The sequence below is a fragment of the Actinomadura sp. GTD37 genome (genome assembly GCF_041951365.1).
In the GTDB taxonomy this organism is placed as follows: Bacteria; Actinomycetota; Actinomycetes; order Streptosporangiales; family Streptosporangiaceae; genus Spirillospora.
Genome location: NZ_JBGNUS010000003.1, coordinates 512,054 through 567,968, shown reverse-complemented (window position 1 = coordinate 567,968; position 55,915 = coordinate 512,054). Strand labels below are relative to the sequence as shown.

The 55,915-nt window shown below is 70.6% G+C and carries 55 protein-coding genes, 1 tRNA gene and 2 pseudogenes (1 of these 58 only partly in view); 25 read left to right on the top strand and 33 right to left on the bottom strand.

Annotated features, from left to right (window positions below; genetic code table 11):
• Positions 1-325 precede the first annotated feature (325 nt).
• Positions 326-484: a hypothetical protein gene (locus tag ACA511_RS21050; RefSeq protein WP_375026147.1), complete on the top strand. Its 159-nt coding sequence runs from the start codon at positions 326-328 to the stop codon at positions 482-484.
• A gap of 427 nt (positions 485-911) precedes the next feature.
• Here ACA511_RS21050 and ACA511_RS21045 read toward each other — a convergent pair whose 3' ends face one another.
• Entirely contained in the window at positions 912-1,388 is a 477-nt protein-coding gene (locus ACA511_RS21045) for a hypothetical protein (protein ID WP_375026145.1), read from the bottom strand.
• A 352-nt stretch (positions 1,389-1,740) separates the two neighbouring features.
• Here ACA511_RS21045 and ACA511_RS21040 point away from each other — a divergent pair.
• A tRNA-Ser gene (locus ACA511_RS21040) sits at positions 1,741-1,841 on the top strand.
• A 516-nt stretch (positions 1,842-2,357) separates the two neighbouring features.
• Here ACA511_RS21040 and ACA511_RS21035 read toward each other — a convergent pair.
• Together ACA511_RS21035 and ACA511_RS21030 are read right to left on the bottom strand one after the other, a co-directional pair.
• Entirely contained in the window at positions 2,358-2,627 is a 270-nt protein-coding gene (locus ACA511_RS21035; protein ID WP_375026143.1) for an integrase core domain-containing protein, read from the bottom strand.
• Positions 2,624-3,139 (bottom strand): hypothetical protein, encoded by a 516-nt coding sequence (locus tag ACA511_RS21030; RefSeq protein WP_375026142.1) that lies wholly within the window; start codon positions 3,137-3,139, stop codon positions 2,624-2,626. Before ACA511_RS21030 ends, ACA511_RS21035 begins: the two co-directional genes overlap by 4 nt.
• A 510-nt stretch (positions 3,140-3,649) precedes the next feature.
• On the opposite strand from ACA511_RS21030, the gene ACA511_RS21025 reads away from it, so the two are divergent.
• Both ACA511_RS21025 and ACA511_RS21020 read left to right on the top strand, forming a co-directional pair.
• Positions 3,650-4,045, top strand: coding sequence for a hypothetical protein (locus tag ACA511_RS21025; RefSeq protein ID WP_375026141.1), 396 nt, complete (start codon positions 3,650-3,652; stop codon positions 4,043-4,045).
• A gap of 269 nt (positions 4,046-4,314) precedes the next feature.
• A complete protein-coding gene (locus ACA511_RS21020; protein WP_360618192.1) occupies positions 4,315-5,208 on the top strand; it encodes a hypothetical protein in 894 nt (297 codons plus the stop codon).
• A 240-nt stretch (positions 5,209-5,448) separates the two neighbouring features.
• Here ACA511_RS21020 and ACA511_RS21015 read toward each other — a convergent pair.
• Positions 5,449-5,562 (bottom strand): annotated as a pseudogene (locus ACA511_RS21015) (integrase core domain-containing protein); the annotation flags it as partial.
• Positions 5,563-5,629: 67 nt separating this feature from the next.
• Between ACA511_RS21015 and ACA511_RS21010 the strand changes: the two are divergent.
• Together ACA511_RS21010 and ACA511_RS21005 are read left to right on the top strand one after the other, a co-directional pair.
• Positions 5,630-6,067 carry a nuclear transport factor 2 family protein gene (locus ACA511_RS21010; protein ID WP_375026139.1) on the top strand — a complete coding sequence of 146 codons (438 nt, stop codon included), beginning with the start codon at positions 5,630-5,632 and terminating at the stop codon, positions 6,065-6,067.
• Between the two features lie 48 nt (positions 6,068-6,115).
• Positions 6,116-6,241, top strand: a complete 126-nt coding sequence (locus ACA511_RS21005) for a hypothetical protein (RefSeq protein WP_375026138.1) — start codon at positions 6,116-6,118, stop codon at positions 6,239-6,241.
• Between the two features lie 296 nt (positions 6,242-6,537).
• Here ACA511_RS21005 and ACA511_RS21000 read toward each other — a convergent pair whose 3' ends face one another.
• From ACA511_RS21000 to soxR, 4 genes are all read right to left on the bottom strand, one after another.
• Positions 6,538-7,011 (bottom strand): hypothetical protein, encoded by a 474-nt coding sequence (locus ACA511_RS21000; protein WP_375026137.1) that lies wholly within the window; start codon positions 7,009-7,011, stop codon positions 6,538-6,540.
• A 13-nt stretch (positions 7,012-7,024) separates the two neighbouring features.
• Positions 7,025-7,429 (bottom strand): helix-turn-helix domain-containing protein, encoded by a 405-nt coding sequence (locus ACA511_RS20995; RefSeq protein ID WP_375026136.1) that lies wholly within the window; start codon positions 7,427-7,429, stop codon positions 7,025-7,027.
• A 233-nt stretch (positions 7,430-7,662) separates the two neighbouring features.
• Positions 7,663-7,866 (bottom strand): hypothetical protein, encoded by a 204-nt coding sequence (locus tag ACA511_RS20990; protein ID WP_375026134.1) that lies wholly within the window; start codon positions 7,864-7,866, stop codon positions 7,663-7,665.
• A gap of 102 nt (positions 7,867-7,968) precedes the next feature.
• Positions 7,969-8,451, bottom strand: coding sequence for a redox-sensitive transcriptional activator SoxR (gene soxR, locus ACA511_RS20985; protein ID WP_375026133.1), 483 nt, complete (start codon positions 8,449-8,451; stop codon positions 7,969-7,971).
• Between the two features lie 54 nt (positions 8,452-8,505).
• Here soxR and ACA511_RS20980 point away from each other — a divergent pair, with 54 nt between their 5' ends.
• Both ACA511_RS20980 and ACA511_RS20975 read left to right on the top strand, forming a co-directional pair.
• Positions 8,506-10,047: an MFS transporter gene (locus ACA511_RS20980; RefSeq protein ID WP_375026132.1), complete on the top strand. Its 1,542-nt coding sequence runs from the start codon at positions 8,506-8,508 to the stop codon at positions 10,045-10,047.
• A 60-nt stretch (positions 10,048-10,107) separates the two neighbouring features.
• Positions 10,108-10,701 carry an NADPH-dependent FMN reductase gene (locus tag ACA511_RS20975; RefSeq protein ID WP_375026131.1) on the top strand — a complete coding sequence of 198 codons (594 nt, stop codon included), beginning with the start codon at positions 10,108-10,110 and terminating at the stop codon, positions 10,699-10,701.
• Here the strand turns inward: ACA511_RS20975 and ACA511_RS20970 are convergent.
• On the bottom strand, positions 10,630-11,070 hold the full coding sequence (locus ACA511_RS20970; RefSeq protein ID WP_375026130.1) for a cytochrome P450: 441 nt from the start codon (positions 11,068-11,070) through the stop codon (positions 10,630-10,632). The two genes, ACA511_RS20975 and ACA511_RS20970, sit on opposite strands and share 72 nt — an antisense overlap.
• Positions 11,071-11,863: 793 nt before the next feature.
• On the opposite strand from ACA511_RS20970, the gene ACA511_RS20965 reads away from it, so the two are divergent.
• The gene (locus tag ACA511_RS20965; protein ID WP_375026129.1) at positions 11,864-12,220 is read left to right on the top strand and encodes a hypothetical protein; all 357 of its coding nucleotides are present in this window, start codon (positions 11,864-11,866) and stop codon (positions 12,218-12,220) included.
• 162 nt (positions 12,221-12,382) lie between these two features.
• Positions 12,383-12,751, top strand: a complete 369-nt coding sequence (locus ACA511_RS20960) for a hypothetical protein (RefSeq protein ID WP_375026128.1) — start codon at positions 12,383-12,385, stop codon at positions 12,749-12,751.
• A 689-nt stretch (positions 12,752-13,440) separates the two neighbouring features.
• Here the strand turns inward: ACA511_RS20960 and ACA511_RS20955 are convergent.
• Positions 13,441-14,900 (bottom strand): annotated as a pseudogene (locus ACA511_RS20955) (ISL3 family transposase).
• Positions 14,901-15,211: 311 nt separating this feature from the next.
• On the opposite strand from ACA511_RS20955, the gene ACA511_RS20950 reads away from it, so the two are divergent.
• Positions 15,212-16,681, top strand: coding sequence for an ankyrin repeat domain-containing protein (locus ACA511_RS20950; protein WP_375026127.1), 1,470 nt, complete (start codon positions 15,212-15,214; stop codon positions 16,679-16,681).
• A 619-nt stretch (positions 16,682-17,300) separates the two neighbouring features.
• On the opposite strand, the gene ACA511_RS20945 is transcribed toward ACA511_RS20950, so the two are convergent.
• Both ACA511_RS20945 and ACA511_RS20940 read right to left on the bottom strand, forming a co-directional pair.
• Positions 17,301-18,137 carry a class I SAM-dependent methyltransferase gene (locus tag ACA511_RS20945; RefSeq protein ID WP_375026126.1) on the bottom strand — a complete coding sequence of 279 codons (837 nt, stop codon included), beginning with the start codon at positions 18,135-18,137 and terminating at the stop codon, positions 17,301-17,303.
• Positions 18,138-18,449: 312 nt separating this feature from the next.
• Positions 18,450-18,860 (bottom strand): RidA family protein, encoded by a 411-nt coding sequence (locus ACA511_RS20940; protein ID WP_375026124.1) that lies wholly within the window; start codon positions 18,858-18,860, stop codon positions 18,450-18,452.
• Between the two features lie 80 nt (positions 18,861-18,940).
• Here ACA511_RS20940 and ACA511_RS20935 point away from each other — a divergent pair, with 80 nt between their 5' ends.
• Positions 18,941-19,312 carry a winged helix-turn-helix transcriptional regulator gene (locus tag ACA511_RS20935; protein ID WP_375026123.1) on the top strand — a complete coding sequence of 124 codons (372 nt, stop codon included), beginning with the start codon at positions 18,941-18,943 and terminating at the stop codon, positions 19,310-19,312.
• 31 nt (positions 19,313-19,343) lie between these two features.
• On the opposite strand, the gene ACA511_RS20930 is transcribed toward ACA511_RS20935, so the two are convergent.
• The gene (locus ACA511_RS20930; protein WP_375026122.1) at positions 19,344-19,901 is read right to left on the bottom strand and encodes a TetR family transcriptional regulator; all 558 of its coding nucleotides are present in this window, start codon (positions 19,899-19,901) and stop codon (positions 19,344-19,346) included.
• 91 nt (positions 19,902-19,992) lie between these two features.
• Here ACA511_RS20930 and ACA511_RS20925 point away from each other — a divergent pair, with 91 nt between their 5' ends.
• The 7 genes from ACA511_RS20925 (at position 19,993) to ACA511_RS20895 (ending at position 27,758) form a co-directional block, all read left to right on the top strand.
• Positions 19,993-20,763: an SDR family NAD(P)-dependent oxidoreductase gene (locus ACA511_RS20925; RefSeq protein ID WP_375026121.1), complete on the top strand. Its 771-nt coding sequence runs from the start codon at positions 19,993-19,995 to the stop codon at positions 20,761-20,763.
• A 16-nt stretch (positions 20,764-20,779) separates the two neighbouring features.
• A complete protein-coding gene (locus ACA511_RS20920; protein ID WP_375026120.1) occupies positions 20,780-21,652 on the top strand; it encodes an enoyl-CoA hydratase/isomerase family protein in 873 nt (290 codons plus the stop codon).
• Positions 21,653-21,704: 52 nt separating this feature from the next.
• Complete coding sequence (locus tag ACA511_RS20915) at positions 21,705-22,127, top strand: hypothetical protein (protein WP_375026118.1); 423 nt, start codon at positions 21,705-21,707, stop codon at positions 22,125-22,127.
• An 85-nt stretch (positions 22,128-22,212) separates the two neighbouring features.
• Complete coding sequence (locus tag ACA511_RS20910; RefSeq protein WP_375026117.1) at positions 22,213-22,839, top strand: TetR/AcrR family transcriptional regulator; 627 nt, start codon at positions 22,213-22,215, stop codon at positions 22,837-22,839.
• Positions 22,836-23,393, top strand: coding sequence for an SRPBCC family protein (locus ACA511_RS20905; RefSeq protein ID WP_375026116.1), 558 nt, complete (start codon positions 22,836-22,838; stop codon positions 23,391-23,393). Before ACA511_RS20910 ends, ACA511_RS20905 begins: the two co-directional genes overlap by 4 nt.
• Before the next feature lie 32 nt (positions 23,394-23,425).
• On the top strand, positions 23,426-24,553 hold the full coding sequence (locus ACA511_RS20900; RefSeq protein ID WP_375026115.1) for a hypothetical protein: 1,128 nt from the start codon (positions 23,426-23,428) through the stop codon (positions 24,551-24,553).
• Positions 24,554-25,634: 1,081 nt separating this feature from the next.
• Positions 25,635-27,758, top strand: a complete 2,124-nt coding sequence (locus ACA511_RS20895) for an FAD-dependent oxidoreductase (protein ID WP_375026114.1) — start codon at positions 25,635-25,637, stop codon at positions 27,756-27,758.
• Positions 27,759-28,283: 525 nt separating this feature from the next.
• Here ACA511_RS20895 and ACA511_RS20890 read toward each other — a convergent pair.
• Positions 28,284-28,658: a winged helix-turn-helix transcriptional regulator gene (locus ACA511_RS20890; RefSeq protein ID WP_375026113.1), complete on the bottom strand. Its 375-nt coding sequence runs from the start codon at positions 28,656-28,658 to the stop codon at positions 28,284-28,286.
• A gap of 47 nt (positions 28,659-28,705) precedes the next feature.
• Between ACA511_RS20890 and ACA511_RS20885 the strand changes: the two genes are divergently transcribed.
• On the top strand, positions 28,706-29,623 hold the full coding sequence (locus ACA511_RS20885) for an NAD(P)-dependent oxidoreductase (protein WP_375026112.1): 918 nt from the start codon (positions 28,706-28,708) through the stop codon (positions 29,621-29,623).
• A 198-nt stretch (positions 29,624-29,821) separates the two neighbouring features.
• On the opposite strand, the gene ACA511_RS20880 is transcribed toward ACA511_RS20885, so the two are convergent.
• Positions 29,822-30,445: an NADPH-dependent F420 reductase gene (locus ACA511_RS20880; protein ID WP_375026111.1), complete on the bottom strand. Its 624-nt coding sequence runs from the start codon at positions 30,443-30,445 to the stop codon at positions 29,822-29,824.
• 121 nt (positions 30,446-30,566) lie between these two features.
• The gene (locus ACA511_RS20875) at positions 30,567-31,301 is read right to left on the bottom strand and encodes an SDR family NAD(P)-dependent oxidoreductase (protein ID WP_375026294.1); all 735 of its coding nucleotides are present in this window, start codon (positions 31,299-31,301) and stop codon (positions 30,567-30,569) included.
• Between the two features lie 129 nt (positions 31,302-31,430).
• Here ACA511_RS20875 and ACA511_RS20870 point away from each other — a divergent pair, with 129 nt between their 5' ends.
• A complete protein-coding gene (locus tag ACA511_RS20870; protein WP_375026110.1) occupies positions 31,431-32,045 on the top strand; it encodes a TetR/AcrR family transcriptional regulator in 615 nt (204 codons plus the stop codon).
• A gap of 9 nt (positions 32,046-32,054) precedes the next feature.
• Here the strand turns inward: ACA511_RS20870 and ACA511_RS20865 are convergent, their stop codons facing one another.
• The 5 genes from ACA511_RS20865 to ACA511_RS20845 all read right to left on the bottom strand — a co-directional run bounded on the left by ACA511_RS20865 (position 32,055) and on the right by ACA511_RS20845 (position 36,347).
• Positions 32,055-32,735, bottom strand: a complete 681-nt coding sequence (locus tag ACA511_RS20865) for a response regulator (RefSeq protein ID WP_375026109.1) — start codon at positions 32,733-32,735, stop codon at positions 32,055-32,057.
• Entirely contained in the window at positions 32,732-33,904 is a 1,173-nt protein-coding gene (locus tag ACA511_RS20860; RefSeq protein ID WP_375026107.1) for a sensor histidine kinase, read from the bottom strand. Before ACA511_RS20860 ends, ACA511_RS20865 begins: the two co-directional genes overlap by 4 nt.
• Positions 33,905-34,118: 214 nt before the next feature.
• Entirely contained in the window at positions 34,119-34,838 is a 720-nt protein-coding gene (locus ACA511_RS20855) for a hypothetical protein (protein WP_375026106.1), read from the bottom strand.
• A 112-nt stretch (positions 34,839-34,950) separates the two neighbouring features.
• Positions 34,951-35,325, bottom strand: a complete 375-nt coding sequence (locus tag ACA511_RS20850; protein ID WP_375026105.1) for a hypothetical protein — start codon at positions 35,323-35,325, stop codon at positions 34,951-34,953.
• A 137-nt stretch (positions 35,326-35,462) separates the two neighbouring features.
• Positions 35,463-36,347 (bottom strand): LysR family transcriptional regulator, encoded by an 885-nt coding sequence (locus tag ACA511_RS20845; protein ID WP_375026104.1) that lies wholly within the window; start codon positions 36,345-36,347, stop codon positions 35,463-35,465.
• 132 nt (positions 36,348-36,479) lie between these two features.
• Here ACA511_RS20845 and ACA511_RS20840 point away from each other — a divergent pair, with 132 nt between their 5' ends.
• On the top strand, positions 36,480-37,190 hold the full coding sequence (locus ACA511_RS20840) for a hypothetical protein (RefSeq protein ID WP_375026103.1): 711 nt from the start codon (positions 36,480-36,482) through the stop codon (positions 37,188-37,190).
• A 13-nt stretch (positions 37,191-37,203) separates the two neighbouring features.
• Positions 37,204-37,878: a DUF1772 domain-containing protein gene (locus ACA511_RS20835; protein WP_375026102.1), complete on the top strand. Its 675-nt coding sequence runs from the start codon at positions 37,204-37,206 to the stop codon at positions 37,876-37,878.
• A 91-nt stretch (positions 37,879-37,969) separates the two neighbouring features.
• Here the strand turns inward: ACA511_RS20835 and ACA511_RS20830 are convergent, their stop codons facing one another.
• Positions 37,970-38,668: a response regulator gene (locus tag ACA511_RS20830; protein ID WP_375026101.1), complete on the bottom strand. Its 699-nt coding sequence runs from the start codon at positions 38,666-38,668 to the stop codon at positions 37,970-37,972.
• Entirely contained in the window at positions 38,665-39,924 is a 1,260-nt protein-coding gene (locus ACA511_RS20825; protein WP_375026100.1) for a sensor histidine kinase, read from the bottom strand. The genes ACA511_RS20830 and ACA511_RS20825 overlap by 4 nt, the downstream gene beginning before the upstream one ends.
• A 348-nt stretch (positions 39,925-40,272) precedes the next feature.
• Here ACA511_RS20825 and ACA511_RS20820 point away from each other — a divergent pair, with 348 nt between their 5' ends.
• On the top strand, positions 40,273-41,208 hold the full coding sequence (locus ACA511_RS20820; protein ID WP_375026098.1) for a lysostaphin resistance A-like protein: 936 nt from the start codon (positions 40,273-40,275) through the stop codon (positions 41,206-41,208).
• Between the two features lie 121 nt (positions 41,209-41,329).
• Here the strand turns inward: ACA511_RS20820 and ACA511_RS20815 are convergent, their stop codons facing one another.
• The 6 genes from ACA511_RS20815 to ACA511_RS20790 form a co-directional block, all read right to left on the bottom strand.
• Entirely contained in the window at positions 41,330-42,160 is an 831-nt protein-coding gene (locus tag ACA511_RS20815; protein ID WP_375026097.1) for an urease accessory protein UreD, read from the bottom strand.
• The gene (ureG, locus tag ACA511_RS20810) at positions 42,157-42,846 is read right to left on the bottom strand and encodes an urease accessory protein UreG (RefSeq protein ID WP_375026096.1); all 690 of its coding nucleotides are present in this window, start codon (positions 42,844-42,846) and stop codon (positions 42,157-42,159) included. Before ureG ends, ACA511_RS20815 begins: the two co-directional genes overlap by 4 nt.
• A 38-nt stretch (positions 42,847-42,884) precedes the next feature.
• Positions 42,885-43,559 carry an urease accessory protein UreF gene (locus ACA511_RS20805; RefSeq protein WP_375026094.1) on the bottom strand — a complete coding sequence of 225 codons (675 nt, stop codon included), beginning with the start codon at positions 43,557-43,559 and terminating at the stop codon, positions 42,885-42,887.
• A gap of 41 nt (positions 43,560-43,600) precedes the next feature.
• Complete coding sequence (locus tag ACA511_RS20800; RefSeq protein WP_375026093.1) at positions 43,601-45,409, bottom strand: urease subunit alpha; 1,809 nt, start codon at positions 45,407-45,409, stop codon at positions 43,601-43,603.
• Entirely contained in the window at positions 45,402-46,067 is a 666-nt protein-coding gene (locus ACA511_RS20795; RefSeq protein WP_375026091.1) for an urease subunit gamma, read from the bottom strand. The genes ACA511_RS20800 and ACA511_RS20795 overlap by 8 nt, the downstream gene beginning before the upstream one ends.
• A 168-nt stretch (positions 46,068-46,235) precedes the next feature.
• Complete coding sequence (locus ACA511_RS20790) at positions 46,236-48,998, bottom strand: AAA family ATPase (protein ID WP_375026090.1); 2,763 nt, start codon at positions 48,996-48,998, stop codon at positions 46,236-46,238.
• 292 nt (positions 48,999-49,290) lie between these two features.
• On the opposite strand from ACA511_RS20790, the gene ACA511_RS20785 reads away from it, so the two are divergent.
• Positions 49,291-49,542: a DUF4873 domain-containing protein gene (locus ACA511_RS20785; protein WP_375026089.1), complete on the top strand. Its 252-nt coding sequence runs from the start codon at positions 49,291-49,293 to the stop codon at positions 49,540-49,542.
• On the opposite strand, the gene ACA511_RS20780 is transcribed toward ACA511_RS20785, so the two are convergent.
• The 4 genes in view from ACA511_RS20780 to ACA511_RS20765 are tightly spaced (each overlapping or abutting the next) and all read right to left on the bottom strand, a layout consistent with a single transcriptional unit that may run on beyond the window.
• Positions 49,502-50,779 carry a Wadjet anti-phage system protein JetD domain-containing protein gene (locus ACA511_RS20780; protein WP_375026088.1) on the bottom strand — a complete coding sequence of 426 codons (1,278 nt, stop codon included), beginning with the start codon at positions 50,777-50,779 and terminating at the stop codon, positions 49,502-49,504. The genes ACA511_RS20785 and ACA511_RS20780 overlap by 41 nt on opposite strands.
• The gene (locus ACA511_RS20775; RefSeq protein WP_375026087.1) at positions 50,776-54,120 is read right to left on the bottom strand and encodes an ATP-binding protein; all 3,345 of its coding nucleotides are present in this window, start codon (positions 54,118-54,120) and stop codon (positions 50,776-50,778) included. The genes ACA511_RS20780 and ACA511_RS20775 overlap by 4 nt, the downstream gene beginning before the upstream one ends.
• Positions 54,117-54,785 carry a DUF4194 domain-containing protein gene (locus ACA511_RS20770; protein WP_375026086.1) on the bottom strand — a complete coding sequence of 223 codons (669 nt, stop codon included), beginning with the start codon at positions 54,783-54,785 and terminating at the stop codon, positions 54,117-54,119. The genes ACA511_RS20775 and ACA511_RS20770 overlap by 4 nt, the downstream gene beginning before the upstream one ends.
• Positions 54,778-55,915, bottom strand: the 3' portion of a protein-coding gene (locus ACA511_RS20765) for a DUF3375 domain-containing protein (protein WP_375026085.1). 416 nt of this gene lie beyond the right edge of the window; only the last 1,138 of its 1,554 coding nucleotides appear in the window; the start codon falls outside the window, past its right edge; its stop codon occupies positions 54,778-54,780. Before ACA511_RS20765 ends, ACA511_RS20770 begins: the two co-directional genes overlap by 8 nt.

Here is a 55,915-nt window from a genome sequence, read left to right as displayed (position 1 = left end):
TCAACGAGTCATCCCGCACCGCCGGACCATCCTGGCAGCGCAGCGGTGGCGGCGGCCGATGCTCGCCACCAGCGGCTGATCACGCGGCTCGGACGAGTCCTATCCGACCAGACCCGTGCACACTCCCGTGCCGCCCTGAGAATTTCCGAGGCAGGCCCTGTACGGGCCCGGGCCAGGGATGGTTAGGGTGTTGTACCACCTGGCCAGCGTCCCGCTGGTGGTGGCCTTCCTGATGGTCCTGATCTTGCCGTAGCGGTCGCGGAGCGAGATCGTGCCGCCCCCGTGAAGGAGACCCTGTCCGTGATAACCGCGTTTCGTGCCCCCGGTGCCGTTGCAGTACCACACCCGGACGATGTCGCGGCTATCCCTGCCTGCCTTCCTGCACGGTGCGGCTGCCGCCGCGGCGGCGGCCGTGGTGGACGTCGAGGCCGCCACGGTGGATGCCGAAGTGGACGCCGCGGTGGACTCGGCAGTGACCTCCTGAGCTATTGCCGCACCGATCAGCGCCACGGTCAGGGCACCGGCCGCCAAGGCACTGATCCTGGCCCCCCGGCCCCGGCGTTCCACGGGTGCTCTCATAAATTTCCGTCTCCTTGTTCGGCTCCTTCTGCGCCGTCAGCTTCGCAGGCCACGGTTTCATCCCAGCTTCATGACGGTGTCACTGCCGAAAACCTCCTCCGGGTAAGTCAAGCGGCATGTTCGTATTCGTTGAGGATTCCGCCCAGACGTTGTCTTCTTCGGACGTTCAGGTGGGCGATGGTCTGGTTCGGTGATCGGTGGAGGCAGTGGCTTCAACGGGCGGGCGTTGGCGATGCCCTGATGAGGCCGATGCTCGTTGTAGAAGGTCTCCGAACTCCCGGAGCGCGTGAAGCAGGTGCCGCTGGTTCCAGATCAACATGCGGTCCAGGCGTTCACGGCGGCAGGTCTGCACCAACCGCTCCATCACCGCGTTCATCCTCGGCATCCGCAACCCCGCTCAGCACCGTCTGGATGGCGGCATCGGCCAGGACAGCGTCGAACAGGTCGGGGAACTTGCCGTCCCGGTCGCGGATCAAGAACCCTGCCCGGCAGCCGGCGTCCTGAAGGTCCATGTTCAGGTTCCGGGCCGCATGGGTCACCCACGCTGCGGTCGGATGAGCGGTGGCGCCCAGAACCCGGGTGCGGCGGATGTGGTGCTCGATGACCGCCAGCACATACATGCGGGCGCCGGTGAGGGTCACGGTCTCCAGGAAGTCGCACGCCAGCAGCGTTTCGGCCTGGGAGCGCAGGAAGCCGGCCCAGGTAGTGGCAGAACGCTCGGGCGCCGGGTCGATGCCGGCCTCCTTGAGGATCTCCCAGACCGTGGAAGGCGCCACCTTGACGCCAAGCATCAGCAACTCGCCGTGCACCCGCCGATAAGCCCAGCTCGGTTCTCCCGCACCAGGCGAAGTACCAGTAGCCGGATGGAACGGACGGTCGGTGGCCGGCCCGTCCGCTTGGGTCTGGGCCGGGCGGCGTGCCCGCCCCCGATCAGGTCCCGGTGCCAGCGCAGTACTGTGTCCGGCCGTACGAGCAGATGCATTCGCCGCAGCTGCGCCTGCCGGAAACTACGTCCGTGCAGGTCATCCCTGAAGGAGCGGGGTCGCCGCCGAGCAAGCCACGCGATCACCAACAGCCCATGGCGGCTCGTTGTCGGCTCGGCGGTTCTGAAACGAATCGGCACGCAGTAACATTGGATAGCAAGGAAATCGGGCAATATGCGGGCGGTTCGGCATGCAATGCCACTGTTTAACCCGTTCCGACACGACAATTTCGGACTTTTAATCCGTAGGTTGTGGGTTCGAGTCCCACGCGACCCACCACCCCTGACCAGGGCGAACGCGAGAATGCCCGGTTTGCCCCCCGCTCGACATGCCCCATTTCGTCCCCGTGGCAGCTCGGTGGCGGCTCGGCGGCTCGATCCGGGCCCTACGTCCACCCTGGTGGCACCTCGAAACCGAGTACTCCTCGCCGGCTCAAAACCGGTCATGTCACCCACAGAACCGCCGGCCAGGGCCGCCGGCGCAGTCAGCAACGCATTTCCGCGGGCATGAATCCGCAGGCTCGCGTCCCGGAGCGGGCCATCGAGCGCTCCCACTAAGGGGCCCTGAAGAGCAGTCGCGATCAAGAACGTGACACTGGCGATGGCACGCCTCTGGCGCGTGGCAGGATTGCCCGGCTCCCGCTCCGAGAACGCGAGGCAGTGCGGATCTGGCCTGAGTCCGTACCTCGGTGAGCCGGCGTTCGCGCCGCTTCGATTGTCGGAGGTCACCGTCATACTCAGAGCCTGTGCACTGCGGAGTCGGCAGTGCCCCTGCCGAAAACCTCGTCCGTGCAGGTCAAGCCGCATGCTCGGACTCGTTGAGGATCCCGCCCAGACGTTGCCGTCTTCGGACGTTCAGGTAGGCGATCTGGTCTGATTCGTTGATCGGCGGCGGCAGCGGCTTCAACGGGCGAGCATTGGCGATGCCCTGATGCGGGCGATGCTCGTTGTAGAAGGTCTCGAACTCGCGGAGAGCGTGGAGCAGGTGCCGCTGGTTCCAGATCAAGGTCCGGTCGAGGAGCTCACGGCGGCAGGTCTGCACCCACCGTTCCGTCAATGCGTTCATCCGGCCCGGGTCGTGGCGGAACGCTCAGGTGCCGGATCAATGCCGGCGTCCTTGAGGATCTCCCAGACGGTAGAGGCGGCTACCTTGATGCCGAGCACCAGCAACTCGCCGTGCACCCGCCGGTAGCCCCAGCCTGGGTTCTCCCGCACCAGTCGAAGTATCAGCCTGCGGATGGAACGGACGGTCGGTGGGCGACCCGGCCGCTTGGGTTTGGATCGGGCGGCGTGCCGGCCCACGATCAGGTCCCGGTGCCAGCGCAACACCGTGTCCGGCCGCACCAGTAACCGCATCCGCCGTAACACGCTGGGACGGAGTCGGTGCAGCAACGCCGCAAGCAGTGCTCGGTCCGGAACGGTGAACCGCACCCGTTCACCGTCGAGTTGCCGCTCCAGCACGGTGATCTGGTGCCGCAGCACCAAAATCTCGGCGTCCTTCTCCCGATCGGTCATCGGCAGGAGACGCAGCATCGCGAACGCGTTCGCCGCGGTCAAGTGGGCCAGTCGCAAGAACACAGCCGCCCATCATCCCGTGACGACCGCCCTGCCGCCGGCTGTTTCGCAGCTGATCAAGCACGGCGCCCGAGCATCCCTCTACGCCTTCCACCTGCGTGGACGTAGTTTTCGGCAGGCACACCGGTCGAATCTGCGGCCAGGGTTCCGTTCTCGGCCTCCCCGTCATGGCGGCCTGGTCAGCGAGGGTCATCGTCACTATCTCGATCGTCCTGTCTCGCCCTGCTTCACATCACTAGGACCCGTTCATCTCATGTCTCACATCAGTCTGACCGCGAGGGCTTCGCCATCGGCCTCGGGTTCGGCCGGTTCGGGCGCAGCGGCCGCGGAGCGGAGCCGGCCGTCAAGGAGAGCGCAGGTTTCGGCGGCGATTCCCGTGGTGGTCCACGCCACCTACTCGACGGCCAAGCTGGACAGGTTGGAACGGGTTGGAACGGGTTGGAACAGGTTGGAACAGGTTGGAACGCCTATGAAGTGAGCCGAGTTTGTCCTCATCGAAGGAGTTAGCGTTCCATGTCAAGAATCATCTCCCTGTCGCTCCTGGGCCTCGCCGCCCTGGCCTCCACCGCGGTGCTGGCCGGTCCCGCTTCCGCGACGTCCCCGCCGACCTGCCAGATCAACCCCTCCACGTCCGGGCCCAGCCCGATCGTCTGCGGCACCTTCCGGGCCGCCTCGACCTACGGCATCCACAACGCCGTGGCCAACGGCCCGTCCACCGGTTACACCTGGACGGTCCCCGCCGGCATCACGTCCTTCAGCGGATGCTCCTTCACCACCGCCTTCTGCGACTTCACCTTCCGCTCCGACGGCAACGACCACGACCTCACCACCAGCGTCCAGATCAACGGCTCCTCCCCCCTCCCGGTCACCGCAGTGATCCCCGCCGTCTGTGGCAGGTTCCTCTGTTGATCCCGCTCCCAGAGGGGGTCCCGAGTGTTCAGAACCTACCTCTGACCTGTGGAAACTCTCGCTCGCCAGGCCGCGCGGGTCCAAGTGATCGCCAACCGGGACGGGCCCGTCGCACCCGCAGACCCGTGGAGCGCGACCGGCTACGCGTTCTGCGCATCCTGACCTGAGGAATCGGGAGTACGAGTTGACCAGCGACCGAGGCCCTGGCGGCGACAGACCAACACCGACCGCTGGGACCAGCACGGCAACACTCACATGAGGAACAGCACATGAATTACCAGAACTCACGGCTTTGCAGGTCGCTCCTAGCCGCCTGCGTCGCCATCGGCACCGTGTGCGCCGGGAGCCTTCTCGCGGCACCGGCCGGAGCTGCCGGCGGTCTCGTCCTGACCAACGCGACATCGCACTTCGACTCCGTGTCGAGCAAGTCGGTCCAGGTGGACTGCCCGGCCGGTATGCAGGTGGTGGGCGGCGGCTCGGACATCCCGTTCTCGGGGGTGTCGGTCGCAAACCGGGTGCGGCTGGTGGAGCTGCGGCCGGTGCACAACAACAACGGTCCCGACGGCTACGTGGCCGTCGCCAAGGAGGTCGACGCGGCGGTGACCGATGACTGGGAACTGGATGTTTACGCGGTCTGTTCCGACCCGATCCCGGGTCTGTACCTGGCTGGTGGCAGCGGCCCGGCCGGGTCCGCCACGGTGCAGTCGGCCGACGCCGTCTGCGCGCCGGGCAGCGTGGCGCTCGGCGGTGGCGGCCTGGTGCGCAACGCGGGCTTCCAGGCCGACCTGCGAACGGTGGCCCCCAGCCAGACCGGGGATCGGTTCACCGCGGTGGGCGGCGAGGACGTCGACGGGTACGACAAATCCTGGTCGATGGTCGCCTACGCCATCTGCGCGCCGCGGCCGCCGGGCTACCAGATCCACGTCGAGACCAACCCCGGCAGTCCCACCGCCTCGCGGAAGGCGTTTACCTCGAACTGCCCCGTAGGCACGCGACTGCGCGGCTCGGGCGTGGCGACCGATCCGACCGCCGGGGGCGGCATCGGCTTGGAGCAGGTCTTCCCGCAGACCCAACTCACCGCGACCCAGGCCCTCGCGGTCGCGACCGAACCCATCACGGCCGACTGGGGACCCATCCAGGTCTTCGCCATCTGCGCGACCTGAGCCAGGAGCCCGAGCCGACCGGTGCCGCCCACTGGGCACCGGCCGGCTCCGGCAGGACCACCCGCGGGTGTGCCCAGTTGACTGGACACACCCGATCCAGGCGCTCAGGGTGTCCACACCTCGGGGGGAGGACCCGTTCCCGTCCTCTCCCTTCGCGAGCACCTCGAGGTTTGCACCGGTGTGGGACCGGGGAATCGGCGGGCCGTTCCAAGGGACGTCCCGCTAGGACTTCCAGCGCCGTTAGGTGTTCTGCCCTGACAGGTTGCTGACGCGGCTGGCGGGTGGGTGTCCGCCCAGTGCGGTGTGTGGGCGGTGATGGTTGTAGGTGTGCAGCCAGGGGTCAAGGGCGGCGCGGCCCGACAGCCACCTGACGGGTCGATGGGACCGTTGACCGGAAATGAGAACACGTTACAGTTCTGCCATGACCGCAGTCACATGGGACGCGCCGGACAGTGACCACCCTGCGCGCCGGGCAGTACGCGCGGCGATGGGCGCGGCCGCCGGCGGGCGCAAGCAGGAGTGGCTCGCGCTGTTCGGCCCGGACGCCGTCATCGAGGACCCCGTCGGCCCCTCGATGCTCGATCCCGAGGGCAAGGGGCACCGGGGGCCGGACGGGATCGAGCGGTTCTGGGACGAGAACATCGCTCAGGTGCGCAAGTTCCACTTCCGGGTGAGCGACTCGTTCGCCAACGGCCCCGCCTGCGCCAACGTCGTCACCATTACCGCGACGCTGGACGGCGGGACCACCATGACGATCGACTGCCTGACGGTCTACACGGTCGATGACGACGGCCTGATCACATCGTTTCGCGCCCACTGGGAACCGGATCGCGTGATGGCCACCCTGACCTCGCCGTAGGGCGTGGGGAACCCGGCATCGGGCTGTGCGCGCTTACCCAGGACGGCAGTGGCTCCCAACACTGGCGTCGTACTGGACAGCGCCGAACCGACGGTCGTGCTCGCGGTCATGCTCACCGCAATCTTCGCCCCGCGCCCCGCGGTGAACGAGCGCACCTTTCGGCTGCTGCGCTGAATGACCGGCCACCCGGAACCGGCCCGCCCAGCCCCTCGGCCGACCGCGGCGGCCGAACCGCCCGATGCCGCGGCCACCCCGGTGGCTCCGCAGCCGTTCCCGTCCGCGGGCCTCGGCGACCCGGCAGCCATAGCGCGGGCCGGCCGGAGAGCCGGAACGGCCGGAGAGGCTCCGGGATAAGAGGTCGTAACAGATTCAGCGGCCGAGGCTGTCCCTGCCGAACTTCGTCCGCGCAGGTCAAGCGGCATGCTCGTACTCGTTGAGGATGCCGCCCAGCTGTTGCCTTCTTCGGACGTTCAGGTGGGTGATCTGGTCTGGTTCGGTGATCGGCGGAGGCAGCGGCTGCAACGGGCGCGCGTTGGCGATGCCCTGGTGAGGCCGATGCTCGTTGTAGAAGGTCTCGAACTCGCGGAGGGCGTGGAGCAGGTGCTCCTGGTTCCAGATCGAGTCCGGTCGAGGAGCTCGCGGCGGCAGGTCTGCACCCACCGTTCCACCACCGCGTTCGTTCTCGGCATCCGCACCCCCGTGAGCGCCGTCTGGATTCCGGCATCGGCCAGGACGGCGTCGAACAGGTCGGGGAACTTGCCGTCCCGGTCGCGGATCAGGAACCGTGCCCGGCAGCCGGCGTCCTCCAGATCCATGACCAGGTTCCTCGCCGCCTGGGTCACCCGCGCTGCGGCCGGGTGGGCGATGGCGCCCAGAACCCGGACACGGCGGGTGTGGTGCTCGATGACCGCCAGCACGTACATGCGGGCGCCGGTAAGAGTCACGGTCTCCAGGAAGTCACGCGCCAGCAGCGCCTCGGCCTGGGAACGCAGGAACCCCGCCCGGGTGGTGGCGGAACGCTCGGGCGCCGGACCGACACTGGCGTCCTTGAGGATCTCCCAAACCGTGGAAGGCGGCGACCTTGACGCCGAGCACCAGCAGCTCACCGTGCACCCGCCGGTAGCCCCAGCCCGGGTTCTCCTGCACCAGCCGCAGTACCAGCGTGCGGATGGAGCGGACGGTCGGTGGACGGCCCGGCCGCTTGGGTTTCGAGCGGGCAGCGTGCCGGCCCGCGATCAGGTCACGGTGCCAGCGCAACACCGTGTCCGGCCGCACCAGTAACCGCATCTGCCGTAACACGCTGGGACGGAGTCGGTGCAGCAGCGCCGCAAGCAGTGCTCGGTCGGGGACGGTGAACCGCACCCGTTCGCCGTCGAGCTGGCTCCAGCACGGTGATCTGGTGCCGCAGCACCAAAGATCTCGGCGTCCTTCTCCCGATCGGTCATCGGCAGGAGACACATAACCGCGAAGGCGCTCGCCGCGGTCAAGTAGGCCAGTCGCAAGAACACAGCCGCCCATCATCCCGCGGCGACCGCCTCGCCGCCGCCTGTTTCGCAGCTCATCAAGCGCGGCACCCGAGCACCCCTCTACGCCTTTCACCTGCGTGGACGCATTTTTCGGCAAGCGCAGGCCCCGCCCAAGACCTCCTCCACCGTCTCCTGCGTGATCGCCAGCCGAGACAGCTGATCCTCCTCGACCTCCAGCCGTGACTCCAACCCGGCGATCTGCTCGCGGATCTCCTCGATCCGCTGCCGGACCCCGGCCTCACGCCGCGCCAGTTCATCCAGCAACGAACCCATCGCCGCACCCGCCTCACCACGCTGCACCCACAGTAAAAGACAGTCACGCGATCAACCAGCCACAACCACGAACACCCAGGTCAGACACTCACTCAGAACGAGCTACACCCATCGGCTTTCGTGCGCGAGGCGGTCGGCGAGGAGGCGCCGCGGGCCGGCGCCCTCATTGCCGAGCCGATCATCACGGTTGCGAAGGACGCACTTGTCGATGGACAGGCAGCCGCAGCCGATGCAGTCGGTCAGGTCGTCCCGCAGGCGGGTGAGCTGGTCGATGCGGGTATCGAGTTCGGTACGCCATTTCGCGGACAAGCGAGCCCAGTCCTCGCGGGTCGGGGTCCGCCCCTCGGGGAGTTCGGCCAGGGCCTCCCCGGCCATGCGCAGCGGGATGCCGACCCGCTGCGCCACCCGGACGAAGGAGACCCGGCGCAGCGTGTCCCGGGAGTAGCGGCGCTGGTTGCCCGCGGTTCTGCGGCTGTGGATGAGTCCCTTCTCCTCGTAGAAGTGCAGGGCGGTCACCGGGACGCCCGAGCGCGCGGCGAGTTGCCCGACGCTGAGTTCCTTGAGGTCGAAGGCCGGCTTCTTCATCATGTCACCCTAGGACTTGACCTCGTCCATAGTCGAGGTTTCATGCTTGGTCGGGTGACGAGGACTCATTCGATCGCCGCATCGCAAACGACCGACCTGGCAGGGCACCGGGAATGGCTCGGGCTCGCCGTGCTCGCGCTTCCCGCTCTCCTCGCCTCCCTCGAACTGACCGTGACGCACCTGGCGCTGCCGACCATCGGGAGGGACCTGAGGGCAGAGGGCGTCGAGCTGCTGTGGATCGTGGACATCTACGCGCTCCTGCTCGCCGGATCGCTGATCACGATGGGCACGCTGGGCGACCGGATCGGGCGCCGCCGGCTGCTGCTGATCGGTGCCGGCGCCTACGGTGTGGTCTCGGTGCTCGCCGCTCACGCGCCCAGCGTCGAAGCGCTCATCGTGTTCCGCGCGCTGATGGGCGTCGCGGGCTCGACCTTGATGCCGTCCGTTCTGTCCCTGGTCGCCGCTATGTTCCGCGACCCGCGGCAGCGCACGGTCGCGATCGGAGTGATCATCGCCAGCGTTTCGGGGGGAACCGCGATCGGCCCGCTGGTGGGCGGGTGGCTGCTGGAGCGCCTCTGGTGGGGCTCGGTGTTCCTCCTGGGTGTGCCGGTGATGCTGCTACTGCTGCTGGTGGGGCCGATACTGCTGCCCGAGCAGCGCGACCCTCGCACGCGACGGCTGGACCTGAAGAGCGCGGCCCTGTCGATGCTCGCGGTGCTCCCGGCGGTCCACGGGCTCAAACGGATCGCCGCCGACGGCCCCGGCTGGCTGCCCGTGCTGTCGGTGGCGGCCGCTCTGGTGTTCGCCGCCGTGTTCGTGCGCAGGCAGCTCACGCTGGCCGAACCGCTGGTCGACCTGAGGCTGTTCACCGGGCGCGCGTTCAGTACCGCGGCGGGGACGCTGGCACTCGGCATCTTCGTCCTGTGGGGAGCCAATTACGCCATCGCGCAGTACCTGCAACTCGTCTGCGGGTTCTCCCCGCTGGAGGCGGGCCTGTGGACGGCCCCCTCGGCAGTCGGGGTCATCGCCGGATCGCTGCTGGCCTCCAGGATCGTCCACCGAATCGGTGCGGGGACGGTCATCGGCGCCGGGCTGGCGCTCGCGGCCGTCGGCTTCGGTGTGCTCACACAGGTCGGCGGGGCCGGTGGCCTCGCGGTCCTGGTCACCGGGTCCGTTGTCGTCTCCGCCGGCCTCGGCCCGATGATGACCCTCGCCACGGACCTGATCATCGGCGCGGTCCCGCCCGAACGGACCGGCGCGGCTTCAGCGATCTCCTCAACGGCGCCGCAGCTGGGCGGAGCGCTCGGCATCGCCGTCCTGGGCAGCGTCATCACCGCGGTCTACCAGGGCGAGATGAACGGCGCCGTTCCGGCCGGTGTGCCCGCCGGGGCGACGTCCGCCGCGCGGCAGGACCTCGGCGGTGCCGTCGCGGCATCCGCGCGGCTTCCCGATGGGCTCGCGGCCGAGCTGCTCGGCACAGCCCGGGAGGCGTTCACCCAGGGATTCCACCTCAGCGCGGCCGCCAGCGCCGTCCTGATGGGGTGTACGGCCGTCCTCGTCGTGGTCCGGCTCCGGCACGTCCGAGCGGGTTCGTAGCCGAAGCACACAAGCCACACATCTTCCCTTGCCCGACAGACCTGAGATGGAGAGATACGCATGCGTGATGAACGGCTACGACTGGCGGTAATCGTCGGCAGCATCCGGGAAGCCCGGTTCTGCACCACCGTGGCAAGGTGGTTCACCGGTCGGGCCGAACACCGCCGGGAACTCGCGATAGAGATCATCGACCTGGCCGAAACCCCCTTGCCGAACAGCCAGCAGGGTCGTTCTGTGTCCGAAGGCGTCTACGACTCCGCCCCGGTACGCGAACTGGCCGCCCGAATCGGCGCGGCGGACGCCATCGTCGTGGTCACACCGGAGTACAACCACGGTTACCCCGGCCCGTTGAAACTCGCAATCGACTCCATCTATCCGGAGTGGCACGCGAAACCGATCGGCTTCGTCTCCTACGGCGGTGTCTCCGGTGGACTACGGGCGGTCGAACAGCTTCGTCCGGTATTCGCGGAACTCCACGCGGTCACCGTCCGGAACACCGTGAGTTTCCATTCGGCCCACACTCGGTTCGACGCAGACGGGAACCCCAAGGATCCAGACACCGCGAACGCCGCGGCGACCGCTCTACTCGACCAGTTGACCTGGTGGGCTCACGTACTCCGCGATGCTCGCACCGCCCGCCCCTATCCCGCCTGATCGCCGCCCCGAACCAGTCTTGCTGCGCACCCTGGCCACCTCACCAGCGAGTTCGATCTTCTTGAATCGCGGCAGCAGGGTCTCGAACATGAGGCGAACCTCCATGCGGGCGAGCCTGTTGCCAAGGCAGAAATGGGGCCCGCCCTTCCCGAAGGTGACATGGTCGTTGGGGCGGCGGGTGACGTCGGAATCGTAAGGGTTGACGAAAACGTCCTCATCGCGGTTGGCCGACGCGAACCACATCACCACCTTGTCACCCTGCCGGATGCGCCGGCCTCGCAGTTCGACGTCGCGTGTGGCGGTGCGCCGGAAATGGTAGACAGGCAGGCCCAGCGCAGCATCTCTTCGACGGCCGCTTGGGTCAGGCACAGTGCGTCATCGCAGGTATTGAGGAACACCGTCGGCGGATCGTCAAGGGACAGATCCGACAGCCTGATAGCGAACTCCCGGCAGCCCTGGTTTTCATGGCGATATACCAGCAGCTCCGCACCCGATTCGCCCTAGCGGTCCGCCGGATATGTCAGATACAGGCTCTCCAGCCTGCAGAGTGGATTGACCTGCCGCCACGAGGTCGTCGCGTCGGCCGATCAGCTTGTAGGCTTCGACAAGTGCGGGCGGAAGCCTTACCCCGAGCCGATGCTCTGTCTCCAGCAGCTCGGCCTCACCGTAACCGTCGTTCTCCCGCACGGGTGTTGCCCACTGCGCTTGCCCTCTGGCAGGTCGTCAGGTAGGACGAGGAGCGCAGGCTCTCGATCACGCAGCCGATACCGCAGCATCCGAGCCGAGGCGTCCAGGCGGCCGACCACCCTGCCGATGCGGACTCCTGCTGATCGCCCGGCACCGCATACGGACTGGACCGGGTTGCGGCCCCAGACAGGACGCCAGCGCCGGGCCAAAACACGGGCCGCGGTCTCGGTTAGTGACGGGCACCAAGCACGCGGTACGCAGCAGGTGTGTCGCGGTCTGCTCGGCTGAGCGGTGCGCGAATTTGGGCACCACAGAGGTGGCTGGGCCCCGGGCCCCTGCCGCTAAAAAGAGGCCCCGTCCTCTTGGCCCAGGATCTCGGGGGTCCGCAGCGTGCATCATCGGTTGATGCACTTTCGTCGCGGGGCGATGCACCGCCGCCACTTGTCCTTTGCTGGGATCCCCTTATGATCATTCGATGCCGCATCCATCGATTCGCCTCTCCGCCTGTGCGGCGGCGCTTCTCGCGGTCACCTGCGCGTGCGGCACGGCCGACAAGGCGGCTGCCGATCGAAGCGCGTCCCCAATGAACCAGCCGACAGCACCGGCCGACACTGACCGCATGGAGCGGGCGCTGGGGCCGATCCCAGCAGCGCAGTCGGACGAGGCGCTCCGATACGGGCCGATAACGGACCCCTATCAGCAGCTCATGGACAGAGTCGCCGAAGGTAAGGCGTGGCCGTCCGAGCCTTGCGCTAAGAAGACGATGCTGCCCGGCCGTATCCAGCAACTCGGCGAGCAGGCCCGCTTCTCACCCGCAGCGCTGGCCATATGATTCGAGCGCGGGCGCCCCGTCGGAGAATGTCGCCTGCACCTGTGCGCCTTCGGCGAACGAAAACACGGTCAGGAAGTTGACGTTCCAGAACACGCTGAACGCCCGGGCCGGACGAGGTTTTCGGCAGGGACAATGTCGGTGGCAAGTGATTAGGTGCCGGGTATGAGCGGATGGCCCGGCACCGAAGATTTCGCATGGATCCGTGACCCCTGGCTGGGCTCGGGGACAAGCTTCACCTTCGTCGAGGACGATGACGTCGAGCGGGTGGCCGGCCGGTTCGGCGGGCGTCTGGACGACGCGTTCAGCGTTGGGGGAGCGGTGCCGTTGGTGGAGGCGCTGGCGGTCGTCGACCAGCGCCTAGCGGGTTCCCGCTTCGGTGAAGGCCCGCCGATGGCACTGTTCGGGCACCGGGACGGGTGGGTGCTGGGGTTCGACGACACCAGTGCCGAATTCGTCCACGACCCGGCCATGGAACGGGCTTCGCAAGAGAGTGCGCAGACTCCCGTGTGCGGCGGCGGGCCGAACCTGTAAAAGGGGAGGAGGCGGTGCGCCTGGGCCTGGACCGACACCGCCGACCCCGCACTTTGCTGAAAACTCCGTCCGTACAGGTCGGGCGAGGCCGCCGCCGAACAAGCCACCGATTACCAACAGCCCGTGGCGGCTCGTTGTCGGCTCGGCGGTTCTGAAACGAATCGGCCTGCAGTGACCTTGGACGGCAGAAAAATCGGGCGGGAAGCGGACGATTCGGCATACAATGACACTGCCAAACTCGTTCCGACACGACAATTTCGGACTTTTAATCCGTAGGTTGTGGGTTCGAGTCCCACGCGACCCACCACCCCTGACCAGGGCAAACGCGAGAATGCTCCGGTTTGCCCCCCGCCCGACATGCCCCGCTTCGTCCCCGTGGCGGCTCGCTGGCGGCTCGGCGGCTCGATCCGGGCCCCGCGTCCGCCCTGGCAGCGCCTCGAAACCCGGTGCTCTTCGCCCACCCAAGCCAGGCATGTCGCCCACAGAACCGGCAGCCAGACCCGCCAGAGCAGTCAGCAACGCACTTCCGGCCGCGTGAATCCGCAGGCTCGCATCCCGGCGCGGGAGGCATCATCGAGCGCCTCTCACTACGCCGATCTTGAAGAGCGGTCGCGGGCAAGAGCACGACACGGCGAGGGTCTGTCCAGTTAACGGCTCTGTCGCATATTCGGTGGTGACGGACAGTGGTATCAGCCGAGCAGGACCCGGTGTCGAAGGAGCGGGAAGCCTGCGCGTCCGTACATCTGGCGTTTGATCATCTTGGTCTTGGTGTTGACGCCTTCGGTACCGCCATTGTGGAAGGGCAGGGTCACGGCAGCATTCACGGCGTCGCGGTCCAGGTCAAGCCCACGGGTGAACGCGTGCAGGTGAGGCAGGTTTTCGGCTCTTGCTTGGGTGATCCAGCCGGTCAGGCGATCGGCGTTGCCGTCGGCGGGGGCGAGCAGAGCGGCGAAGGAGCGCACGAGGCCCGCGAGCGCGGCCATTTCCGGGCAGGCGGCGATGCACGCCTCAAGCCGGACGGTCTGCCTCGACCCGTCCCTGGGTGATGTAGCGGTAGAGCAGGTTCTGGCTGCCGGTGTAGCCGAGCTGCTTGATCTCCTCCAGCAACTGCAGCACCGGGATCGCAGGATCTTGTTCGCGGCGTCGGCGCAGGTGGTCGCGGTAGGGGTCGACCAGAGTGGGCCGGTACTGCGGGGCGCGAACCAGCCGTTCGGGCTCGGGGACGCGGGCGTAGCGTTTGACGGTGTTCAACGCCAGTCCAAGGCGGCGGGAGCATTCCAGCAGTCCAACGCCCTTGTTCAGCAGGCCGTGAACCTGCTTCCAGCGCTCGCGGGTGGTGGCGGCGCGCTTGCCCTCGCGCGGCGGCGGCCCAGCTTTGGCCCAGCACGCGCTGTGCGCGGCGACCTCTTTCAACACCGCTTCGGCGAGGTTGTGCCAGATGTGCCACCGGTCGCCGACCTGCTGCGCGGGGGGAAGGGCACGGCGGATCGCCTCGGCGTAGGCGCCGGAACCGTCCCGGCATACGACTTGGACGCCCGGGTGCTCGCGCAGCCACGCTTCCAGGGTGTCGGCCTTGCGGTCGGGCAGCACCTCGACGCGCTGCTGGGTTTTCGGCGTTGATCAGCACGGTGGCGTAGCTGCGGCGCTTGCGCAGGGCGAAGTCGTCCACGCCGAGCACCCGCGGCACCGGCCGTTCCGGCAGCGGAAGCTTCAGCAATACGCGCAGCGCGGTGTGCCGGGACAGCAGCACGCCCAGCTCCGATAACAGGCGTATGCCGGCGCGGCTGGCCAGCTCTCGCACGACCGCGCCGATCTGCGAGGTCAAGCGGGGCGTACGGCGCTGGTAGCGCTCCAGGACGCCGGGCAGTTGTTCACGGAAGGTCTGGACGCAGCCGCGGATCGGGCACACCAGCCGACGTACCCGCACTGCGACCACGACCCTGCGAGCATCGACCGGAACATCGGCAACCGTCCGCCGCTGGTAACCATGCACCCGCGCCGACCTGGTGCCGCAACCCGGGCATGCCGCCGCGCCGTCGGGGGTCCGCGCCCGCACCCAGATCCGCTCGCCCTGATCCACCACGCCCTCGATGACCAGCGGAGAAAGCCCGGAGAACACCAGCTTCACAAGATCGTTGATCTCCTGCATGACCGATCGTGATACCACGAAACCAGGGCGTCACCACCGAATATGCGACAGAGCCGAAAACCGTACAGTCCCGGCGATCCGGGGTGAGGTCACTCTTCCTCGTCGTCAGCGGCGCCGGGTCCGCGCAGCGGCCGGAGTTCGCCGCTGCCGGGGCTGGCGCGTTGGAAGGAATAGCGGCTGTGGACGTTGGGGATGAACGGCGACGGCCGGGCGACAACCTCGTCCCGAATCGGGTGACCCTGGGCGCGGAACTGAGACGCCCTCGGTTGCCGGACGCTTGCCGATTGATGGGGAACGGTATGGTTCCCGTCGTGTTCACAGACGGGGTACAGAAGCAGATAGCACGGCTGGGTGGACGACTGCCTGAAGACTTCGAGCCGAAAGAATGGATGGTCTCCACGCCGGCCGGAGAACGGCGGGTGCCCGACTGGGCGCAGGCGCTCTTCGCCGTCGTCTTCGAGGCGGGTGACCTCCGCGCAGACGATCATTCCGAGTATCTCGTTCACTTTTACGAAACACCGATCGGACCGGGCTACTTCAAGCAGAAGAGCCAACGGGCCTGGCACGGGGTCGGCCAAAAGGGCGACTACTACTGGTACGTCGCAGATCTCGACGACACCTCGGCCAACCCGATGGTCCATAAGCTCGACATGGAGGGCGGGGACGGCGCCCTCGACTCCGGCATTCGGCTCTCCACCCTGCTGGCCGGATTGAAGGTCATCACCCCGCCGGGAGACGGCGACCGGTTGGCGCTCGCCTGCTCTGCGCGCGATGTCGCGGCCGCGACCGAGGAGCTGGCGCGGGGCGCCGGGCTCGGCCCCCTGGACGACACCGGGATCGCCCCGTTGCACCTGGCGGTCATGTCGCGTAGTACGGACCTGGTCCGACTGCTACTCGAGGCAGGTGCCGACGCCCGGGCCGAGATCGAGCACGACACGCAGACGCCGTGGACCTACGTCGACGCCAACGCCTACGGCAGTGGTGAGCTGTGGACCAGGACGACCGCGCTGCATCTCGCGCTGAACGGGGAGCTCGCGCACAGGCTGTACGAGGATGAGCCGGTCGACGAGATAGTGCGCCTGCTGCTGGACGCGGGAGCGGCCCCGGACGCGATCGACGGGTTCGGCTGGACGCCGATGCAGTTGGCGAACGCGAGTCCGCAGCTTGTTCGGCTCCTGCTGGCGGCGGGCGCGAACCCGAACCTGACCGGGGCGCTGCGCCCTCCGCTGGTGAGCGCGGCCTTCCGGAGCAACGCGAGCGAGGAGGTGGTGCGCCTCCTGCTGGCCGCCGGGGCCGACGCCAACAGCGTCGGCAAGGACGGCACCGCGCTCTCTGTCGCCGCCGGTAACGGCTCCACCACGGTCCTCCAGCTGCTGCTGGACGCGGGAGCCGCCCCGAACCGGCCCGACCCGCAGGACTGCTGGACGCCCGGCCGGACCCCGTTGCACAGGGCGCTGGGCCGGAAGGCGAATGTGGAGCTACTGCTTGCGGCTGGCGCGGACCCGAACGCGCGGACTGCGGACGGGTTCACCTCACTGATCACGGTGCTGCTGGGGTTCCATCTCGCTGACCCGGTGGAGATGGTCACAATGCTGGTCCAGGCCGGGGCCGAGGTCTGCGCAGCGGTGGACGAAGCCACGGTGCAGGCGTACGTTGCCAAGCAGTACAAGCCGAAAAAGCCGCTGGCCGACCTGACCGCGACAACGCCGCTAGGAATCGCGAAGCACCTCGGCATGACGCGTACGGCCGCTTATCTGACAAAGCAGGGCGCCGGCGGCTGATGCCGCCCATCCAGCAACGGAGTACCGCCATGCGCGCTGAACAGCCCGGACATTGAACCAGCGTGGACGACCCTGCTGCCGCGCCGCTGCCGCTCCATCTACTCAGCTCGTGGAATTCGCTGGTGGGCTGTGCTCCTGCAGGGTGATGAATGCGCTGTCCACCAAGGTGGGCAGGTCTTTATTGCCTTCGCTGTCTACCCAGATGGTGAGGGCGGTGGTCAACGCGGCCAATGCGGCGGAGGTGAGACATGTCGGCTCGTTGTCGGCTCGGTGGTTCCGAACCGGATCGGCACGCGGCGGCACCGTGCGGCACGCGAGTCGGGCTCGATGCGGACAGGCCGACACAGAATGGCATTAAGAATGCCGCGCTGATCCCGATAGTTTCGGACGAGTCCCACGCGACCCACTCAACGCATCGTCTATGCGGCTTGCGGATACGCGTCACGTACACGCGGTAGGGGGCTACTCTTCCTCGTTTGGAGGACGGAGGGCCGGGCTTCCTGAGCCGGGATCTTCCTTGGCACCAGTGCGCGCCTGGACCAGCTTCATGTCCGCGCAACCGGCGAGCATCAGCGTTGCGCGCCATGGCGAAGATCGTGCAGGCGGCAGCCCGGCGTGGCTACGCAGTCGCCGTTCGGGGTGATCTTGCTCGGAGCGAGTAGAGGATCGGGAGGTAGGTGTCGCCGAACGGGAACCGACGGGTGCCGTCAGGTTCCTCGGGCAGGATGCGGCTTCCGGGGAAATCGGCCTCGGTGTGCTCGCCGAGCCGGTCGATGATCAGTCCCGATCCGGCGGCCGCTGTCACGATCTCGCCCACCGAGTGCGGGTACTGGACCACCTCCTGTGCGGTCATCGGCAGGTCCGGGTCCGCATAGGTGTTCGCGACGACCTCACGCTGGGGCTCTCCTCCGCCGTAGGGCCAGTCGGCCACGAGCGGCTCGTAGCTGGCGAGGGTCTGGTAGGCGGGGTGCAGGTCGACCAGCACCAGCCTTCCACCTGGCCGCAGCGCCGTCTCCGCACCGCGCATCCACGCGTCCAGGTCCCTGATCCAGCACAGCACCCCGTAGGTGGCGATCACGAGGTCGAACCTGCCCGCCAGGTCGGACGGAAGGTTCTGCGTGTCCGCCTCGACGAAGTCAGCGGTCAGCCCGGCGAGCTTGGCCAGTTCGCGTGCCCGGACGATCGCCGTCGATGAGAAATCGACCCCGGTGACCCTGGCCCCCAGACGGGCCCAGTTGAGTGTGTCCATGCCGAAGTGGCACTGCAGATGCAGCACATCCTGGCCGTTCACATCACCGGCCAGCTCCAGCTCGATCCCGTAGAGCGTCTGCCGACCCGCCAGGAACGAGTCGACGTCGTACAGCATGTCGTTGGGGGTCGTGCCATGCGCCTGGGCACGGGCATCCCAGAGGGCACGGTTCGCGGTGAGCCCGTCGTGGGGAATGTTTCCGTTCATGCCCGCAGTGTGGCAGGCCGATTCGAGCGAGCGCCGACACCTGGTGGGTGTTGAGAATCGATCGTTTTGCGACAGGGTGATTGGCCATGCCGTCCGCCGGGCCCTCAGGTCTCCCCCCAGTCGCCCCGGTGAAGGCGGCCTCGCCGCCTTCGAACCGGGCGCCTGGGTGGTGATCTGATCTCCGAGTGCGGCCGGTTGTGGCATACCGTCGGAGTAAGGGCTGGGGACGCAGAAGCGGCCAATAAGTTCGACTTAAGAGCCGTTGGCTCCGCGCGCAAGGTCGGGTGCCGGGCCCTCCTTGTCCGGTCGAGGTCAGTCGAGGAGCGCGGTGGCTTCGACTTCGACCAGGACGTCCCGCTCGAAGAGGTAGTCGACGCCGATGAGGGACGCCGGGGGCATCGGAAGTTCCAGTCCGATCTCTTCGGCGACGGCCTCTACGCCCGCCATGAAGTCGCCGATTTTGTCCGGGCTCCACTTCGTGACGTAGAAAGTCAGCCGCAGCACGTCGTTGAACGTCGCGCCCGCTCCCGCGAGGCCGATGGCGGTGTTGCGGAGGCTCTGGGCGACCTGCCCGGCCAGGTCGCCTGGAGCGACCGGGGTGCCGTCGGCGCGGCGGGACACCTGCCCGCTGACGTGGACGTGCCGGGTTCCGGTGCCCACGGCAACGTGATGGTAGGGGGCGGGCTGCAGCATGCCTTCGGGAGTGAGGTACTGAACGGCCATGGGGTGTTTCTCCTTCTCAGCTTGGGTATCGGTAAGATACTTGGTGCAAGAAGGACACTTCAACGAGACCAGGTTTCAGCATGGATACCAACGGCGAGATCCGCATGGGCGCCGGGCACCGAGAACTTCTCGACCAGGTGCTCGACAAATGGTCCCTCAGCGTCCTGAACGAGTTGTGCGACCGGCCCTGCCGCTTCAACGAGCTCCGCCGGGCCATCCCCGCGGTCACCCAGAAATCGCTCACCGCCACCTTGCGGCGACTCGAACGCAACGGCGTCATCGAACGTCAGGTCACCTCCACCCGTCCGGTCGCGGTCACCTACCGGATCACCCCGCTCGGCAAGACCCTCCGCTACCCCGTCGACATCCTGCTGGCCTGGGCTTCCGAACAGATGCCCGCCATCGAACGCGCCCGCGACACCTTCGACGCTCAGAGTGACGCAGACATCTGAGGGCGAGGGCCGCCTGTGCCGGGCCTGACCGTTATCGGCTCTTCTCGATCACTGTGCGGACGGCGGTGAATGCCTCGGTGTACTTCTCCGCCGGTGACCGGGTGGCGCCTTCCTCCAGCCACCGTTCGGTGGCGAGCCGTACCGCGCACAGGACGATTCCCGCCACGAGCCGGGGGGCGAGGGGGCCGGTGCCGGCGCAGCGCGCTTCCAGGGCGGTGGCCAGGGTGTTCTCCCAGGAGACCTGCTCGGCGTCGGCATGTGCCCGAACGGTACGGGTCTCGGCGCGGATGCGGGCTTCGAGCTGGGTCATCTCCCGGTAGCGGCGCCAGTTCCCGGTGATGTCGAGGAAGGCGTTGCAAAGCGCGGTGAAGGCGTCCTCCTGCGGCGGTCGCGCGTCCAAAGCGGCCAGTACCGCGTCGAGGCGCCCGTAGTGCAGGCCGATGATGAAGCAGCTTTCTTTGGAGTCGAAGTAGCGGAAGAACGTGGAGCGGCTGATCTCGGCGCGCTCGCAGATGTCCTCCACGCGTACCGCCTGCATGCCGCGCTCGGCGACGAGCCTCACCGCGGCCTGCGCGGTCGCCGTGTACATGCGTTGCTTCTTCCGCTCCCGAAAAGAGCCTTCCAGCGCAGTCACAGGGTAAATATTGACACTCTGTCCCAATTGATGCAAAGTCTCCGGCATGGACGCTGAGCACCTGCGGTCGCTGTTCGACCTGTCCGGGAGGGTGGCGGTCGTCACCGGGGCCACGCGCGGCATCGGGCGTGCGATCGCCGAAGGCTTCGTCGCCGCCGGGGCGAGCGTCGTAGTCGCCAGCCGCAAGCCGGACGCGTGCGCCGAAACCGAGTCGCACCTGAAGGCGATGGGCGGATCGGCGCTCGGCGTCCCCACCCATCTCGGTGACCTGGACGCCCTCGACGCCCTGGTGGCGCGCACCGTCGACACCTTCGGCAGGCTCGACATCCTGGTCAACAACGCCGCCAACCCGTTGGCGCTGCCTTTGGGATCCCTCACCCCGGAGGCGTTCGCCAAGTCGCAGGACGTCAACGTCCGCGGGCCGGTCTTCCTGGTGCAGCGGGCGCTCGACCACCTCACCGAGAGCCCGTGCGCCTCGGTCGTCAACGTCGTGTCGGCGGGGGCCTTCATGTTCTCCCCGTACGTGTCGATGTACGCCGCCGCCAAGGCCGCCATGGTGTCCTACACCCGTTCGATGGCCGCCGAGTTCGCCCCGCGAGGCATCCGGGTCAACGCCCTGGCTCCCGGCACAGTGGACACCGACATGGTCCGCAACAACCCGCCCGAGTTCCAGACGGCCATGGAGCAGGCCGCCCTCCAGCGGCGGATGGCCGATCCCGACGAGATGGTCGGCCCCGCGCTGTTCCTGGCCTCCGGCGCGTCGAGCTTCGTCACCGGCCAGGTCCTCCACGCCGACGGCGGCCTGGTCGCGCGCTGACCCAGTAAGGATTTCCATGCTGACCGATAGCGACGCCTACCTGCGCGACACTCCCGCCTCGGGCCGGACGGTGCGCGTGGAGGAGCCCGCGCCGGGCGTCCGGCTGCTCACCCTGGACCGGGAGCACCGGCTGAACGCCATGTCCGGCGAGCTGATCAAGGACCTGCACGCCGCACTCGACGCCGTCGCTGCGGACGAGGACTGCCGCGCCGTCGTCCTCACCGGCGCGGGGCGGGCCTTCTGCGCGGGCCTCGACCTGCACGACCCCCCGGCCCGCGACGCCACTCCGGCGGCATCGGACGAGGAGGCCGCGCGGCGCCGCAGCCCGCAGGCCGCCATGCACGTCCAGCAGGCCATCGCCTCACTCGTCCCGAAGCTGCGCAACCTGCGGCAGCCGGTCATCTCCGCCGTCAATGGGCCGGCCTCCGGCGGCGGCTTCGCCTTGGCCCTGGCCAGCGACATCCGGGTCGCCGCCGTGTCCGCCCGGTTCAACGCGGCGTTCGTGCGGATCGGCCTGTCGGGCTGCGACATCGGCGTCAGCTGGCTGCTGCCGCGCCTGATCGGCGCGGGCGTCTCCCACGAGCTGCTGCTCACCGGGCGTTTCGTGGACGCCGCCGAGGCGCTGCGCCTCGGCCTGGTCAGCCGGGTCGTCGAGGACGGCGCGGTCGTCGAGGCGGCCCTGGAGACCGCCGCCCTCATCTGCGCCAACAGCCCGATGGGCGTCTGGATGACCAAGGAGGTCGCCTGGAGCCAGCTCGAGGTCGGCAGCCTCCAGGCCGGCATCGACCTGGAGAACCGGACGCAGATCCTCACCTCCCACACCCGCGACCAGACCGAGCAGATCACCGCCTTCCTACAGCGCCGCCCCCCGGACTACACCAACTCCTGAGCCTCGTTGAAGGTGGCGGCCGAGGGGCCCTGGGCGATCGGCCGTCCGGACGGTGCCGCGCCGGGGGTGCGGTCGCGGCGGAGGGACTCGGGCAGCGTGCCTGGGAGCTGGAGCAGGGGGTGCCGAGGGCCAAGTCGATCTCGCCGTCGCGCAGCCACGGCACCAGGTCGGTCATCTGCGACTCGCGGAGGCGGTCCGCCCGAGCGGCACGCCGCACGGCCCGCTGACCGAGCCCTACGCCCTCTACCTGTTCGGCATCCCCGCCGACCCCGCCGCGGCCCGCGCCGCCGCCGCCCGGCAACGCGCCCTCGACGAGGCCCTGCCCGTGAGGGGCCGCAAGCCCCTCACCTTCCTCAACTCGGCGGAGAGCGCGGCCGACGCCTTCGTCCCCGCCGCGCTCGACCGCCTGCGCGGCATCAAGCACGACAGTGATCCGCGCAACACCTTCCGCGGCAACTTCCCGGTGGCGGGGTGAGGCAGCATTTTCGATACGCACGTTGCGTAATTGCGTCCGGGCGAGTACGGTCGAATTACGAAACGTGCGTATCGAAAGGAGAGAGGTGCCTCCTCCAGCACGCCGCGGCAGACCCCGCGACGCCGGTGCCGACGAGCAGATCCTGCGGGCCGCCGAAGCGGAGCTGCTGGCCAACGGCTACGCGGCCTTCACGGTGGACAAGGTCGCCCGGTCGGCGGCCGTCGCCAAGACCACGCTGTACCGGCGCTGGCCCACCAAGGACCACCTGGCCATCGCCGTGATCGCCCGCATGCAGGACGAGGTCCCCGTGCCCGACACCGGGAACCTGCGGGCCGACCTCGTCGGCTACCTGGAGCGGATCGCGCTGGGGCTCAACCGGACGCGGCTGGCCGGGCCCGGCCACGGGCCGGACGACCCGTCGTCCGGCCTCGTCGGCGAGCTGGTCGCGGCGGCCGCGCGGCACCCCGACATCGGGGCGCTGGTCCGCGCGGTCTTCGAGCAGCGCAACGCCCTGGCCATCGGGCTGATCGACCGCGCGCGGCGGCGCGGCGACCTGCGCCCGGACACCGACCCCGAGCTGCTGTTCGACCAGCTCGCCGGCGCCCTGTACTACCGGCTGCTCATCACCGGCCGTCCCATCGACCGCGCCTACGCCGAACGCCTCGTCGACGCCGCCCTCTCCGGCGTCCTCCCCCCGAAGGAGCGGACATGACCACCACGGCCCCCGCCCCCGCCCGGACGCGCCGTCCGAAGCGCCGCCGCCTGCTGATCGCGTTCGGGATCGTCGCCGTCCTGCCGGCGGGCTACGCGTCCTGGACCAACCTGCGCCCCTTCACCCTGCGCGCCTCGATCGAGATCGACGCCACGCCCGAGCAGGTGTGGACGGTCCTGAGCGACCTGCCCGCCTATCCCCAGTGGAACCCGTTCATCGTCTCCTCCAGCGGCCGGCTGGAGAAGGGGGCGACCCTGCGCAACGTGATGCGCGACTCGGGCGGGGACACCGCCTTCACCCCGACCGTGCTGGAGGTCGCCCCCGGCCGGGAGCTCCGCTGGATCGGCAAGATCACCCCCGGCGGGGTCTTCGACGGCGAGCACCGCTTCCTGATCGAGCCGATCGCCCCCGGCCGCGTCAGGCTCACGCAGACCGAGCGGTTCACCGGGGTCGTGATCCCCTTCTTCCAGAGCCGGCTGACCGACCGCACCCTCCCGCAGTTCCACGCCATGAACAAGGCCCTCGCCCAGCGCGTCGGCGCGACCCGGCACTAGGGCCTGTCTCGAATTGCCTAGAATTCTGGCTCGTGACCGATTTCACGCAGGTTCTCAAGCGCTGGAGCGAAGCCGCTGACGTCGCAGTCGCGGACGAGCCGACGGCTCGGCGAATCGCGGAGGTCTTTATCGAGCGGGGCTATACCCAGGTCTTGCTCACCACTTGCACCTACCGCGGCCGCTGGGGCGATGAACCCGGCTGGCGCGTCCTGGCGTGGGACGACGGGCCATATCCCGACGACGACACCGAATGGTGGACAGCCGAAGAGCACCGGTTCGTCGCGCAACTGAAGGACGCCTATGGTGTCCGCCATCCGAGTCCGCCGGAACTCGGCTCCCTCGACGGGCTGCTCGTCGACCGGACGATAGAGGACGTGCGGGAGTTCCGCATGGCGTCCTTCGCTCACACCCCGCCCCGAGCCCAGAGCGCCGTGGTCCCGCGCTTGCTGGACCAAGGACCCCCATCGCTGTCAGGCGAGGGAGACCCGATCACGCTCACCGGACTGGACGACGTCGACTGGTCCTCCCTTGACCACGCATACGGCTCCGCAGACGACACGCCCGGCCTTCTTCGAGCGCTGGCTGCCAACGATGAGGGCTGGGGGGACGCCATGCACGAATACTTCAGCGCCATCGTGCACCAGGACACCGTGTATTCGGCGACGGAACGCACCATCCCGTTCCTGGTGCAAATCGCACTCGCGCCGAGCATCCTCCCCGAACGCCGTCTCGAACTCCTTCGGGACCTGATCTACATCGCCTCTCAGAATGCCTGGGCACTCTCCGAGCCCGACGTTGACGGCCCGGGAGCCCTGACGACCCGGGCCGTTGCCGATGCCGTCCCCGACCTGCTGGCCTTGTGGCAGCCGTCGCCGCAAGCCCACAAGGCCCGGCTACTCCTTCTGGCCGCGTTCAACCCGTCGGCAGCCAAGACGCACCTCAAGCAGTTCACCGATTTCCGAGCCACCTTGGACGGGCCAAGCCCCACTCTGGACCTCGCCCTAGCGCTCATCACCCAGGACGAGGCCCGCGCTCAAGACATCGCCCTCCAGACCACCACCTGGGATATCCGAACGCCTGACTACCTCGCCGAGAATCTGCCCCTCAACGCCCGCCTGATCAACGTCCTACTCCACCTCGCCGGAGACGAGCTGGACTAACCGGATCCCAGCTCTCAGCATGGTGCGGCCCGTCGAGCAGTTCACGGGCCACTGCGGTCAGCGTGACGGTCACGGGATCTCCTCCAGAATCAGGGCAGGGCAAGGCAGGGCAGGGCAGGACGCAATGGGCGGCACCGGCTGCCGAGCGTCGGACCGGTTCGCACCGGCCGGGTTCTCTCATGCAGACCCCGCGCAACGCCGGGAGAGGGCGTTCGGCCGTCGAGTGTGACCTGAATCACGCGGCGGCGCCAATCGCTGAGGGACCGTCCGGCCTCAGTGACCTGGTTCTATGCGTGCTTCCCGACTACACCACGAATGGCCTGGGGCACGTGTCGAGACATTCGGATGATCAGGTTGTGCGACTTGATCCGGTAACGTCCGCGCCCCGGGCGGGCCGGGCGAGCCCAAGCAGTCGAGGCGGACGGGAGCTCCGCCTACATGAAGGTCTCGAACTGCGGAGCGCACGAAGTAGGTACCGCCGGCTCCAGATCAGGAGAGTGCGAAGCCCCCCTCCTGGCGGACGAAAGATCTTCAGCGAGAGCTCTTCTACCGGGGCTCCACGCGCCTTTTCCGGTCCCCGCAACTGCCCGCAAGTCTCGTTCTAGGTGGTGAATGGATCGAGCGCCGACACACCCCACCCAAAAGGCATTTCAGTATCGAAATGCTCAGCCCGGTCGCCTACGTTGAGCAGCATCGCACCTCATCCAGGTGGTCGCGCTCCGGAGGGAACCTCATGTTCGCCACGGTCACGTAGGCCGGTCGCGACGGCGTGATCGTTCATCATCCCGTGGGCACCGCCGAGCAGCGGCTCTTGCTGTGAGACTGGTCATGCCTGACCTCAGAGCCCGCCGCCCCCTGCGCTTCTCACCTGCATGAACATAGTGTCGGCGGACACAGAGGCCCCCCGCCTGCTCCTCCGCAGCCGGAACGGCCGGACGACCCCCGACGTCTCGGCGGCCGTGGTGCGCCTACGCGGCGCATCGTCTCTTCGTGGCACGCCCGGGTCTCGCGCCCGGGGCCGTCTCGCTGAGCGAGAATGCGTCAGAAGCAATCGGTGTTCCCAAATATCCTCCTGACGGTGGTGATCCGACAGCAAACGTTCCCGGCCCTCCTCTCGCCCGGCAAGATCGGGCCCATCGCGCTGGCCAACCGAGTGGTTCTCCCCGCGATGGACATGAACCTCTGCGAGGACGGCGAGATCCATCAGGGCGATATTGACCATTTCGTGGCCCGCGCCGAAGGCGGCACCGGAATGATCATCACGGGCTGCTGCGCCGTCGCCTACCCGGCGGGCTGCACCAGCCGCAAGGAGCCGGGCCTGTCCGAGGACCGGTTCATCCCCGGCCTCAAGGCGCTGGCCGACGCGGTCCACGAGGCCGGCAGCAAGCTGTGCGTGCAGATGGTGCACCACGGCAAGGTCGCCCGGATCGACACCCTCGACGGCCGGGCGCAGCTGGTGCCGTCCGTCCCGAAGCCGCCCAGCGACATGAGCATGATGATCGACTGCACTCCCGAGGAACTCGGGAAGATGGCGGCGATCCAGGAGGGCAAGAAGGCTACCCACCACGAGGCCACCCACGAGGACCTCGCGTGGCTGGTCCGGATGTTCGCGCAGGCCGCAGGCCGTGTGAAGGCCGCCGGTGGCGACGCCGTCGAGATCCACTGCGCCCACAACTACGTGCTCGGCGGCTTCCTGAGCAGGTACTCGAACCAGCGCACCGACGAGTACGGCGGGTCGATCGAGAACCGGGCGCGGCTGACGTGCGAGGTGATCCGCGCGGTCAAGGAAGAAATCGGTGACGGCCTCGCCGTCATCGTGCGGCTGGCGGGCCAGGAGTACGGCGAGTCCGAAGGGCTGACGCCCGACGAGGCCGCCAGTGCCGCCGCCATGTTCGAGCAGGCCGGCGCCGACGCCATCCACGTCACCGGCACCGCGCTGAACGCGTTCGCGAACTTCACCGACGGCCCGCTGCCCGACAAGGTCGGCTTCTACACCGCCAACGCCGCGGTCGTGAAGCGCGCGGTGTCGATTCCGGTCATCACCGTCGGCCGCATGCTGCCCGAGGTCGGCGAGCGGATGATCGCCGAGGGCCACACCGATTTCGTCGCCATGGGCCGCCAGTTGCTGGCCGATCCCGGCCTGGTCGACAAGCTGAAGGCCGGCGTCAGCGAGCAGGTCCGCCCGTGCATCAACTGCTACGTGTGCGTGCAGGAGAACTTCTGGGACGCCACCCCGCTGTGCGCGGTCAACCCCGCGCTGGGCGATGAGACGCTGCTGCCGTTCCCGCGCACCACGTCCCCCAAGCACGTCGTCGTCGTCGGTGCCGGGCCGGGCGGCATGGAGACCGCCCGTGTCGCCACCGAACGCGGCCACCGCGTCACCCTGCTGGACAAGACCGACCGTCTCGGCGGAACGCTGTGGTTCTCGACGCTGACCACCCCCGACAACGAGCGCCTGCTGAAGTGGCTCACCCAGGAGGTGCAGCGGGCCGGTGTCGACGTCCGGCTGAAGACCGAGGCCACCGCCGCGACGATCAAGGCCCTCGCGCCCGACGCCGTCGTCGTCGCCACGGGCGCCGTGCGCGGACGTCCGAGCGTTCCGGGCGGCGACCTGCCCCACGTGCATACCGGTGACAGCCTGCGCGGCCTGATGACCGGCACGGGCGACGTCTCGGACCAGCCGCTCTTCCTGCGGGTCGCCAGCAGGCTCGGCGGTCTCGCCGGCATCACGAAGAGCCCCGCCAGGATCCGCGACATGAGCCGCAGGTTCCTCAAGTTCCTGCCGATGAGCAAGAACGTCGTCGTCATCGGCGGATCGCTCGTCGGTCTCGAACTCGCGGAGTTCCTCGCCGAGCGCGGCAGCCGGGTGACCCTGGTCGCGGAAGGCCGGCAGCTCGGTGTGCCGATGGCGATGCCCCGCCGCTGGACCGCCGTCAAGCACGCCAAGGACCTGGGCGTGAAGATCCACCGCGACGCGACCGTCGAGCGCATCACCCCCAAGACCGTCGAGTTCACGGTCGAGGGCAAGTCGCAGTCCGCGCCGGCGAGCATGGTCGTCGTGGCGTCGGGTGTCTCGGCGGCGGCACCTCTCGCCGACGAACTGGCCCAGGCCGGTATCGAGGTCCACCTCGTCGGCGACGCCAATGAGGTCAACTACATCGAGGGCGCGATGCACTCGGCATGGAAGGTGGCCACCGCGATCTGATCGCGGTCGATGACGTGCCCCCGAAGCCCGTCTCGGGGGCGTGTCAGCAGGACAACGCCTGTGGCGCCTTCCGGCCGTGCCCGGCCTCAGCGAAACGGCTGGGTACGGCCACGCCCTCGTGTTCGTGTGGACGGAGGGGCTCACTGCCGCCAGCCCTGGCCGGTGTAGTCACCGCAGGGGTTGGCCACCAGGTCGACGTAGGCTGCTCGGCGGCCCAATCCGGGCCCGCATCACCCATCACCTCGGGGCCGGGCGCTGGCGAGCATCAAGACGGTCCCCCACTACGCACGTTGAATTTGAACCTCATTACCTCGACTCTTCGTCCGATGGCGTCTTCCGCCCAGAAGTGTTCCGGTCCGGCAGCGTGCTGCCCGTGACGTGCTCTGCAAGATGATGGGCCGCCATCGGCGCCCTTGGGGTGGTGAACGGAGCCACGAGGGCAGGCGGTACCCACTTTTTTGTGGGTACTTGGCTGGACGCGGTGATGGAGCGAGGCTGGTGGTGGGCGGTCAACGAGCCGTTCGATCAGGGGAACGGAGGTGGCGTGCGTTCAGGAGCCGACTGGGCCTTGGCGAGTCCGTCCAAGCGGCGGTGACCCCAGTCGGAGAGGGGCGCCAGCGCCTCGGAGAGGTCGCGGCCGAACTCGGTCAGGGAGTACACGGTCTTCAGGGGTAGCCCCTCGTGCACCTCGCGGAGCACCAGGCCGTCGTCCTCCATTTCGCGGAGCGCCTGGGTCAGCACTTTCTCGCTGAGGTCCGGCAGCCGCCGTCGAAGTTCACCAGGGCGGTGCGGACGGCCTTCCAGCAGCCAGAGCAGGGTGGTCTTCCACTTGCCGTCGATCACGGCGATCGCGGCGGTCACTCCGCAGACGTTCGTTCGCTGAGCGAGCTTGCGCGTCATCACTGTCCCATCGCCGCTATCAGTCAACTTTTCGTGGAGGTCAAGCCATGTCCGAACAGTCTGCCGTCACCGTGATCGGCCTGGGCCCGATGGGGCGGGCCTTGGCGGGCGCGTTCGTGGACGCCGGTCTGCGGACCACCGTGTGGAACCGGACTCCGGGCCGTGATCACGAACTGGTCGAGCGCGGCGCGATTCGCGCAGGCTCGGCCGAGGAGGCGGTCGCGGCGAGCGACCTGACCGTGGTCTGCGTGGTCGACTACGACGCGGCGGACTCGGTCCTGCGGCGCGAGGCGGTCGCCGGCGCGCTCAAGGGGCGCGCGGTGGTGAACCTGACCGCCGACACCCCTGGACGGGCACGCGGCACCGCGGCCTGGGCGGCCGACCACGGCATCCGGTACCTGGACGGCGCGATCATGACGCCGGTCGTCACCATCGGCACGCCGCATGCGGTGTTCATCCACAGTGGCCCGAAGGACCTCTACCGGGAGCACCTTCCGGTGCTGGAGGCGTTGGGCGGCACCCACACCCACCTGGGCGAGGACACCGGGCGGGCCGCCGCGCACGACATTGCGCTGCTGGACATCTTCTGGACCGCGATGGCGGGCTATGCGCACGCCCTGGCGGTGGCGAAGGCGGAGGGGATCACCGCGCGTGAACTGGCGCCGTTCGCCAAGAACATCGCTGCGATCCTGCCGCCGCTCTTCGAAGAATTCGCGGCCGAGGTGGACGAGGGGAGCTTCTCCGGCGAGGGCAACCCGATCACCTCGGCGGCGGCTTCCATGGCCCACATCGTCCACACCTCCGAGGCCCACGGGATCGACGCCGGGGTCATGCGAGCCGCCGAGGGCCTGGCCCGCCGCGTCGTCGGGAGGGGCCACGGCACGGACGGGTTCATTCGCATCACCGAACTCCTCGAAGACGCCACCAACGCCGATTCTCACAGCACTGGGCTGATCAAGCGGTAATGCCGTAATTGCGCTGGCAGCGGGCGTGGTGAACGGAGAGTTGTAGCGTCGCGGCCAGCCTCGGCGTGCAGCACCCGGACCTGGTGCGGGTCACCGTCGACCGACACCCGCCAGGTCCGGGCATGCCCGCCGTCGCGGGCGGCGGCCTGGTCGAACGCCCCACCGCTTGGTCGACGGATTGGAGCGCGGCGGCGGGGTTCAGTCGGTGAATTCGTCGACACCGAGGGCGAAGTTCCCGTTGCCCACTCCGTTAGTGGCGAGGCCCATCGTGAGCAGGCCCGCTCCTTCCAGCCAATGCGCCATCTTCAGGTCGCCGACGTCCAGCGGGCGCAGCCCGAGGGTCTTGACGAACTCCGCCACGCGCGCTTTGGCCTGCGCGCTGTCGCCGGCGACGAAGACGGCGGGCCGGCCCTTCTCCAGGACGTGACGGAAGATGGTGTTGAACGCCTTCACCATGCTGGCGCCGGCCGGGGCCACCTTGGCGGCTTCCTGCGCGATGGAGGTCTGCTCGCTGTGGGCCAGCCCATCGAAGGTGGAATTGAAGGTGTTGCTGATGTCGACAATGATCTTGCCCGCGAGGGCGTCTCCGTACCGAGCGATGGTCGGGACGACACCGTCGAACAGCAGGGCCATGATGACGATGTCTCCGGCCGGGACGGCGCCCCACTCTCCCGCCGTGGCGCCGCCGCCGAGAGCCTTGGCCAGGTCAGCGGCCTTGGACTGATCGCGGCCCATGACCTCGACGGTGTTGCCGCCCGCGACCGCCCGCGCGCCGATGGTGCCGGCCATGTTCCCGGTGCCGATGATCGTGATGGTGTTCATTCGGTGTGCCTTCTTTCTTGTTCTCGAGCTTTCGATTGGTTTCGTTCGCGCCGGTTTTGGCCCGGCGCGTCCTGCGGCGCGCTGGGGCGGCCGCTACTCGTCAGTTGCCTCGGCACCCTGGTCAGATGACGGTGGTGCCGCCGTCCGTGGTCAGTTCCAGTCCGTTGACGTAGCTGGAGTCGTCGGAGGCGAGGAAGAGTGCGACGGTGGCGATCTCCTCGGGGCGGCCCATCTTTCCGCGGGGGATCAGGGACTCGAATGCCTTCTTGGTGGCCTCGTCGAAGAGTTCCTCCTGCTTCGCTGTGGCGACCTGGCCGGGGGTGAGCACGTTGACCCGGATTCGCCGGTCCTTGAGTTCGTTGAGCCACACGCGGGCCCATGCCTGCTGCACGGCCTTGCTGCCCGCGTACACGCTCCAACCGGGAAAGCCGCGCAGGGAGGCGTTCGAGCCGGTCATGAAGACCGAGGCTCCGTCGTTGAGCAGCGGCAGCGCCTTCTGCACGGTGAACAGGGTGCCGCGCGCGTTGAGTGAGAAGGCGCGGTGGAACTGCTCTTCGGTGATCTCGCCGAGCTTGGCCTGCTCGCCCATTCCGGCATTGGTCCACAGGACGTCGATCGAGCCCTTTTCCTTCTTGACCGTCTCGTAGAGGCGGTCAAGGTCGGCCAGCTCGGCCGCGTCGCCCCGTACGGCGGTGACGTTGCGGCCGATCGCCTTGACGGCGTCGTCGAGAGCTTCCTGCCGCCGGCCCAGGATGTAGACGTAAGCCCCCTCTTCGACGAACAGCCGGGCGCCTGCCAGCGCCATGCCGGTCGAGCCGCCGGTGATCACCGCGACCTTGCCATCGAGCTTTCCCATGATCACTCCACTGAGCCGACGGATACTCGGACATTACATAAACCGCTCTGTGTACTTACAGTATCCGGCGGTCGGCCGGACCGCAAGCTATGCACACCGATCGGTACCCGACTGGGTTAAACTGGCGGTATGACGGAGTTGGAGAAGGGCCCCCTGGGCCGACGCCGCGGCCGCGGCGCACGCGAACGCATCCTCAGCGCGTCCCGGCAGCTGTTCCGCGAGCAGGGCATCAACCGCACCGGCATGGACCAGCTCTGCGCCGTGGCCCAGGTCTCGAAGCGCACCGCCTACCAGCACTTCGGCGGCAAGGACGAGCTCGTCGCCGAGTACCTGCGCCGATTCGATCCCGACGTCATGCCCGGCGTGTTCGACCGCACCGACCTCACACCCCGCGAACGGCTCCTCGCCGTCTTCGACATGCCCGCGTCCACGGACCTGTGCCCCTACATCGCGGCGGCCGTCGAACTCCACGACCCCCAGCACCCCGCGTCCCAGTACGTACGCGAGTACAAGCAGGCCATCGCCGCGCGCCTGGCCGAAACCGCACGCGAAGCCGACGCCACCGACCCCGAGCAACTCGGCGAGCAACTCGCGCTGCTCCTCGACGGCGCCGCGGCCCGCACGCGAGTCATCAACGCCGGGAGCTTCCCCACCGCCGCCGCCATCGCCGCCGTCCTCATCGACAACGCCATCCCGCGACAGCCCAGCGATGAGGGGTCGATCACGGTAGAGAGCGGTAGCTAACCGGCCGCGTTACAGGCCCGGCGGGCGGACCGGCGGGGTGAGGCCGGACAGCATCGCGAACACGACCATCTGGGCGCGGTCGCGGGCGCCGAGTTTGAGCAGGGCGCGGCCGATGTGCGTGCGGACGGTCTCGGCGCTGATCGTCAGCCGGTCCGCGATCTCGTCGTTGGACATCCCGGTGGTCACCCAGGAGACCACCTCGCGCTCCCGCTCGGTCAGGTGCTTGATCCCCGGGTGCGGCGCCATCCCGGGCCCCTGCCGGGCGAACTGGGCGATGACGCTGCGGGTGATCGACGGTGAGAGCAGCGAGCCGCCCTCGGTGACGACCCGGATCGCGCGCAGCAGCTCGTCCGGCTCGGCGTCCTTGAGGACGAACCCGCTCGCGCCGTGCCGCAGCGCCTCGAACACGTACTCCTCAAGGCCGAACGTGGTGAGCATGACGACCCGGACCGCGGCCAGGGCGGGATCGGCGGTGATCTCGCGCAGCGCTGCCAGGCCGTCCAGGACGGGCATCCGGATGTCCATGAGCACCACGTCGGGCCTGCGGGCGCGGACGACGTCCAGGCCGGTGCGCCCGTCGGCGGCCTCGCCGACGAGCTCGGCGCCGGGTTCGCCGCGCAGCAGGGTGCGCACGCCGACCCGGATCAGCGCCTGGTCGTCGATGACGACGACGCGGATCGGGCCGCTCACGGCCGGTCCCCGGCGAGCGGGAGGCGGGCGCGGACGCCGAACCCGCCGTCGGGGGACGGCCCGGCGGCGAGGGTGCCGCCGATCACCTCGGCCCGGCTGCGCAGGCCGCGGATGCCGAGGCCGTTCCCCGGCGGGGCGGACGGGACGGCGGCGCAGGCGTTGGTGACCTCCAGCAGCAGCGCCCCGCCGTCCCGCCGGATCCGGATGCGCACCGGCACGGCGCCGGCGTGCCGCAGGACGTTCGTCAGCGACTCTTGCAGGATGCGGTAGGCGACCGCGTCGACATCGGCGGGCAGGCCGGCGACGTCCGGTGCGATGTCGGTGTGGACGGTCACCCCGCCGGCCCGGACGCGTTCGGTCAGCCGGTCGAGCTCGTCGAGGCCGGGGGCCGGGGCCCGGACGGCCGGGGCCCCGCCCGCGTCCCGCAGCCAGTCGAGCTGCGCCCGCAGGTTCTCCAGGGCCTCCCGGCTGGTGGCGCGCACCGCCTTCATGGACTGCCTGGCCTCCTCGGGATCGTGGTCGAGGACGTGCAGCGCCACTCCCGCCTGCATCGCGATGGCGGCGAGCCCGTGCCCGACCGAGTCGTGCAGGTCCTGCGCCATGCGCAGCCGCTCCTCCGAGGCGACCCGGCGGGCCTGCTCGGTGTGCACCCCGGCGGCGGCCTGGCGGCGGGCCCGGGTCAGCGCGCCGGCCGCCAGCGCGACCGCGATGATCGCGCCCCACACGACCGCGTCCCTGGACATCGGGTAGTGGCCGGACCCGGCGGGCACGCTCGCCGCGTCCCGCACCCGCTTGGCGAACACGCCGACGATCAGCACGCCGAAATCGGCGGCGGCCGCGAACGCGGCGCGCGGCAGCGGGAACCGGTCGGCCACCCCGTACACGGCCATGGGGACGGTCAGCATCACCGGGCCGAACGGGTAGCCGGCCGCCAGGTAGCCCGCCACGAACGCCGTGTTGGCCGCCAGCGCGATGCCCGGCCGGCGCCGCAGCCCGAGCGCCAGGGCCGCGGCCGTCACCATCAGGTATCCGGCGGCGTCGAGGGTGCGGGCCGAGCCGGGCTGGAGGTCCGCCGCGGGCCCGGACGCGAGCAGGACGGCCGCCAGGAACGGAAGGCACACCCAGCCCTCCGCCGCCCAGCTCCGCCAGCGGCGCTTCCCACCGGTCACCGTCCGGACGATACCGGCCGCCTCCGGCCTCCGGCGTCCCCGTCTCGGCGTATGCGGGGGACGCGGGAGGGCGTACGCGCGATGCCGCCGCGCCGCGGACGCGTCCGCGGCGACGCGGCCGACATCCTCGTCAGGACGACGCCGATCGCGCGGGGAGCAAGACCCGGACCCGGCGGGGCCGATGCGGCAGCGCCCTGCCGCCCGCAGCCGCGGCTCAGAAGGTCGGGTCGGCCGAGGGAAGGTAGGTCCGCATTTCGATGAAGAGCCGTTCCGGATGGCAGGTCAGCCCGCTCACCGAGATGACGTCGATGCCCTCTCTCCGGTGGACTCGGCGCATCGCGCGGTCCCGGTACGGGTCGCGTGCTCCGGCGTGCGGTTCGATCCGGCAGAAGAAGACGACGCCCCGGTCGGCCAGGGTGAGTTCTGCGATATCTCTCCACGGCACGTCCAACCGGCCGTCCGGGGCCCGGAAACTGAGCAGATCCGGTGTCAGCGCCACATATTTGGGCGACCTCAGTTGACGTGCCGATGCCTGCGCGCCCCAGGCGGCGACGACGAGGAACACGGCGGCGCCCGACACCTGCGGGGGCCCGCCGTTGAGCGAAGCCAGCACGAGGGCGTAGGTCGCGGCCAGCGCGAAGAGCACCGTGCCCGCCAGCACGCAGATGACCGGCCTGCGCATGTAGGGGAACACGAGCGCGGCGGTCCGGGTGCCGTCCAGGTCGATCTCCCGGCGCTGGGGCTCTCCCCTCCAGCGGGGCGGAAGGGCCCCCGCGCCGAGCGCCGCCAGGCCCAGCGCCGTCAGGTTCAAGGGGACCGACGCGATGTCGAGGCCGTCCCCCTTCCCGGCGGCCGCGGCCCAGCTCACCGTTGCGGAACCCGCCGCCCCCAGCAGGATCATCGCCGCGCCGAACAGGTTGAGGAGCAACCGCATCACGAGCACCACCTCGCCGGGCCGGACGCCGCTCGCCCGGAGCCGTCGTCGCTGGACAAGGGCTTCGCCCGTCCCCGAGAACAGGCCGGGACGGGCGAACAGGACGAGGCGGTCACCGCCCCGCCGACTCCGGGGCCGGCTTCCGGGACCGGTAGGCGATGGCCGCGGCCGTGATGCCCGCGACGAGGGCCGCGGTGGCGCCGGCGCCCCGGACCGCCGCCCCGGCGACCTCCCCGAACTCGTCCGCGTCGACGGCGCTGCCGACGAACCCGGGGATCTCGGCCAGCGCGGCCACGGCGGCGAGCACGAGGGTCCAGCGCCAGCGGGTCACCGCGATGAGGACGGCGACCACCGTCAGGATGATCAGGCCGGGCGGCACGGCCGGCATCTCCACCCCGGCGACCTTCTGGATCAGCAGGCCGACGGCGCCCGTGGCGAGTCCGGTCACGGTGACCAGCGTGGGCCGGTTGAGGGGGGTCGTGCGCATGGTTGCACTCCTTGGGCTTCGCGAGGGTTCGAGCGACACCGGCAATGGTGCGGCGCGAGCCCGCCCCGCGTCGTCACCCGCCGGAGGACTCCCCCGCTACGTTCCGGGGAGTAGCAGGCGGCAGTGCGGCCGGGCCGTCAGGGCGCGCGGAGTTCCCGGGCGACCTGGGCGAAGGCGCGGACGAGCGACGTCTCTCCCGAGCTCCGCCAGATGAGCGCCCATTCGAGGGCGGGCGAGTCGTGGATCGGGATGTAGGCGATGTCGCCGCGGGCGAAGTACTTGACGGCGTGCGCGGGCACGGGCGTGACGCCCTGGTCCGCGGCGACGTTGGCGAGGATCTCCTGGACGGTGTGCGTGACCGGCCCGCGCGGGATCGGCCGGCCGCTCGGGGTCTGCGCCGGGCGCACCGCCTCCTCCATGTAGGCCGGGAGGGTGCCGGACGCGCCGAGCATCGTCGCGTCCGCGAGGACTTCGAGGGAGACCGACTCGTGCCGGGCGAGCGGATTGCGCGGCGACACCGCGAGGACGAGGTCCTCGGTGAGGACGACCGGGCCGACGGTCAGGTCGGGCTCCTCGACCGGCAGCCAGAGGATCTGCAGGTCGACGTCGCCGCCGCGCAGCGGCGTGAACGGGTCGCCTGCGGTCGCCTCCCGGATCTGGAGCTCGCAGTCGGGGTGCCGGGCGTTGAACGCGCCGATGACGTCGCTGATCTCGTGCCCGGTGGCGCCGACGAAGCCGATCCGCAGCGTGCCGGTCAGCCCGCGGGCGGCGGCCGCCGCCCGGTCGACGCCCTCCTGGATGAGCCGGTAGGCGGCCCCCAGGTCCTCGCTCAGCCGGCGGCCGATCGGGGTGAGCGAGACCCGGCGGCTGGTGCGCTCGAACAGCGCGGCGCCGATCTCCCGCTCCGTCTTCCGGATCGCCTGGCTGACCCGCGCGCGGGTGACGAGCAGCTTGTCGGCGGTCCGGCCGAAGTGCAGTTCGTCGGCCAGGGTCAGGAAGATCTCGATGTCCCGCAGCTCCATGGCCCGGCCTCTCGTCCAGCGGTAATCCCCAGGTTAACAAACGGTGCGGTCTTCGGCGTTGTTCGCGCCTTCCCGGTGCCGGATCGTGAGATCGGCAGGGCGCGGCGAACACGTTCGAACGGAGGAGGAGACGTGCCGAAGGTGGCGATCGTGACGGGCAGCGGCCGGGGGATCGGCCCGGCGCTCGTGCGCGGCCTGGACCGGATCCTGGCCGCGGACGCCGGCGGGGTCGTCCACCGGCTCGCGGACGGCGCGCACGGCGCCGACGACCTCGCGGCGGCGGTGGCGGCGCGGCACGGCGGCGTCGACATCGTGATCGCCAACGCCTCCGCCCCGATCCTGCCCGGGGTGCGCCTCCGGGACCAGGTCCGCCGCCTGGTAGAGGTCAACAACCACGGCACGCGGCGGGCGATCCAGGGGTTCGTCCCGCTGCTGAACGACGGCGCCAGGTTCGTGGTGGTGGCCGACCGGTTCGGGGCGCTGCGGCATCTGCCGGGGCATCTGCGGCCGCGCTTCGACGTCGACCGGATGAGCCTGGACGAGCTGGCCGCGGTCATGGACGGCTACGTGGACGCGGTCGAGACCGGCCGCGCCGCGGCCGAGGGCTGGCCCGCCGGGATCAACGTGGCGTCCCGGGTCGGGCAGGTCGCCGCCGTCAAGATCCTGGGCCGCGAGCTGGCCGGCGAGGCCGGGGCCCGGGACATCCTGATCAACGCGGCGGCCGCCGGCGCCGGCCGCGCCGCGGCCGCCGACGCGCTGTGGCTGGCCGCACTCCCGGCGGGCACCCGGTCGCCCTACGCCGAACTCGTGCACGACCGAACGATCATCCCCTTCCTTGCCTGAGGAGAACGGAAAAATGACCATGAAAACGCTGTCCACTCTCTCGCTGATCGCCGCGACGCTCACGACCGGCATGGTCGCCGGGCTGATGGCCGACTGGGCCTACACGGTCCTGCCGGGGCTGGGCCGCGCGAGCGACCGCACCTTCGTCGAGGCCATCCAGCAGCTCAACCGGGCCATCCAGAACGGCTGGTTCTTCCTCAGCTTCCTCGGCGCGATCCTGTTCGCCGGGCTGGCGGCGTTCCTCGCCTGGCGCGGGCACGGCAGGGACGCCCTGCCGTGGATCCTCGCCGGGCTGGCGCTGTACCTGGTGACGTTCGTCATCACCTTCGCCGCCAACATCCCGCTCAACGACCAGATCGACAAGGCCGGCGACCCGGCGCGGATCAAGGACCTCGCCGCCGTCCGCGCCGACTTCGAGAGCAAGTGGATCGCCTGGCACCTCGTCCGGACCGTGGCCAACATCGCCGCCTTCGCCTGCCTGGCCTGGGCCCTGGTGATCCACGGCGGACAGCGCGACGCCGAGCCCGCCGCGAAGGCGAGCGCCGGCGCCGCGTCCCAGCGGCCGGCAGCGACGGCCCCCACCCAGCCCCAGGCGGCGCCCCACCAGCAGCAGGCGGCGTACTACCAGGACGCGGTTCGCCCCCGGGCCGCCGGGCCGGTGCACGCGCCGCCCGCCCGGTACCGCTGAGACGTCCGATCGTCCTCCGGCGCCACCGGCCATGTGCCGGCGGCGCCGCAGGCCGTTCACGGGCCGGTGCTCCCGCGGAATCGCAGAGCCGTCAGGTTCGGTCTCCGTTGCCCGCCACGCCCGCCCGATATGCCAGGACCACCGCCTGGACGCGGTCGCGGAGGTTCAGCTTGGTGAGGATGCGCGAGACGTAGGTCTTCACCGTCTCGTGGCCGATGACCAGCTCGGCGGCTATCTCGGCGTTCGACATGCCTTCGCTGATGAGGAGGAGGACCTCGTACTCGCGGGGAGTGAGGACCTCCAGGCGGTCGCGCTCGGGCGAGGCGGGGGCCTTGGCGGGGCTCAGGTGTTCGGCGAAGCGGCCGATCAGGGTGCGGGTGACGACGGGCGCCAGGAGGGATTCGCCGCGCGCGACGGTGCGTACCGCGTTGATCAGTTCGGGCGGCGGGGCGTCCTTCAGGATGAAGCCGCTGGCGCCGGCGCGCAGGGCGTCGTACACGTACTCGTCGACGTTGAAGGTCGTGACGACCAGGATCTTCATCGGGCTGGTGGAGTCGGGGCCCGCCAGGCGGCGGGTGGCCTCGATCCCGTCGAGCCGGGGCATGCGGATGTCCATGACGACGACGTCCGGGTTCAGTTCCTCGGCTCTGCGGACCGCCGCCCGGCCGTCCTCGGCCTCGCCCACGACCTCCATGTCGGGCTGCGCCGAGAGGATCGTGACGAAGCCGGCCCGCACGAGCGCCTGGTCCTCGCAGACCAGCACCCTGATCGCGGTGTGCGGATCGGTCACGCGATGCCTCCTGCGGGGATGCGTGCGTGCACGCGGAACCCGCCCTCCGGGCTGGGCCCCGCCGTGAAGTCGCCGCCCAGCATCTCCACCCGTTCCCGCAGCCCCGTCAGGCCGCGGCCTCCCGAGAAGGCCGGGCCGCCGTCGCGGCGGGCGGGGGACGCGGGCGCGCCGCCGGACGTCCCGGCGGTGGTGACCTCGACGTCGGTCCAGTCGGGGGTGTGCGCGAGCCGCACCAGCGTGCTCCGGCCGGCGGCGTACTTCACGGCGTTGGTCAGCGATTCCTGCACGACGCGATACGCGGCGAGCTGGGCGCCTATGGCCATGTCCTGCTGCTGCCCGTCCTCGACCAGCTCGACCGGCTGGCCGCCCGCCCGCGTCTGCTCCACCAGATCGGGCACCCGGCCCGGCACCGGTGTGCGGTCCTGGGACGCCGACTCGCCGGTCGCCTCCAGCACGCCGAGCAGGAACCGGAGTTCTGCCATCGCGCGGCGGCCGGTGCCGTTGATCGCGCCGAGGGCCTCGGCGACCTTGTCGGGCGACTCGGTGAGGTACTGCGCCGCTCCGGACTGCACCACCATCGCGGTCACATGGTGGGTGACCACGTCGTGCAGCTCCCGGGCCAGGCGGCTGCGTTCCGCGGCGATCGCCGCCTGGGCGGACAGGCGGCGGCGCTCGACCTCGCGCGACCGCCGACCGCGGACCATGGCGCCCAGCCCGAACGCCGCCCCCAGGACCACGAAGAAGAGCAGGTAGTCGGCGAAGACGGCGGGCGAGCCCAGCTCGCGCAAGATGAAGGCGAAGACCAGGTACCCGGCCGTCGCCGCCGCCGGCACGGCCCGCCGGAAGCGGTTCTGATGGGCGCCCACGGAGTACAGCGCGATGTACACCCCCAGGCTGCCGAAGGTCGGCGGGCAGGCCAGCGACTCGTGCACCACGAAGGAGGTCCCCGCCAACGCCAGGCAGGCGGCCGGCCAGCGGGTGCGCACCGCCACCGGCAGTGTCATCCCCAGCGTCAGCAGCACGCTCGCGGCGGAGGCGCCGTGGACGGGAAGGTCTCCGAACTGCGCCCCGATCTGCGACAGCGGCGCAGCGAACGACAGCACCGTGAAGACGAGCGCGAACTCACCGTCCCTGGCCGCGGCGGGGCGGGACCTCCACCAGTCCGACAGCGAACGCAGCCGGACGGTCGCGGCGGCCACCAGGCCCGCCCGTGCGGGGACGCCGCCCTCTCGCGTGCGCCGATTCGCCCTGGTCACAAGGGCCGCCTGGTCTTCCATCACCATCCATGATCCGGTCGGTACAACGCTGAGCGGGACGGGGGGACGGGACGCGGCCGACGGCTCGCTCCCGTCCGGTACGCGCGTCCGGCTCCCGCGTCACGCGGCACGGCACCGCCGGACGATCGGGCCCCCACGGTGACGGTAGCGCCTGGTGACGACTGCATTGTCCTCCCGGGAGAGGACGGCGGGTAGCTCGCTCAGGGGACCCGCGGGCACGGCAAGTGCTCACTCATTGGTGACTACTCACAGTGGCCGGCACCCGTAGTTTTTCAGCGTTGAGAGCGGAGGCCATCCGCTGCGGGCGTGACTTTTGAGGAGTGAGCCATGACATCCAGCGACCAGCAGGCGCCGGGACCGGCCGGTGCCGGTGTCCCCCTGACCGGCTCTGCCGGGGACGGCACCGGGCGGCCCGCGCGCTGGGCCGCGTCGGCGTGGGTCCGCCTGCCGGTGCTGTTCGTGCTGATGCTGATCGTGACCTCGGTCGTCAGTGCGATCAACTCCGCCGCCGACGCCACTCCGCTGACCGCCCTCATCGCCGGGGTGGCCGCCGCCGGGCTGGCGCTGGCCGGCTACACGTATGCGGTGCGCTACCTGGAGGGCCGCCGCGCGCCGCAGGAACTGGCCATCGCCGAGGCGCGGCACGGACTGCGCCGGGGCGCCGTCCTCGGCCTGGGCCTCTTCACCGTCACCATCGCGCTGGTGGCGATGGTCGGCGGCTACCACGTCCACGGCTGGGGCTCGATCGGCGGCGCGCTGACCACGCTGGGGGTCATGACCGGCGTCGCGGTCGCCGAGGAGCTGGCCTTCCGCGGCGCGCTGTTCCGGGTCCTGGAGGAGAAGACCGGGACGCGGGGCGCGCTGGCCGTCTCCGCGCTCGTCTTCGGCGGCCTCCACCTGGTCAACGAGAACGCGTCGATCTGGGGCGCGCTGGCCATCGCCGTCGAGGCCGGGCTGATGTTCGGCGCCGTCTACGCCGCGACCCGCTCGCTGTGGCTGCCGATCGGCCTGCACCTGAGCTGGAACGTGGCCGAGCAGGGCATCTTCGGCACCAGCGTCTCCGGCTCCGGAACCGGCTCCGGCGGCCTGCTGGACGCCTCCGTCAGCGGCCCCCAGGCATTGACCGGCGGCGACTTCGGCCCCGAGGCCAGCATCTTCGCCATCCTGGTGTGCCTCGTGCCCACGGTGCTGTTCCTGCGCGCCGCCAAGCGGCGCAACCGGATCTTCACCCGCGCCGAACTGGCCCAGGCGAAGCGCCACTGACACGGGTCGCGCCACCGGGAACCCGCGCGTGCGGGGGCGGCAGCCAGGCTGCCGCCCCCGACGCCTGGCCGTCGCGTGGAAGCCCATGGCCGACGCTGTGACGTCCCGGATCTGGCTGTGCTCACTGGTCGTGGAGGCCGAGGTTCCGCAGTGCGGCGTCCATGCATTGGCGGAGGCTCCCCGCGTCCGGGGCCACGGCGGTGAGGAGGACGCCTGGGCCGGGGAGCGGGGTGATGACGCCGTGCCCCGCCGTTGGGAGGTCGTCGAGGAGCCGGGGCGCGGGCGGGTGGTCGTGGTAGGCGGGGTCGATCACGAGGAGCTGGCCTGCGGCGCGGTTGCCGGCCAGGACGGCGGGGCCGTCCCAGCCGGGGGCTCCGGGGCCGTAGGCGGTGTGCTGGTCCAGCAGCGTCCGCCCGCCGAGCCGGACGGTGAGGCGGCTGGTCAGCCGTCCGGACTGCTCGTGGGCACGGCCGAGGATCTGCTGTTCGCCGAGCACGAGCCGGGCGGTGGGCGCCAACTCGACCCGGATGCGCTGGCGCAGGTCGCTTCCCGCCGCGGAGATGACGGGTTCGGGCAGCCAGTGGAGCCGCGCGGACCGCGCCACGCGCAGCGTGACGTCGTAGGCGGCATGGCCGGGCGCGCGGCCGGGCAGGGCGACCGTGGCGGCGGCGGACGATACGTGGAGGTCGGCTTCGGGGCCGACGTCGGCCTCGATGCGCAGCCGGTCCCCGTTGTGCGGGGCGCTCATCGTGTTCAGGAAGCACAGCCGCGCCTGGCCGCCGCGGGCGCGCAGACGGCGGAGGGCGAACGGGCCGTCGCCGTGGAGGACCGGAAGGTCGGTGGCCCCGTCGGCGGCCTCGGCCGTGATGCGGGCGGCGGCGGTCACGCCGTAGGGAACGTGTTCGACCGTGGCGGGACGGGACGCCCGGCGGACGGACGGCGCCGTCGTCATGCCCTGGCCGTGGTCTGCTCGGCGACGCGCCGCCGGATCCAGTCGGCCACGGGTTCGACGCCGTGGTCGGCCTTGACGCTGGTGAGGACGACGGGCAGGGAGCCGCGTGCGGCCTTGGCGTCGCGTTCCATGGCGGCGAGGTCGGCGCCGACGTGGGGCGCGAGGTCCGTCTTGTTGATGACCAGGAGGTCGGCGGCGGTGACGCCGGGGCCGCCCTTGCGGGGGATGTCGTCGCCGCCGGCGACGTCGATGAGAAAGATCTGGTGGTCGACCAGTCCTCTGGAGAAGGTGGCGGTGAGGTTGTCGCCGCCGGACTCGATCAGGACGAGGTCGAGGGACGGAATCCTGTCCTCCAGGTCTTCGACGGCTTCGAGGTTGGCGGAGATGTCGTCGCGGATGGCGGTGTGCGGGCAGGCGCCGGTCTCCACGGCGGTGATCCGTTCGGGTGGCAGGACCGCCTGGCGCAGCAGGGCCTCGGCGTCCTCGCGGGTGTAGATGTCGTTGGTCACCACGGCGATGGAGAGGGTGTCGCGCAGCCGCCGGCAGAGGGCCGCGACGGTCGCGGTCTTGCCGGCGCCCACCGGTCCGCCGAGGCCGACGCGCAGCGCGCGGCGGCGGGCGTCCGGGCGTCCCGCCGCGGGTGGGAGGCCGTCCCGCAGTGCGGGGTCGGTGTGGTGCAGGTGCATGGGTGCTCCTGTCGGCCGTGGTCTCGGGTCGGCGGTGGTCAGCTGGCGAACAGGCGCACCGGCCAGGCGGCGTGCTGTTCGGCAGTGATGTCGAGCAGGGGCGCGGACGCGGCCGGCAGCGCGTCCGTCCCGTCCGCCGGGACGCGGGCGGCGTGTCCGGCCGCCCGCGCGGCGACGTCCTCGATGTCGGCGGCGAGGCGGGCGGTGACGGCGGTCGCCTGGAACGGGTCGAGGCCGAGCAGGCGGATCGCGGCGGTGACCGGGCCGCCGACGGCGTCGTAGGCGGCGGCCAGCGCGGCGTCCGGCGGGCCCAGCCCGGCCGCGCGGGCGGCGAGGCCCAGCACGATCGGCTGGTGCGCGCCGGCCGGCCGGGCCGCGGCGAGTCCTTCGAGGTCGGGGGCGGGCCAGGCGATGCGCGCCGCGCGCAGCAACTGCCGGCCGAGCTTGCGGGCGGTCCGGCGCAGCGCCGGGCTCGGGGTGCGCGCGTCGGCCGCGTCGTCCAGCGGCAGCGGGTCGCACCCGCCGGCCGCGGCGGCGGCCAGTGCCGCCGCGACCAGGCCGGTGGTGCGGAGCCGCCCGCGGCAGAAGTCCTCGAGGGTCGCGGGGTCGTGGACGCGTCCGGCCGCGATGGCGGCCTCCGCCCCGCCGGAATGCGCGTGCCCTCCGGAGGGGAACCGGCCGTCGCCGAGGATCAGCAGTGCCGCGGGACTCATCGTCGCTCCAAGGACGGGGCCGGTCAGAACGGTCAGAACAGTCAGAACAGGAAGTAGCGCTGGGCCATGGGCAGTTCGTCGCGGTACTCCGGCGAGACGGCGTCGTCGCCGACCTCCACCCCGACGTCCCCGGTGCGGTCGTCCTGCTCGCTGCTTCCGCCGCTGCCCTCGATGACGACGGTGAAGCTGCTGGAGTCGACCTCGATGCGGGGAGTGGCGTCGTTCTCGCGCATGTCGGCCTTGGACAGCCCGCGCGTGCTGGTGATCGTCTCGAACGCCTTGCGGAGCCCGGGGACGTCGCCGCCGAACTGTCCGGTGACGAAGTTGACCGAGTTCCCGCCCGGGGCGTGCCCCAGCGCGCCGAACATGCGGCGGGGCAGGACCGGCTGCGGGGTGGGGATGGAGGCGTTGGCGTCGCCGACCTGCGCGTAGGCGATCTGCCCGCCCTTGATCACCAGGTGCGGCTTGACGCCGAAGAACGCCGGCTCCCACAGGACCAGGTCCGCGAGCTTGTGCCGCTCCACCGAGCCGACCTTGTGGGCGACGCCCTGGGCGATGGCCGGGTTGATGGTGTACTTGGCCACGTACCTGCGGGCCCGCAGGTTGTCGGCGGTCCCGTCGCCGTCCAGGGGGCCGCGCTGGAGCTTCATCACGTGCGCGGTCTGCCAGGTCCGCGAGATCATCTCGCCGATGCGTCCCATGGCCTGGGCGTCCGACGACATGATCGAGATGGCGCCCATGTCGTGCAGGACGTCCTCGGCCGCCATCGTGGACGGCCGGATGCGCGAGTCCGCGAAGGCCAGGTCCTCCTTCACCTTCGGGTTGAGGTGGTGGCAGACCATCACCATGTCGATGTGCTCGGTGACGGTGTTGACCGTCAGCGGGCGGGTCGGGTTGGTGGACGCCGGCAGCACCCTCGGCCAGGACGCCATCTCGATCATGTCGGGGGCGTGGCCGCCGCCCGCCCCCTCCACGTGGAAGGCGTGGATGCAGCGGTCGCCGATGGCCTCCTTCGTGCTCTCCAGGAAGCCGGCCTCGTTGAGGGTGTCGGCGTGGATCGCCAGCTGCGCCCCCGACTCCTCGCACACCTCCAGGCAGGCGTCGATGACGGCGGGGGTGGCGCCCCAGTCCTCGTGGACCTTGAAGCCCATGACGCCCGCGCGGAGCTGGTCGCGCATCGAGTCGTGCGACATCGTCGCGCCCTGCCCGAGCAGCCCGATGTTGACCGCGGAGCCGTCCAGCGCCTCCAGCAGCGAGGCGATGTGCCACGCGCCCGACGTGACGGTGGTGGCCTTGCTGCCCTCCGCCGGTCCGGTGCCGCCGCCGATGAGCGTCGTGACGCCCGAGGCGAGCGCCTCGTCGATCTGCTCGGGGCAGATGAAGTGGACGTGCGTGTCCACCCCTCCCGCGGTGAGGATCTTGCCGTTGCCGGAGATGATCTCGGTCTCCGGGCCGATCACGATGTCGGTCGCGACGGGGTGATCGTCGTGCCGCCGGTTCATGGTCTCCGGGTTGTACGCCTTGCCGAGGGCCTCGACGCGGCCGTCCCGGATCGCGACGTCGGCCTTGACGACGCCCCAGTGGTCCAGGACCACCACCCCGGTGATCACGGTGTCCGGGGCGCCGTCCGCGCGCCGCACGCGGGATTGGCCCATCGACTCGCGGATCACCTTGCCGCCGCCGAAGACGACCTCGTCCCCGCTGTGCCCCGGGCCTCCGGACCAGTCCTCGGTGATCTCGATCCACAGTCCGGTGTCGGCGAGCCGGATCCGGTCGCCCGCGGTCGGCCCGTACAGGTCGGCGTACTCGGCGCGGTCCAGTCTCGGACGGCACACCTCCGGCTCAGTCATCCAGCGCACCCCCGACCAGCCCGCGCAGCCCCATGACGATCCGGTCCCCCCGCAGGGGCACGAGGTCCACCTCGACCCGGCAGGCCGTCTCGAAGCGGCGCGACTTGCCGGCCGGGATGTTCAGGCGCTTGCCGTACGCGCAGCCGGGATCGGGCTCCGCGTCCGCCGCGACCGGCACCGGCCGGATCTCCAGCGCGGGATTGACCTCGTAGAAGTGGTAGTGGGACCCGACCTGGACGGCCCGGTCCCCGGTGTTGCGCACCTCGACCCGCGTCACCGGAAGCCCTTCGTTGACCTCCACCGGCTCGGCCGTGCCGGGATGCTCCACCTTCCCGGGCCCGGCGACGTCGGCCCTGGCGGGAATGGGATCGGTGATGGTCACCAGCTTGGTGCCGTCCGGGAACGTCGCCTCCACCTGGATCATCTCGATCATCTCGGGCACGCCCTCCATCACCTCCCGGCGCGTGAGGACGCCGCGCCCCGAGGACATCAGTTCGCGCACGGTCCGGCCGTCCCTGGCCCCTTCGAGCACGTGCGCGGTCAGCAGCGCGACCACCTCGGGGTAGTTCAGCCGGAGCCCCCGGCCGCGGCGCTTGGCGGCCACGTCGGCGGCCACATGGATCATCAGGCGTTCCTGCTCATGAGGGGTCAGATGCACGTCTTTCTCCCCGGACTCGATATCGTGCCTTATCGCAGTCAGATGTTCACTCATGGTGACGACGGGCGGGAAGCCGTCACCCGGCCACTCTCGGATCACTGTTCCGGGACGCAACACTGGCCCCCGCCTCGGACAGGGGCTGCGGGTCAGGGGGTTCGAGCGAAGCGGTCACGCACGGTCGTCGTCCAAGTCGGGCAGCGCCTCGGCGAGTTGCTGGCGAGAGGTGATGGCGAGCTTGGTGAACACCTTGCTCAGGTGGTACTCGATGGTGCGGGAGCTGAGGAAGAGCCGGGCGCCGATCTCCGGGTTCGACAGGCCCTTCCGGGCCAGGCGGGCGATCTGCCCCTCCTGAGGAGTGAGGCCGCCGCCGGGCGTGCCGGCGGTGCGCTTGCGGACGGACTCGCCGGTGGCCAGGAGTTCGCGTTGGGCCCGGTCGGCGAAAGCCTCGGCGCCGAACCCCTGGAACATCTCGTAGGCGGTGCGCAGGTGCTCGCGCGCATCGAGGCGACGGTTCTCGCGACGCAGCCACTCGCCGTACACCAGATGGGTGCGGGCGAGGTACACGGCGACCCGGCCGTGCTGAAGGCGCTCGATGGCCTCGCGGTACAGCAGGTCGGCGTCCCGGCCCCCGGAGAGCAGCGCCTTCGACCGGGCGAGCACGCCGAGGGCCCAGTCGGTGCCGCCGGCGGTGGCGCGTTCCTCCAGCCGCCGCAGCGCGTCCGCGGCCGCTTCCGGGGCGTCGCCGTAGACGGCCGCCTCGACCAGCTCGAAGAGGACGAACCCGGTGAGCCCCAGGTCGTCGTGCTCGCACGCCCGTTCCGCGTGGGTCAGGGCGTCCTGGTACCGGCCGGAGGCGTTGTACACCAACGCGCTCCCGAGGTGGCACCCTGCGATCGCTCGCCCCTCGCCCCAGGTGCTCACCCATTCGGCCACGGCGTCGAGCTGCGCCGCCGCCTCAGCCCCTCCGCGCCAAGCCCGCAGCAGGTTGAGGGCGAAGCCGAAGTAGGCGTGGCCGGTCAGCTTCAAGATCGCATTGGACTCCTCGACCAGCGTGGCCGCCGCGTCGAACTGGCCGGCGTACAGGTGGACGACGGCGCGGTAGGTGAGCGCCTGGGGAAGGAAGTTGAGCGCGCCGATCTCGCGGGCCGCCCAGACCGCGCACTCGGCCAGCTCGTGCAGGGCCTGGTCGTCCCACATGTCCGCGGCGATCATGTAGGCCGGCCCCAGCCAGCGCATGATGTCGTCCGGATCGCGCCGGGCCTCCTGCCGGAACGTCCGCAGGACGCGCTTCAACCGCGGCGCCGACTCGGCGAAGCCGTCGGCCAACCGTGCCACCAGCCCGTCGAGGAGCGCGTCGGCCGGCCGTTCCGGCGATGGTCCCGCGGGGGCGGTGCGGGCGGCCTCGGCCACTGATCGGACGAGGCCGGGCCGGCCCAGCCTGCCGGCGAAGACGGCCGATCCGATGGCGTCGATGTAGGCTTCGCGCGCCTGGCCGGCGTCGACGCGGGCCAGCCGACCGGCCGCCTCCAGCAGCGGTTGCAGTGCTTCGCCGCCGCGCTTGCGCGCGAGGACGATCTGGGCCCGCAGCCAGGCCGCCCGCCCGCTCTGGAGTTCGGTCAGCGGGCCCCGCTCCGCGGAGACGAGCAGGTCCAGCGCCATGTCCGGGGCGCCGGCGTCGAAGGCGGCCTGAGCCGCGGCGAGCGCTCTGGCCCCGCGTCCGGCCGGATCGGGCGTCAGCTCGGTCGCGCGCCGCAGGAACGCCGCCGCCGCCGCGATGCCGCCGCGCACCTGGGCCCGGTCGGCCAGCCGCTCCAGCTCGCCGGCCACGGACTCGTCGGGCTCCACCGCCGCGTGCGCGCGGTGCCAGGCCCGGCGTTCGGGGTCGGACGCGGGATCGGTCGCCTCGGCCAGCGCGCCGTGCGCCGCCCGCCGCTCCGCCGACGACGCGGCCGAGTACACCGCCGACCGCACCAGCGGATGCCGGAACCGCAGCCACGTCCCGATCTCCAGCAGCCCCTCGGCCTCCGCGGGCTCCGCCGCGGAGTCGGGAACCCCGAGCTGCCCGGCCGCGCGCCGGATCAGCACCGGGTCGCCGGTCGGCTCGACCGCCGCGACCAGCATGAGCGACCGGGTCTCGGCCGGCAGCGCCGCCAGCCGCCGGCGGAAGCCCTCCTCGACCCGCGCCGGAACCCCCTGGGCCTCCACCAGCCCGAACCCGCCGGCCAGCTGCGCGGGGCTCAGCCCGCGCGGCAGTTCCAGCAGGGCGAGAGGGTTCCCGTTGGTCTCGGCGAGGATCCGGTCCCTGATCCGTTCGTCCAGCGGGAAGCGGACCACCGAGCGCAGCAGCGCCTGCGCGTCCTGCTTGGCCAGGCCGCGCACCTCCAGATCCACCAGCCCGCGGAACTGGCTGCCCGGCTCGCGCGCCGCGAAGATCAGCCCCACCGGCTCGGCCAGCAGCCGCCGCGCGACGAACGCCAGCACCTGGGCCGACGACTGGTCCAGCCACTGCGCGTCATCGACCACGCACAGCAGGGCGCGTTCCTCCGCCGCCTCCGCCAGCAGGGTCAGCACCGCCAACCCGATCATGAACCGGTCGGGCGCGTCCCCCTTGCGCAGCCCGAACGCGACCGCGAGCGCGTCGCGCTGCGGGCCGGGCAGCTTCTCGATCCGGTCCAGCAGCGGCGCGAGCAGGAGATGCAGGCCGGCGAACGCCAGCTCCATCTCCGACTCCACCCCCACGGTGCGGACCACCCGCATGTCGGCGGCCCGTCCCACCGTGTGCCGCAGCAGGGCCGACTTGCCCACGCCCGCCTCGCCGCGCAGCACCAGGGCCCGCCCGCGTCCGGAGCGCACATCCCCCAGCAGGGCGTCCAGCTCAGCGCGCTCCCGATGCCGATTCAGCAGCGGCGTGCGCCCAGGTAGCGTCCCCATGCCCCTCTACGCTCCCGTTCAGCGCCGATCCATCGGCGCGGCCAAGTCAGCGGCCATCGGGCGCTTCGTCGGGAGCCACTACCCGCTGACCTCGATCGAGACACGCCCGATGGTGCCCTAACTGTATCGATATGGGTATTCGCCGTCCCTGCGCGGCCCGGCCATGCGCAGACCGCCCGGCGGCAAGGACCGCCTGCTCGAAGCCGCGGCACGGGCGGGGGCGTCCGACCCGAACGCTATGGTGCGTTTTCATGAACACACTCAACGCCGGCCCCGCCGAGAAGATCCAGGCGTGAGCCGCTACCGGGGGCCCGCCACCCTGATCACCAGCGATGGAGCCGAGGTCGAGGTCTACGTCGATCTGCGGGCCAAGCAGCGGGAGTGGTCCGGGACCGCGACCATCGGCGACTTCGACTCCGGCGAGCCCCACGACCTGACGCTGAGACTTCCGGACGGCCGCGAGGCACAGGTCACGCTCGGCGGTTCGGCGATCTGGTCGGACGTCATCTCGCTGGTCGGAAGTGGCCCGCCGCCCTTCGGCTGAGCGGGCCGTCCTGCGGACGCTCGTTCGCGCACGCGGCCTCCAACCGGGTGGCGGCGGTGGCGAGGGGGATCGCCTCCTGTTCGATCCGGCGGAACGGGGTGGGGCCCGCGGTCGCGATCGTGTCGTAGGCGGTGGCCTCGGCTTCGGTGAGGTGCGGCAGGGTCAGCCGGGACGGCTTGATGGGGCGGCCGGCCTTGTCGTGGTTCACCCCGCGCTCGGCGTAGTGGTGCAGGTCGGTGGCGTCCATCAGGATCGAGGCGACCGTTCTCGGTGCCGCGCCGTCCGGTGCGGGCTCGGCCAGAGCGGCGCGGAAGCGGTCGAGGATCGCGTATCCGTCCGCGTCGATGTCACCCCAGTAGACGACGTGGTCCGCTGCACGGATCCAGGGCACGTTCGCTAGCAGGGCAGCGGCCGCGTAGCCGCCGCCCTCGACCACGATCGTGTCCCGCACCGGCGGGAACCAGAGCCGGGAGTCGCGGTTCTCTACGACGAGGACGATCCGCGCCCGGTAGGCGACGTCGTGCGTGTCCCCCGTGGTCCAGGCGTCATGTCGGCGACGGCCCGACGCGACGTGACCAGGGTCGACATAGGTCAGGTGCAGCACGGCCGGCCGGGAACGGACCTCGTCCCGGACGTCGCGTCCGGCGACGTCGCGCAGCAACGCGCCATGGGTGTCGAGCCACTTGGTGTGCATACCGGGGACCGGGAGCTGGCGTGCGGTCCACGCGCCCGCGTCCGGGTTCCTGCTCAACCAGGTCACCGCATTGAGCAGCACCTCGGTGTCATCGGCTCCGAGCTGGTAGGCGGCCCGGACGGTGGCCGGGGTGAGGACGGCGCCTGCGGACCGCAGCGACGACACGAGCGCGCGGGCGCGGCCGGCGTCCACGGGCGGCGGCCCGGTTCCGGAGACCAGGGCGACGGCGGCGTCCAGTCCCGCGACGAGCGTGGCGGGGTACTCGTCCGTCACGCCTTGGACGGGCAGCGGCTTGCGGACGACCAGCACGCCCGCGGGCGACCGGTCGGCGAACTCACGCCAGCGCATGCGCCACTCGTGCCAGGCCGGGTACCCGATCCGCGCCACCGCGCTCCCGCTCGACACACCGGGGCGAAGCGGGACGGAGAACGTGACCGGCTCCCCCACGCCGAGGTCGGCGCACACGGCCGCCGCCCACTTCTGGTGGACCTTGCGGCGGAGCGACTCGACCGCGTCCGCCGGGGTGACCAGCCGGGGCGTCATGCGTCGGGAACCGCCACGATGGGTTTCGCCCATGACCGCCCCTCGCTGTTCTTAAGGGTCAGGTATTCGGCGTCCACGTGGGGTTCGATCGCGCTGTGCTTGTCGTTGGGGGCGCTGATGACGAGCTGGAAGCCCAGCCCGCGCCACGCGCCGATGGCCCGCCCGGTGAAGTGCGCGTCCGCCTTGATCAGCGCCTCGTCGAGGAAGACGGGAGCGTAGCGCGGCCGTTCGGCGCCCGCGTCGCCCAGTTGGTAGCGCAGCGCGGCGCCGACGATGAACGCGACCAGCTCCTGGGACTCGCCGCCCGACTTCTCCCCGATGTGGTCGTAGACGGCGACGTGCCCGCCGGCGAGGTCGCACTTCTCCGCGCTGATCCGGACGTGGTTGCGCACGTCGACCAGGTCGGCGAAATCGGGCGCGGTGCGGCGGATGCGGTCGATCACCTTGGCCATCCGGTGGTAGGCCCGGCCCCGTTCGTCGTCCGTGGCCGCCTTGTCGATGAGGGTGCGCACGTCCCGCAGTTCCTTGCGGAACCGGGCGCGGACCGCGGAGTGGCTCTCCTGCGGGTCGATGCGCAGCCGGTGGCCGTCGTCGGCGAACGGCAGTTCGGCGAGGATCCGGTTGACCGGGTCGATGCGGTCGCGGATCTCCCGGACGGCGGCGGCGAGCTCGCTGTCCAGGCTGGTGAGGTCGTTGCCGGACAGTTTGAGCAGGCTGTCGCGCCACTCGCGCTCCAGTTCGTGCAGGCCGCTGGTCTCCAGGTCGGTGAGCAGGCGGTCGAAGTCGCGGTAGGACGCGTCCGGGTCGGTGCCGAGGTTCGGGTTCGGCCAGCGTTCGACGAACGTCGAGAACGCGTCCTGCAGCGCCTTGCGCGACCGGCCGATCTCCTCCTCCGCCGACCTCCGGTCGTCGCGCATCCGCTCGACGCCGCGCCGGTGCGCGGCGTCGAACTCCTTCAGCGCCGCCGCGGGGTCGGCGCCGTCCGGGGCGGCGTCGAACAGCCCCGCGAGGTACTCCCGGTGCTCCCCGCTCACCTCGGCGCCGGTCGCCGCGGCGGTGTCGAGCGCCCGCTGCGCGCCGTCCACCTCCTCGACGGTCGATTCCCAGGACGCGTCGAGCCGCTCCACCTCTTTCTTCTGCCCGCCGATGCGCTCGGTCAGCCCGGTGACCCGTTCCTTGAGCTCCTCCGCCTCCCGCTGCAACCGGTCGATCTCCGGGTTGCCCGCGCGGACCTCGGCGATGACCCGCTCCCAGCGGTCCCGTTCGGCGGCGACCGACTCGACGTCCACCTCGTCCCAGGACAGTTCGGTCACCGCCTGGTAGGCGGTGCGTCTCTCCTCGAACGAGTTGAGGGCCCGCTCCGCGTCCTTCGCCCGCGCGACGGCGTCGTCGCGGCGTTCCCGGGCGTGCCCGATCCGGGTGTCGAGGTCGGCGAGGAGCCTGATGTTGCTGAATCCCAGCAGGTTGGCCCGGCCGTGCCCGCCGTGCGCGCCCCGGCCGCGCTGCGACGTCTGGCCGGTGATCGTGAGCGCCTTGGAGTGCTGCATCAGCAGCTTGGGCGACTCGACGCAGACGAAGTCGAACCTGCCCGCGAGCTCGCTCTTGAGCCAGGCGGTGAACGGCGACGGCCGGTAGTCGAGCCGGCCGGGGAGCGTCTTGTCGCTCAGCCCGACCTCGTCGCGCATGCCGGTGCGGACGCCTTCGAACTGGATGCGCCGGGCGACGGGCACCGCGTTGATCGCCTCGCGGAACGCGTTCAGCCGGCCGATGTCGATCAGCATCCGGGTGGCGAAGCCGCCGAGCGCCAGGTTGAACGCCTCCCGCCACGGTTCGAACTCCGTGCGCACCTCGATCAGCTCCCCGACGAACGGCAGGTCGTCGGGGGTGAGCCCGGCGGCGTCGGCCAGCAGGTCGCGGGCGGCGTGCAGATCGGTGGGGATGTTCCCGCGGCGGGCCTTGACCGCGCCGTGCTCGGCGAGCAGCCCGGCCAGATCGCGTTCGGCGTCCCTGCTCTCCGACGTCGCCTCGGCGAACTCGTTCTGCGCGGTCTTCCTGGCGTCGGAGTCGGCCAGCGCCCGGTGCGCCGTCTCGACCAGCGCCGCGAAGTCCTCGCCCGTCGACACGGTGGCGCCGACGGCGCCGAGGACGCGGTCCAGCCGCGTGCGCGCGCGTTCGACGTCGGCCAGCCGCTGCTCCACTCCGCGGATCTCCCGCTGCGCGGTGTCCAGCCGGTCGCCGCCGAAGGCGCGCAGGGTGTCGAGCACCGCCTCCCGCTGGGACTCCGCCGCCTTGATCAGCACGGCCGTCTCGCGCACCTCCTGCTCGGCCCGGCGGCGCCGTGCGGTCAGGTCCTGCTCGGCCGCGCGCAGCAGGCCGAGCCGGTGCTCGTGCCGCCACAGCGCCGCGGGGGACGCCGCGTCGGTGAACGACCCGACGTCGTCGATCACCCGCGACCGCGTCACCGCGCGGTCGATCGCGGCCCGGTGGTCGCGGATCGGGGTCAGCGCCCGCACCTGCCGGCGGGCGGTGATCATCCGGTCCCGGGTGCCGGACAGCTCGTCGAACTGCTGCACCACCTCGTCCGCCGTGGCCAGCGTGGCCGGCTCCTCCAGGACCATCGTCTTGTACAGCGCGTCGACGGTGGTGATCTGCTGGCCGGCCTGGATCCTGCCGAGCAGCCCGACCGCCTTGTGGCCGTCCCCGGCGGCGCCGATGCCCAGCGCGGTGTGCAGCCGGGCGGTGAAGTCGCGGTCGGTGCCGAAGCAGGTCAGGCCCGTCGCGGCGACCGCCTCGCGGGCGAACCTGCTGCCCGCGGGGCCGTCCAGTTCGCGCAGGTCGTAGGCGTCGTCCCGGGTGGCGCGGACCACGACGACATCGTCGAGGGTGCGCGCGGACGACGGCACGTACCAGGCCCGGAGCGCGGTGAACACCGCGCCGCTCTGATCGGCCCACGCCATCGCGATCGCCGACCAGGTGTCGCGGCCGTCCCCGCGCAGCACCCGCGACCTCGTCTCACCGTCCGTCCGCGACTCGTCGAGCTTCCCGCGCGCGTAGGACAGGATGTTGCGCTGGTCCTTGCCCCGGGGCCGGCCGACCACCCCGCCGTTGGACGCCCCGTTGAACGGCGTGGTGTGCGGCATCAGCAGCGCGATGTAGGAGTCCATCAGCGTCGACTTGCCCGACCCGGAACCGCCGCTGAACAGCGTCGCGCCGGGGGCGAACCGGACGCGGTGGTACCCGTCGTAGCCGCCCCAGTTGACCAGCTGCAGGTCCCTCGCGACCCACTGCTGCCCTCGCGACGCCGCCGGGATCAGCCCGAACAGCGTGTCGATCATGCTCATCGCGCGGCCTCGTTCTGCTCCCGCAGCCACTGGCTCAGCTCGGTGAGCTTCTCGGTGCTCAGCACGACCTCGACCAGCGGCGTGATGCGGTACCGGCCCGCGGACTCCTCCGTGAGCAGGCCCTCGGTGACCAGCCGCTGCACCGCGTTGCGGATCTCGCGCTGGCCGCGGGCCAGGTTGTGGTCGTCCGGGTCGAAGTAGGTCAGCACGGTCTGCTCCAGCTCTTCGATGTCGACCCGCGCGGACGTCTCGCCGGTGCCGCGCTCCCGTTGGAAGACGGTCCGCAGATGGACCAGCACCAGGGTCTCGGCCCGGTTGTAGGGGTCGTCCTTCAGCAGGATCGGGACGTCCAGCTCCGCCGAGCGCACCTGCTGCTTGTAGGCGATGCCCCGGTCGTGGTCGACCACGAGCCGGACGAACAGGTCGTGCAGCCGCGACTCGACGATCTGCTGGTTCTCCAGCAGCGTGCGCCACTGCGCCGGGCTCTTGTCGGCCAGCAGGAACCTGCGTTGCAGCAGCCGGACCAGCACCCGCCGCACGTCCACGTCCAGCGTGCCCGCGTCGCCGGCGAACAGCTCGGCCGGGTCGTCCTCCATCGGGACCGGCTCGATGAAGCCCGCCGCCGCGCCGGTCGACGAGTCGTCCGCGCCGTCCGGTTCACTCATCGTCGTTTCCCGGTCCCTCGTTTGCGGCGCGGGCCGTCGCGGTCGCCGTCGCCGGGGTCGCCGTGGACGGGGTCGGGGCCGGGGGCGCGGCCAGCACGCCGCCGAACGCGAGGCGTCGCCGAGTCCGGTCCGGCCGGACCGCGTCGACCACCACGACCTCCGCCGTGTCGGTCATTCCGAAGTCGTGCGCGATCTCCAGCAGGCCGAGCAGATCCACCGGCCGCCGGAGCCGCTCGGCCGCCGCGCGGAACGCGGCCGCGACGTCGACGCCGTCCGCGTCCCCCGCGAACGCCGCCAGATGCGCGCGCAGTTCGGCGTACTGGGGACCGCCCCACGCCCGGGTGTCCGCGGACGGCATGTCGTCCTCCTCGTCCCATTCCCGCAGCGGCGTGGGCGGCTGGGGCGGCCGCAGGTCGCTCATGGTCTGCCGCAGCTGCGCGACGTCCGCGACCGGCAGGCGGCGCAGCGGGGCGACGGCCGTGCCGCGGCGCGACCCGGGCACCCAGGTGTGGAATCCGGACATGACGTCCCGCAGCAGATCGTCCACCTGGCGGTCGCGCATCGGGTCATGGTTGCGCACCTGGGTGGTGATGACGTGCGACGCCTGCCGCTGCGCGGCCAGCACCTCCTTGACGCCCTGCTCGATCCGGCGGGCGACCTCGGCGAGCTCCCGCCGCTGCGGCTCCGGCATCAGTGCGGTGAACCCGTGCCGCAGCACGGCGCGCAGCAGGTTCCACAGGTCGTCGATCTGCGCCGGGTCGCCGATCAGGCGCAGCGCCCCGGCGAACGCGCGGCCCTCCGGCGTCGCGTCCATGATCTGCCGGCCGCGCTCCAGGTACTCGCGCAGCACCTCCCCGGTCGGCCGCACGTCCTGCCGCAGGTCGGCGACGACGTCCCGCTGCATGGCCTTGATCGACTCGGCGACGCGGGCGAAGTCGGCGGGCAGCTCCCGCGCCAGGTGCAGCACGTTCTCGGCCGCCTCCAGCAGCTGGTCGTCGTCGGCGGTCTCGACCGCGCCGCCCCGTTCGAGCCGGTCGAGTTCCCGCCTGCGCTGGTCGATCTCCGTCTGGAGGCGCGCCATCCGGGACATCACGTCCGGGTCCGCGTCCTGCGCGAGCCGCTCGACCGCC

Coding starts and splice junctions, on each gene's coding strand:
- ACA511_RS21035 (WP_375026143.1), bottom strand. CDS start 2,627: ATGAACGCATTGACGGAACGGTGGGTGCAGACCTGCCGCCGTGAGCTC.
- ACA511_RS21025 (WP_375026141.1), top strand. CDS start 3,650: ATGTCAAGAATCATCTCCCTGTCGCTCCTGGGCCTCGCCGCCCTGGCC.
- ACA511_RS21020 (WP_360618192.1), top strand. CDS start 4,315: ATGAATTACCAGAACTCACGGCTTTGCAGGTCGCTCCTAGCCGCCTGC.
- ACA511_RS21010 (WP_375026139.1), top strand. CDS start 5,630: ATGACCGCAGTCACATGGGACGCGCCGGACAGTGACCACCCTGCGCGC.
- ACA511_RS20990 (WP_375026134.1), bottom strand. CDS start 7,866: ATGGGTTCGTTGCTGGATGAACTGGCGCGGCGTGAGGCCGGGGTCCGG.
- soxR (WP_375026133.1), bottom strand. CDS start 8,451: ATGAAGAAGCCGGCCTTCGACCTCAAGGAACTCAGCGTCGGGCAACTC.
- ACA511_RS20975 (WP_375026131.1), top strand. CDS start 10,108: ATGCGTGATGAACGGCTACGACTGGCGGTAATCGTCGGCAGCATCCGG.
- ACA511_RS20965 (WP_375026129.1), top strand. CDS start 11,864: ATGCCGCATCCATCGATTCGCCTCTCCGCCTGTGCGGCGGCGCTTCTC.
- ACA511_RS20960 (WP_375026128.1), top strand. CDS start 12,383: ATGAGCGGATGGCCCGGCACCGAAGATTTCGCATGGATCCGTGACCCC.
- ACA511_RS20945 (WP_375026126.1), bottom strand. CDS start 18,137: ATGAACGGAAACATTCCCCACGACGGGCTCACCGCGAACCGTGCCCTC.
- ACA511_RS20940 (WP_375026124.1), bottom strand. CDS start 18,860: ATGGCCGTTCAGTACCTCACTCCCGAAGGCATGCTGCAGCCCGCCCCC.
- ACA511_RS20935 (WP_375026123.1), top strand. CDS start 18,941: ATGGATACCAACGGCGAGATCCGCATGGGCGCCGGGCACCGAGAACTT.
- ACA511_RS20930 (WP_375026122.1), bottom strand. CDS start 19,901: ATGTACACGGCGACCGCGCAGGCCGCGGTGAGGCTCGTCGCCGAGCGC.
- ACA511_RS20925 (WP_375026121.1), top strand. CDS start 19,993: ATGGACGCTGAGCACCTGCGGTCGCTGTTCGACCTGTCCGGGAGGGTG.
- ACA511_RS20920 (WP_375026120.1), top strand. CDS start 20,780: ATGCTGACCGATAGCGACGCCTACCTGCGCGACACTCCCGCCTCGGGC.
- ACA511_RS20905 (WP_375026116.1), top strand. CDS start 22,836: ATGACCACCACGGCCCCCGCCCCCGCCCGGACGCGCCGTCCGAAGCGC.
- ACA511_RS20890 (WP_375026113.1), bottom strand. CDS start 28,658: ATGACGCGCAAGCTCGCTCAGCGAACGAACGTCTGCGGAGTGACCGCC.
- ACA511_RS20885 (WP_375026112.1), top strand. CDS start 28,706: ATGTCCGAACAGTCTGCCGTCACCGTGATCGGCCTGGGCCCGATGGGG.
- ACA511_RS20880 (WP_375026111.1), bottom strand. CDS start 30,445: ATGAACACCATCACGATCATCGGCACCGGGAACATGGCCGGCACCATC.
- ACA511_RS20875 (WP_375026294.1), bottom strand. CDS start 31,301: ATGGGAAAGCTCGATGGCAAGGTCGCGGTGATCACCGGCGGCTCGACC.
- ACA511_RS20870 (WP_375026110.1), top strand. CDS start 31,431: ATGACGGAGTTGGAGAAGGGCCCCCTGGGCCGACGCCGCGGCCGCGGC.
- ACA511_RS20855 (WP_375026106.1), bottom strand. CDS start 34,838: ATGCGGTTGCTCCTCAACCTGTTCGGCGCGGCGATGATCCTGCTGGGG.
- ACA511_RS20850 (WP_375026105.1), bottom strand. CDS start 35,325: ATGCGCACGACCCCCCTCAACCGGCCCACGCTGGTCACCGTGACCGGA.
- ACA511_RS20845 (WP_375026104.1), bottom strand. CDS start 36,347: ATGGAGCTGCGGGACATCGAGATCTTCCTGACCCTGGCCGACGAACTG.
- ACA511_RS20835 (WP_375026102.1), top strand. CDS start 37,204: ATGACCATGAAAACGCTGTCCACTCTCTCGCTGATCGCCGCGACGCTC.
- ACA511_RS20820 (WP_375026098.1), top strand. CDS start 40,273: ATGACATCCAGCGACCAGCAGGCGCCGGGACCGGCCGGTGCCGGTGTC.
- ACA511_RS20815 (WP_375026097.1), bottom strand. CDS start 42,160: ATGACGACGGCGCCGTCCGTCCGCCGGGCGTCCCGTCCCGCCACGGTC.
- ureG (WP_375026096.1), bottom strand. CDS start 42,846: ATGCACCTGCACCACACCGACCCCGCACTGCGGGACGGCCTCCCACCC.
- ACA511_RS20805 (WP_375026094.1), bottom strand. CDS start 43,559: ATGAGTCCCGCGGCACTGCTGATCCTCGGCGACGGCCGGTTCCCCTCC.
- ACA511_RS20800 (WP_375026093.1), bottom strand. CDS start 45,409: ATGACTGAGCCGGAGGTGTGCCGTCCGAGACTGGACCGCGCCGAGTAC.
- ACA511_RS20790 (WP_375026090.1), bottom strand. CDS start 48,998: ATGGGGACGCTACCTGGGCGCACGCCGCTGCTGAATCGGCATCGGGAG.
- ACA511_RS20780 (WP_375026088.1), bottom strand. CDS start 50,779: ATGACGCCCCGGCTGGTCACCCCGGCGGACGCGGTCGAGTCGCTCCGC.
- ACA511_RS20775 (WP_375026087.1), bottom strand. CDS start 54,120: ATGAGCATGATCGACACGCTGTTCGGGCTGATCCCGGCGGCGTCGCGA.
- ACA511_RS20770 (WP_375026086.1), bottom strand. CDS start 54,785: ATGAGTGAACCGGACGGCGCGGACGACTCGTCGACCGGCGCGGCGGCG.